Here is a 57,251-nt window from a genome sequence, read left to right on the forward strand (position 1 = left end):
GTCACCTACACGCTGCTGCTCGACGAGAACGGCGGCATCCGCAGCGACCTCACGGTGGCCAGGCTCGCGCCGCAGCGATTTCAGGTCGGCGCGAACGGACCGCTCGATTTCGACTGGTTCACGCGCAATCTGCCCGCCGATGGGTCGGTGACGCTCCGCGACATCACCGGCGGCACCTGTTGTATCGGGCTGTGGGGTCCGGCGGCGCGAGATCTGGCGCAGCCCTTGTGCTCCGACGATCTCTCCCATCAGTCCTTCAAGTACTTCCGTGCACTACAGACCTATCTCGGCGCCATACCCGTCACGATGATGCGCGTCTCCTATGTCGGCGAGCTCGGCTGGGAGATCTACACCACCGCCGAATATGGCAGTGCCCTCTGGGATCTGCTGTGGTCGGCGGGGCAGGCGCACGGCGTGATCGCGGCGGGCCGGATCGCGTTCAACAGCCTGCGCATCGAAAAGGGTTACCGCGGTTGGGGAACCGATATGACCACCGAACATCTGCCCGCCGCCGCGGGAGTCGATTTCGCGGTGCGCATGAACAAGCCCGATTTCGTCGGCAAAGCCGCGCTGGAGAAGGCGGACGCACCGGCGAAGATCCTGCGCAGCATCGTATTCGACAGTCCTTCGATGGTCGTGCTCGGCAAAGAGCCGGTCTATGTGCGCGGCGCATGCGCGGGCTACATCACCAGCGCGGCCTATTCCGCCACGATCGGACGCAGCATCGCCTACGCCTGGCTGCCCGCGGCCCTCGGCCACGGCACCGTGGTCGAGGTCGAATATCTCGGCACCCGCTACACCGCCGTCGTGCACCCGGAGCCGGTGGTCGACCCCGAAATGTCCCGGATCAGGAGGTAGCGAATGAGCACAGCATCGCGCAGCGATTCGATAGACGGTTACGACGTCATCGTCATCGGACTCGGGGGTATGGGCAGCGCCGCCGCCTATCACCTCGCCGCCCGCGGGCAGCGGGTGCTCGGGCTGGAGAAGTTCACGCCCGCGCACAACAAGGGCTCCAGCCACGGCGGTTCCAGGATCATCCGGCAGTCCTACTTCGAGGATCCCGCGTACGTGCCGCTGCTGCTGCGTTCGTACGAACTGTGGGAGCAGCTCGCCGCCGACAGCGAGCGCGAGGTCTTCCGTCTCACCGGCGGTCTGTTCCTCGGCCCGCCCGACTGCCTGACGGTGGCGGGCAGCCTGCGCGCGAGCCGCGAATGGGCGCTGCCGCACGATGTGCTCGACGCCGCCGAGATCCGGCGCAGATACCCGAATTTCACCCCGGATGCCGGCGATATCGCGGTCTATGAGGACAAAGCCGGATTCGCGCGCCCGGAGCTGACGGTGCAGGCGCACATCGACCTCGCGGTGCGCGCGGGAGCGACGCTCTCGTTCGGTGAAGAGGTGCTCGACTGGGCGGAGACCGGTTCCGGCGTCACGGTGACGACCGCGCGGGCCACCTACCGCGCCGACCAGCTCGTCATCTGTCCCGGGGCCTGGGCTCCGGAACTGCTGGCGCAGTTCGGTATTCCGATCACCATCGAACGACAAGTGCTGTACTGGCTCGACCCGATCGGCGGGACGGCCGCCTTCGAAGATCAGCCGATCTATATCAGCGAGAACAGCTCCGGTCAGCAGATCTACGGGTTCCCCGCCATCGACGGACCCGAGGGCGGGGTGAAGACGGCCTTCTTCCGCAAGGGCATCGAGTGCACCCCCGACACCATCGATCGCGTCGTGCACCCGCACGAGATCGCGGAGATGCGCGACCGTGTCGCCGAACTGATTCCCGCACTGGACGGTCCCTGCGTGCACACCGCGACCTGCATGTACTCCAACACCCCCGACCAGCATTTCGTGATCGCCCGCCATCCCGAGACCGCGCGCGTGACCGTCGCCTGTGGTTTTTCCGGCCACGGCTTCAAATTCGTCCCTGTGGTCGGGGAGATCCTCGCCGACCTGGCCATCGACGCGAAAACCGCGCACCCCATCACACTGTTCGACCCGCAAAGGTTGGTGACCAATGACAACAGCATCGCGTAGCGATTCCTTGGGGAGTGGCGGTCGGGCGACGGGTGCGCCGACCACGGATATGCCGGTGCAGACCCCGGCGCTGATCCCGACCCTCGGTGGCAAGTGGTATGTCGAGGATTCGATCTTCGCGGCCGAGCAGGAACGCCTCTTCGAACAGATGTGGTTCTGCGCGGTCCGATCCGCCGACCTCGCCGATCCCGGTCAGTTCAAGAAGGTCCAGGTCGGCAGGGAGAGCGTGCTGATCGTGCGCGGCCGCGACGGCGCGCTGCGCGCCTTCCTGAACATCTGCCGCCACCGCGGCGCGATGCTGTGCACCGAGGACGAGGGGCAGGTGCGCCGCAACCTGCGCTGCCCGTACCACGCCTGGACCTACGGGCTGGACGGCAAGCTCGTCGCCGCACCCAATATGGCCGCGCTCAAGGACGCCGCGGGCGAAGACATCGACCGGGTCGCCTACGGCCTGGTGCCGGTCGCACTGCGGGAATGGCTCGGCTATGCCTGGGTCTGTTTGGCCGACGAACCGCCCTCGTTCGAGACCGAGGTGATCGGCGCGGTCACCGAACGGCTCGGCACCGCGACCGCGATCGACGCCTACGACATCGACACCCTGCAGGTCGGTCGCCGCGTGGTCTACGACGTCGCCGCGAATTGGAAGCTCATCATCGAGAACTTCATGGAGTGCTACCACTGCGCGACCATCCACCCCGAGCTCACCGAGGTGCTGCCCGAGTTCGCCGACGGCCTGGCCGCTCAGGTCTTCGTCGGCCACGGCGCCGAGTTCGGTCCGGAGATCGCCGGGTTCACCGTCGACGGTTCGGCCGGGTTCGACCGCCTGCCCGGGGTCAGCGCGGAGCAGGACCGCAGGTATTACGCGATCACGATTCGACCGACGGTCTTCGTCAACCTGGTCCCTGATCACATCATCTTCCATAGGATGTATCCGCTGGCCGCGGACCGGACAGTCGTCGAATGCGACTGGCTCTACACCGGTGACGTCGTTGCCGCAGGTCGCGATGTGTCGCGCTCGGTCGAGCTGTTCCACCGCGTCAACGAACAGGATTTCGCGGCATGTGAGCGAACCCAGCCCACGATGTCCTCACGTGCCTACCGGGACGGCGGGGTGCTCGTTCCCGCCGAGCACCACATTGCGGAATTCCACGAGTGGCTGCTCGCCCGCATCGGCGATATGAGGTGACATGACATGAACGGTGAACCGGACCTGCTCATCGACGGCGCGTGGACCCGTGCCTCCGATGGCGGCACGAGGCAGATCGTCAACCCGGCCGACGGCTCGGTGGTGGCCGAGGTGGACGAGGCCACACCCGAGGACGCGCGCAGAGCGGTGGCGGCCGCGCGCGCCGCCTTCGATAACGGAGCCTGGGTCGCCACACCGGTCACCGAACGCGCGGCGCTGCTGCTGCGGATCGCGGCTCTGCTCGAACGCGACAAGGAGCGGCTCGCCCGCCTCGAGACCGCCGATACCGGCAAGACGCTGGTGGAAAGCCGGATCGACATCGACGATGTGATCTCGGTGTTCCGCTATTACGCGGAACTGGTCGCGGTCCAGGCCGACCGGTTGATCGATGTCGGTGATCCGTCGGTGATCAGCCGCGTGGTTCGCGAGCCGATCGGCGTGTGTGTGCTGATCGCGCCGTGGAACTATCCGCTGCTGCAGATGTCGTGGAAGATCGCGCCCGCGCTGGCCGCGGGCTGCACGATGGTCGCCAAGCCCAGCGAGGTGACCCCGCTCAGCACGATCGCCTTCGCCCGCCTGGCCGAGGAGGCCGGCGTGCCGCCGGGGGTGCTGAACCTGGTGCAGGGCAGCGGCGCGGTGCTCGGCGCGGCACTGACCGACAACGCGGACGTCGATTTCATCTCGTTCACCGGCGGCCTCGCGACGGGGCGGACGATCTCCGAGGTCGCCGCGCGACACGTCACGAAGGTCGCGGTGGAACTCGGCGGCAAGAACCCGCACATCGTATTCGCCGACGCCGACTGGGAGAGCTCGGTCGACCAGGTGCTGACCGGGGTGTTCCTGCATTCCGGCCAGGTCTGCTCGGCAGGCACGCGGCTCATCGTCGAGGAGTCCATCGCCGAGGACTTTGTCGCCGAACTGGCCCGGCGGGCCGAGCGGATTCGCGTCGGCAACGGCCTCGATCCGGCCAGCGAGACCGGCCCGCTGGTCTCCGAACAGCATCGAGCGAAGGTGGAGGCCTACGTCGAGCTGGGTATTTCCGAGGGCGCGAAACTGGTCACCGGCGGCGTCCGGCCCAGCGACCCGGCGCTGGCCGCGGGCAGTTTCTTTCTGCCGACCATCTTCGACAACTGCGACCGATCGATGCGGATCGTCCAGGAGGAGACGTTCGGCCCGATCCTCACCGTCGAGCGCTTCAGCACCGAGGCCGAGGCCATTCGGCTCGGCAACGACACCGAGTACGGCCTCGCGGGCGGCGTGCGCACCGCCGACCCGGCGCGCGGCGAACGCATGGTGCGCGCGTTGCGGCACGGCACGGTCTGGCTCAACGACTTCGGCTATTACACGGCGGCCGCGGAATGGGGCGGGTTCAAGAAGTCCGGCAACGGACGCGAACTCGGCCCGACCGGATTGGCCGAATATCAGGAAATCAAACACATTTGGCACAACACGGCACCGAAGCCGGCGGAGTGGTTCAAGGGCGTCTGATCCAAGTTTCGATCTCGGCCGGACAGCCCGTACCGGCCAGCACCGCGAAAGGCACGGTAGCAATGGTAGTCAAGGAGCACAGTGTGTCCGATGACAATGGCATGGAGGATTTCGGCTACAAGGAATCCCTCGACCGGAGCATCGGAAAATTCGCCAGCTTCGCAGCAGGCGTCAGCTACATTTCGATTCTCACCGGTACATTCCAGCTGTTCTATTTCGGTTTCGGCACCGCGGGTCCCGCCTATCTATGGTCGTGGCCTTTGGTTTTCGTCGGTCAGCTCGCTGTCGCACTGTGCTTCATGGAGCTGGCCGCGAAGTATCCGGTCGCGGGCTCGGTGTACAACTGGTCCAAGTCGCTCGGCAGCAGGATCGTCGGGTGGTCCTCGGGCTGGCTGATGCTGACCGCGTCGATCGTGACGCTATCCGCGGTGGTGCTCGCCCTCCAGCTGAACTTGCCACGACTGTGGAGCGGCTTCCAGCTGATCGGTGACGGCAGTGGTCAATACGACTTCGCCACCAATGCCGTGGTGCTCGGCACGATCATGATCGTGTTCACCACCGCCGTCAACGCGCTCGGCGTCCGGCTCATGTCCATGATCAATAGCGCGGGCGTGTTCATCGAACTCATCGCGGCCGTGCTGATCGCCATCATCTTGGCGGCCAACTGGACTCGTGGCCCGCAGGTGTTCTTCTCCACGCACGGCTACGGCGCCGGGGAGTCGGGCGGTTACCTCGGTGCGTTCCTGGTTGCCTCGCTCGCCTCCGGCTATGTGATGTACGGCTTCGACACCGCGAGCTCGCTCGGTGAGGAGACGGTGGAGCCGCGCCGCACCGCGCCGAAGGCCATCCTGCGCGCGGTTCTCGCCTCGTTCGTGATCGGCGGCGCGATCCTGGTGTTCGCGGTGATGGCGGCTCCCGATCTCGACGACCCGCAGATCGGCAGCTCGAGCGGCGGCCTGCAGTACATCGTCGAACAGGTGATGTGGGGCCCGCTCGGCACCATCTTCCTGTGTTGCATCGTGGTCGCGGTGACGGTCTGTTCGCTCGCCGTGCACACCGCCGCTATCCGGTTGACCTTCGCGATGGCCCGCGACAACGCGCTGCCCTTCGGTGAGAAGCTCGCCCGCGTGCACCCGAAGACGCAGACCCCGGTGGTGCCCGCCGTGCTGATCGGTGTGCTCGCCGCGCTGATCCTGGTCGTCAATATCGGCCAGCCGAAGATCTTCACGGTGCTGACCTCGATCGCCATCATCATGATCTACCTGGCCTACCTGATGGTGACGGGGCCGATGCTGAAGAAGCGGCTGCAGGGGCAGTGGCCGCCGAAGGATCTGCAGGCGGGCGGCTACTTCTCGATGGGCCGATGGGGCCTGATCGTCAATATCGTCGCCGTCGTGTGGGGCATCGGGATGGCGTTGAACCTGGCCTGGCCGCGCGAGGCGGTGTACGGCACACCCTGGTACAACACCTGGGGCGCGTTCGTCTACATCGGTGCGATCCTCGGCGCCGGGCTGCTCTGGTACTGGGCGAGGGGCCGCAAGAGCATCGGGACCCTCGCCTCCCACGCGGCAGCGGCTACGGAGGCGGATTCCGATGTCTGACAACGTATTCGACTATGTGATCGCGGGCGGCGGCACCGCGGGATGTGTCTTGGCCGCCCGGCTCAGCGAGGATCCGGACGTGTCGGTGTGCCTGCTGGAGGCGGGACCCTCCGACGTCGGCGACCGGAATATCCTCGAGCTCTCGGAGTGGATGTATCTGCTCGATTCCGGGTACGACTGGGACTATCCGGTCGAACCGCAGGAGCGTGGCAACAGCTATCTGCGCCACGCGAGGGCGAAGGTGCTCGGCGGATGTTCCTCGCACAACTCGTGTATCGCGTTCTGGCCGCCGGCCGAGGGCCTGGACGAATGGGCCGCGATGGGCGCGAAGGGCTGGAACGCGGCCGAAGTGCTGCCCTATGTCGCGCGGGTGGAGAACAACGACGCGCCGGGCGAGGAGCACGGCCGCAGCGGTCCGGTCCGGTTGCGCGACGTCCCGCCCGTCGACCCGTGCGGCGCGGCGGTGCTCGAAGCCGCGGCGCTGGTCGGCTTGCCGACGGTCGAATTCAACCGCGGCGCCACGGTGCGCAACGGCGCGGGCTGGTTCCAGATCAATTCCGACGAGGACAACATCAGGATGTCGTCTTCGCACGCCTACCTGCACCCGGTGCTCGACTCACGACCCAATCTCTTTGTGCGCACCGGGTGTTGGGTCAGCGAGATCCTGTTCGACGACGCCCGCAACGCCACCGGTGTGCGGTATCAGCGGCCGGATCTCACCGGGTACGACACGGTGTCGGCCCGGCGCGAGGTGATTGTCACCGCCGGAGCCATCGATACGCCGAAGTTGTTGATGCTGTCCGGGATCGGGCCCGCCGAGCATCTGCGCGAAGTCGGTGTTCCGGTGCTGGTCGATGCTCCCGGCGTCGGTTCGAACCTGGACGACCATGTCGAAGGCCTGGTGTTCTGGGAGGCCGCCCGGCCGATGGTCACCACTTCGACGCAATGGTGGGAGATCGGACTGTTCGCCACCACCGACGAGACGTTGCGGCTGCCGGACGTGATGATGCACTACGGCAGCGTGCCGTTCGACATGAACACCCTGCGCCAGGGCTACCCGACCACCGACAACGGTTTCTGCTTGACGCCCAATGTCACGCAGGGCCGTTCCCGCGGCACGGTCCGCCTGCGCAGCCGCGACTTCCGGGACCGCCCCAAGGTCGACCCGAGGTACTTCACCGATCCCGAAGGACACGACGAGCGCACCATGCTCGCCGGCGTCCGGCTGGCCCGCAAGATCGCCGAACAGGCACCGCTGCGGAACTGGATCGCCAGGGAACTCGCACCAGGCCCGGACGCCACGACCGACGACGAACTGCTCGACTACATCCGCGCCACGCACAACACGGTCTACCATCCGGCGGCTACCGCGCGGATGGGGGCAGCCGACGATCCGATGGCGGTGCTCGATCCGGAACTGCGGGTGAAGGGCGTGTCCCGATTACGGGTCGTCGACGCCTCAGCGATGCCGAAATTGCCCGCGGTGAACCCCAACATTACTGTCATGACCATGGCAGAGAAATGCGCGGACCTCTTACGGAAAACCTGAGTGCGAGGTGCCGAAGGAGGGTGAGCTAGCGGCATTTCTCGCCGATCACGCGCCGTTCCAATCGATGACGCCGCCCGAGCTGGATCAGCTCGCGGCGGCTTCTTCGCTGCACCGGTTCGGCGCGGGCGCGGTGATCATGGATTACTCCGCCCAGGTGCCCGACGACATCTGGATGCTGTGGACCGGCCGCGTCGTCCTGCAGGGCACCGGCGACGGTGCGCCGATCGATGCCGTCGAGCCCGGCGGAATCTTCGGCTATGTTCCGCTGCTCACCGGCGGCAGCGCCGACTTCGTCGCGCGGGCGGCCGAACCGAGCGCGCTCATCCGGCTGCCAGGAGCCCTGGTGCGGGCGCAATTCGCGCAGCCCGACGGCCTGGCTTTCCTCGCTTCCTCGGCGTGGAAGACGGTGTCCGGCAATCGAACTCCGATGGCTCCGGTGCTCGGCAGCCGACCGGTCGGCGAACTCGTTTCCGGTGCGGCGGTTTTCGTCGCCCCGGAGACCAGTGTGCGCGACGCCGTCGTGCGGATGACCGAACAGCGTGTCTCCTATGTGCTGATCCGATTGCCGCAGGGCGAATTCGGCATCTTCACCGATCGCGACCTGCGAACCAGGGTGGTCGCGGCCGGGTTGCCGGTCGAGGTGCCGATCTCCCGGGTCATGAGCGCTCCGGCCCGCCGGGTGACCGCCGACCTGACCGCCGAGACCGTGCTGATGGAGATGCTCGAATGCGGTCTGCGGCATATGCCGGTGCTGTCGCGGCGCGGTGTGGTGCTCGGCGTGCTCGAGGATGCCGACCTGCTCGCGGCCTCGGCCAGGCAGAGTTTCGTGCTGCGCCGCTCGATCGCCGCGGCCACGGACGCGCCGCAGTTGCAGCGCGCTGCCCGCGAGATCACCGGCACTGTCGTCGACCTGTTCCGCAATGGCACCAAGGCATCGGCGACCAGCGGCATCCTGTCGGTCGTCATCGACTCGGTGGTCCGCAAGGCGCTCGAACTCGCGCTCGCCGAGATCGACGACGCGCCCAGCGACGGTTTCGCCTGGCTCACCCTCGGCAGTATCGCCCGGCGTGAGGCGATGCCGTCCTCGGATGTGGACAGCGCGTTGTCCTGGACCGACGAATTATCCTCGGCCAGTGGGCAACTGCGCGCCGTCGCCGCGCGGGTGCACGCCATCCTCGATGCCTGCGGCTTGCCCGCCGACAGCAATGGCGCGATCGCCGGGAAGCCGAAGTTCTCCCGTTCCCGCTCGCAGTGGGCGACGGCGGCCGCGGGCTGGCTCGATGATCCGCTACAGGATCGGGGCCTGATCCTGTCCTCGCTGCTGATCGACGGGCGCGTCGTCTGGGGCGACCAAGCCCTGCACACCGTGCCCGCGGCGTTCGGGAGCATGCGCGCCGAACACCCGAACGCACTGCGCTTGCAGCTGCTCGACGCATTGTCGGGGCGGGTGCGGACGCGCTCGCTGCGTGATGTGCTGTCCCGGCGCGGCGGGACATTCGATTTGAAGAGCCACGCGCTGGCCCCCATCGTCAACCTCGCCCGGTGGGGCGGCCTGGTCGCGGGTATGACCACGGCGTCCACTCCGGTGCGGCTGGCGGCCGCCGCGAGTGCTGGGGCGCTGCGCGAGCGCGATGCCACCGTCCTCACGGAGGTTTTCGTCATGTTGCAGCGCATGCGGATGGTGCATCAGGTCGAACAGCTTTCGGCCGGGCACAGTCCCGGCGACATCATCACCATGTCGGAACTTTCGCCGCTGAATCGCAGCCTGCTCAACGATGCCTTGCGGGAGATCGCGGTGGTGCAGCGACGCGTCGGCAGCTTGGGAGCGGCGACCACTTAGAATGGCGTTCGAGATGGCAACTCGAGACGGCGAGGACAACGGGCGGACGGCTGCGGTGCAGTCCGTCGACCGAGCGCTGCTGGTCATGGAGATTATCGCCAAGCTGGGGCAGGCCGGCGTCACGGAGATCGCCGCCGAACTCGGCGTGCACAAATCTACCGTGTCGCGGCTGGTCGCCGTGCTGGAATCACGCGGATACGTCGAGCAGCTATCGGAGCGCGGCAAGTATCGGCTCGGCTTCTCCATCGTCCGGCTCGCCGGATCCACCAGCGCGCAGGTCGATCTGGTCGGGCAGAGCCAGGGCGCGTGCAACGAGCTGGCGATCGCCTCGGGCGAGACGACCAATCTCGCTGTCCTGGACGGTAATCGGATCATCAATATCGTCGAGGCGATGGGGCCGGGCTCGATCGCGCTGCGCTCCTGGGTGGGGCAGAGCTGCCCGGCGCACGCCACCTCCAGCGGCAAGGTGCTGCTCGCCGGTCTCGAACCGAGCGAGATGCGTAAAAGGGTCGGCGCGAAACTCGAGGCGTTCACCGGGAACACCCTGACCAAGGTCGCCGACCTTGCCGCTCAGCTCGTCGAGGTCAGGAAGGACGGCTGGGCGAGCGTACGCGAGGAACTGGAGATCGGGCTGAATGCGGTCGCCGCGCCCGTTTACGACAGTAACGGTGCGATCGTTGCGGCACTGAGCGTTTCGGGCCCCGCCTACCGGCTCGCTCCGGACCGCTTCGCGCACGCCGCCGAGTTGACCATCGCGAGTGCCGCGGACATCAGCCGACGTCTCGGCCACCTCGCCTGACCGCGGCCGCGGCCTCTCGGGTTTCGCACCCGCGTCGCAACGCGTGCGAATCCTGGAAAGGCGCCGATCGGTATCGGTGTCTTCCTGTTGACAAGGGGTGTGGGCGGCTCAATACTTAGTTGCGTATAGAGCATCAGTTGCGTGTTACGCAACTTGTTGCTTTATCCGCAACCGAATATCGCCGTTCGACGCGTAGCGGGAGATCTCCACGCCTGTCGTGGGGAGCCGAAGGAGCAAATCCTCCCGGGAATCTCTCAGGCCCAGTACCGCTGCGCACAGGCAACTCTGGAAAGCAGTGCGCACGCACTCGCCGACGGGGCAAACGCGCAGTGTCACAGCACCGTGCGTGAAACTCTCAGGCCATTGGACAGAGCGGGAGGAGCCACCCACGCGCATGCGTCGACGAAAGGCTCCTCATGGCCGAACCTGTCTCCGCCGTCCGAACCGAACTAGACGCGTCGCTGCGCGAATTCGATCCGCTCGTCGCGACTTTGATCGACCGCGAAATCGACCGGCAGCAACGCGGCCTGGAAATGATCGCCTCCGAAAACCACGCGCCGCTGGCAGTGATGCAGGCGCAGGGTTCGGTGCTCACCAACAAATACGCCGAGGGTTATCCCGGCCGCCGCTATTACGGCGGGTGCGAGCACGTCGATGCGATCGAAACGCTGGCGATCGACCGGCTGCGCGCCTTGTTCGGCGCCGAATACGTCAACGTCCAGCCGCATTCGGGGGCACAGGCCAACGCCGCGGCGATGCACGCGCTGCTGCGACCCGGCGACGGCATCCTCGGGCTTGCGCTGGACCACGGTGGACACCTCACCCATGGGATGAAGATCAATTTCTCCGGTCGGCTCTATGACGTTGCGGCCTACCATGTTCGGGCCGAGGACCATCTCGTCGATATGGCCGAGGTACGACGGCTCGCCCATGAGCATCGGCCGAAATTGATCGTGGCAGGCTGGTCCGCCTACCCACGGCACCTGGACTTCGCCGAATTCCGGCGCATCGCGGACGAAGTCGGCGCATACCTGATGGTGGACATGGCGCACTTCGCCGGTCTGGTCGCTGCGGGGCTGCATCCTTCGCCCGTGCCGCATGCGCACATCGTCACCTCCACCACCCACAAAACCCTCGGCGGGCCACGCGGCGGATTCATCCTCGCCGTCGAGGAATTGGGTAAGAAGCTGGCTTCGGCGGTCTTTCCCGGACAGCAAGGCGGCCCGCTGGAACATGTGATCGCGGCCAAGGCCGTCGCCTTCAAGATGGCGGGTGAACCGGCGTTCCGTGATCGCCAGGAACGCACGCTCGCGGGCGCGCGGATTCTCGCCGAGCGGCTGCTCGCCGCGGATTGCCTGGCGGCGGGGATCAGCGTGGTCAGCGGCGGTACCGATGTGCACCTGGTGCTCGTCGACCTGCGTGACTCCGAGCTCGACGGCCAGCAGGCGGAGGATCGGCTCGCCGAGATCGGAATCACGGTCAATCGCAACGCGGTGCCATTCGACCCACGGCCGCCGATGGTGAGCTCCGGTCTGCGGATCGGCACACCGGCGCTGGCGGCTCGCGGCTTCGACACCGCGGCATTCGCCGAGGTCGCCGACATCATCGCCGCCGCGCTGCGCTCGGCGCAGCCGGTCGAGGAGTTGCGCGCGCGAGTCGATGCGCTGGTCGGCCGGTTCCCGCTGTATCCCGGTCTGCGTGGGCAGGCATGACGGTCAGCATTTTCGACCTGTTCCGGGTCGGCATCGGGCCGTCGAGCTCGCACACCGTGGGGCCGATGCGCGCGGCCGCCCGCTTCATCGAGCAGCTCAAAACCGATGGCCAACTGCACAATACGGCCGGTGTCCGGGTGGAGCTCTACGGATCGCTCGGCGCGACCGGGCGCGGGCACGGCAGCATCGAGGCGATCGTCGCCGGGTTGTCCGGCGAACGGCCGGAGACCGTCGATCCGGAGGTGGTGGCCGCCGCCACGTCCGAGGCGCGGGACACCGGCACGCTGCGGCTCGGTGGCGTGCATCCGATCGGCTTCGCCGTCGACGAGGACATCGAGTTGCGCTGGCGAATCAGGCCGGTCTTCCACAGCAACGGCATGATGTTCCGCGCCGCCGATGCCGAAGGACAGGTGCTCGTCGAGCGTCGCTTCTACTCCGTCGGCGGCGGATTCGTGCTGGACGAAACCGAGATCGACCGGCCTGCCGAGACGAGGACCACGGTCGGGCACCCGTTCGCCTCGGCCGCGGAGCTGCTCGCCCACACCACCGCTACCGGGCTGTCCATCAGTGAGCTGATGCTGGCCAACGAAATGACCTGGCGCAGTCCGGATCGGATCCGGACCGACCTGCTCGAGATCTGGAAGGTCATGCAGGACTGCGTCCAGCGGGGGACGTCGACGGCGGGTGTGCTGCCGGGCGCACTCGCCGTCCGACGGCGTGCGGCGGCGCTGCACGAACGATTGACCGTCGAAGCCGACGACACCGACCCGCTGCGAGCGATGGAGTGGGTCACGCTGTTCGCCATGGCCGTCAACGAGGAGAACGCCGCGGGCGGACGGGTCGTCACCGCGCCGACGAACGGCGCTGCGGGCATCATTCCGGCTGTGCTGCACTATGTTCAGCAGTTCGTCACCGGCCCGAACGACGACAGCGTCATCGATTTCCTGTTGACCGCGGGTGCGATCGGGCAGCTGATCAAGGAGAACGCCTCGATCTCCGGCGCAGAGGTCGGGTGTCAGGGCGAGGTCGGCGCGGCCTGCGCGATGGCGGCGGCCGGACTCACGGCCGTGCTCGGCGGCACACCCGAGCAGATCGAGAATGCCGCCGAGATCGGCATCGAACACAATCTCGGTCTCACCTGCGATCCGATCGGTGGACTCGTGCAGATTCCGTGCATCGAACGCAACGGTGTCGCGGCGGTCAAGGCGATCACCGCGGCCCGCATGGCGATTCGCGGCGACGGCGTGCACCACGTGTCGCTCGACAAGGTCATCCAGACGATGCGCGCGACGGGCGCGGACATGCTGGACAAATACAAGGAGACCTCGCTCGGCGGCCTCGCGGTCGCGGTCGTCGACTGTTGAGTGGCTGGGCGATGCCTCGCCGGAGCACGGGACGCCCGCTCAGTGGCCGCCGGTTTCGGCAGCCGGGAACAGACGGTGGATCGTCTGGGCCGCCGCGAGCACGCGGGAGTCGTTCGGATCGGTGGGGTCCAGACCGGTGAGCTCGGCGATGCGTCGTAGTCGGTAGGTGAAAGTATTGGGGTGCACATGGATTTCGGCCGCGGCGACCTTGCGTTCGGAGCCGTGGCGCAGATGCGCGTCCAGCGCCTCCAGCAGATGTGGGCTCCGCAGGATCGGCGCAATGCGCTCGGCCAGTCTGGCGCGGGCCGGTCCCGGTCTGGTGAGCTGGAATTCGAGCAGGAGATCGTCGAGCCGATAGACGCCGGTCGGCCTGCCCAGCAGGCGAGCGAGCTCCGCGATCTCGGTGGCCTCGTGCGCGGCCCGCGGGACGGATTTGCGTGCGACCGACGGGCATTCGGCCACCGCGACTCCGGTGCCGAACTGTGCGGCCAATCCGGTGGCGAGCCGGTGGTAGTGCTCATGATCGAGCTCGGCGGACTCGGAGACGTTCGGTAGCAACGCGATCCCGTTCGAGCCGTCGAAGGTAGCGAGCGCGGTGGTACCGGTGAGGCCGTCCAAAGCGCGTTGCAGAACGCGGATCCGGCGTCGGGTCAGCAGATTCGCGACGGTGCTCGAGCGACTGTCCTGCGGCAGCCGATGGTCTTGGTGGATGTGGATCGCCAGCACGGTGTAGCGGTCGGTGAGCGCGGTATCCGCCCGCGCCGCAAGCTCTTCGGCGGGCAGCCCGCGCAGCAGCGCCGAGCACAATTCGCGACGGGCCTCGCGCTCGGCGTTGTAGATCGACTGTTCGACCTCGGAGTAGGTCTCGACCACCGTGATGTTGATGTGCATCAGCAGCTCGAGCAGGCGGCTGCCGACGACCACCAGATCCGCCGTCTCCGCGGGTGTCGCCAGCGCCGCGGCCTCGGCAAGCACGGATTGTGCCGACCCGTGGATAGCCTCGATCAGCACCGCGAGCGGGAACCGGTCCTCCGCATGCCGCTCGGCCACCGGTGCGACGAAGGTCGCGACTTCGGCCCTGCTGAAGGTGCGCTGTTCGTCGATGGCCTGCAGGACCGCGCGGCCGCAGGCATAGATGGCGGGCAGCACCTCGGCGGTGAAATGCCCAGGGGGCAGATCGGCGGCGGGTGGGGTCGCACCCAGCCCAGCGGCGAGCATGCGCTCGGAGATCTGGGGCCACCTGGTCAGCAACCGGACGACCAATGAGGCTTCGCCGGTTGCCGGTGATAGAGCGACGGACATGAGCCGATTGTTTCCAACGACAGTTACCGCGGCAAGCCTTCAGTCCTATCGACGGGAACTTTGTCACACGCGACAAGTTCCTGTGGGGTTTCTTCTCTCGGCAGCGCAGTGACGCTGGGGGTGTGCCGGCCATAGATTTGGGCAGCGGAAACAAATATGGCCTCAGTCACATCGAAGACGGAATGTGGCGCAGGAAACAGTAAGTGGCCAAGGGGATCCGTTGCTCGAACCGCCGTTCGGTGTGGTCTTCGCGCTCGCCGATGGTCGCATGCGGTCCGCCGTCACGTGTGGCGCGGCTCCGCAGCCCGAACGCGCAGATGCTGGATGGGAAGTGAACGGAATGTTTGCAATGAAGCAAAGTGCTCGGCGGGCCGTCTTCGGCGCCGCGGTGATCGTCGCAGTGACCGTCGCCACGGCGCTCGGCGGCGGCGGGGCCACCGCGGACCGACAGGCCGCGCCGACGGAGCAGACCCTCGCGGAGGTGATCAGCGCCGGGCTCACCCCGGCCGCTGACGGCAGGCAGCCGCGGGCGATCGTCGATACCGGCAGCGGTTCGGGATCGGCCACCAGCCGGGCCACCGATGTCATCGGGGAGGGGCCGGAGATGTCGGCGTATCTGGCCGCATTCGGTTACGGACTGCTGCATCCCGATTCGGCGCCGCCTGGCGCGAATCGCTCGAACTGCACACCGTCGGCCGAGCATCCCCGGCCGGTGGTGCTGTTGCACGGCACCTGGCTCAACGCCTATGACACCTTCTCCTATATGTCTCCGCGCCTGGCACGCGCCGGATTCTGTGTGTTCGCCTTCAACTTCGGGCGTTCCACTCTCTTGGAGGGCGGCGGGCTCGGCCCGATCCTGCCCGGCCGCTACGGGGTTGGGCCGATGGAGGATTCGGCGCGGCAACTGAGCGATTTCGTCGATCGCGTATTGGCGGCGACGGGCGCGGCGCAGGTCGACATCATCGGGCATTCACAGGGTGGGACCGTGGCGAATCAGTATGTGAAGTTCGACGGCGGTCAGGGCACAGTGAGCAAACTCCTCACCTATGGCGCCACGCACCATGGCACCTCGCTCATGGGCATCGCCACGCTCGGCAGGCTGATCAATAATCTCGGCGTCAATATTCTCGGCTTCTACGAGCCGATCGTCGGGCCTGCCAATATTCAGCAGGCCGTCGGTTCACCGTTCTATGCCCGCTTGAATGCCCACGGCGACACCGTTCCCGGCGTCGACTACACCGTGGTCGGTTCTCGCTATGACGAGGTCACCAATCCCTACGACTGGACGTTTCTGCGGGCCGGGCCCGACGCGACGGTGGACAACCGCACGCTGCAGGCCGGGTGTGAACAGGATCTGTCCGATCATCTCACCATGATGTACTCGCCCCGCTCGGTGTCGATCGCGCTGCACGCACTCGATCCCGCGGCGCACCCCGATCTGGAGTGCGCGTTCAACCCCTGGATGGTCGGCGGCGGCGGTCTCTGACGAGGCTGTCACTGCACCGACAGGAGAAACCCCAGTGCGCGAATTGTGACCGCTGACAATTCTTTTCCCGCCCGGGCATTCGTAGGCTCGAGTACGGGCAGCCGGCGGCATCGACGGCGCGGCGCTCTCGTTCATCGGCGACCTGCACCGGCTGTCGTCGCACATGTTGTGCCGTGCCGTTCGAAAGGATCAACCCTGATGAGTGTCGCCGCCGACCCGACCGCGTTCGCGACCCGCGCCGAGCACACGCAGTTCCCCACCCCGCCGTTGTTGCCGGAGGTAGATCCGTTCTACCTGCCACCGTCCATGATCGGGCAGCTTCGGCCGGGTGCCGTCGTCCGAGCGCGCGAAGTCGAACTGGCGCTGTTCGGTCGTGTGGCGCAGAAGATTTCGGCGTGGCAGCTGCTGTATCGGACCTGCGACCTGGACGACACACCCGAGGTGGCGGTGACGACGGTACTGCTGCCGTGGGGCGCGGATCCCGCGGAAGCTCGCCCGCTGGTCTCCTTCCAGTGCGCGATCGATGCCGTCGCCTCGAAATGTCTTCCGTCGTATGCGCTCCGACGCGGCGCGCGCGCCGCAGGCGCCATTCCCCAGCTCGAGCTTCCGCTCATCGCGGGCGCATTGGCCAGGGGCTGGGCGGTGTCGGTGCCCGACCACGAGGGGACCGGTGGTCAGTTCGGTGCGGCCCGCGAGCCCGGGTACCGGGCGCTGGACGGGATTCGGGCCGCGCTCGCCTTCGAGCCGCTCGGCCTCGGCGCCACGACTCCGGTTGCGCTGTGGGGTTATTCGGGTGGCGGCCTCGCCACGGCCTGGGCGGCGGAGCTGGCGGGCGAGTACGCGCCGGAGCTCGATATCGTCGGCGCGGTGGCCGGCTCGCCGGTCGGTGATCCCGCCGCGGCGTTCGTCCGCATGAACGGCGGACTCTTCGCCGGGTTCGCCGCGGTCTTCACCGCCGGACTGTGCCGGGCCTACCCGGAGTTGGACCGGCTGCTGCGCTCCCGGCTGGATGCCGACTATCTCCAGCTCATGGCGGCCGCCGAATCGACGACGACCTTCCCGCTGTTGTACCGCTTCGCGCGCCGCAATCTCGACGACCACTGCACCGGCGGTCTGGCCGGGCTGCTGGACGCACCAGAGCTGCAACGCATCCTGGCCGACATCCGGCCCGGCGATCGCGCGCCCGCTATGCCGTTGCTGGTGCTGCAAGGGGTGTACGACGAGGTCATCGCGGTGGCCGATGTCGATGCGCACGTCGACCGGTATGTTGGCGCGGGCGTGCATGTCCGGTATCTGCGCGACCGGCTCAGCACCCACATTCTGCTGCAGTTCATCGGGGCGCCGGTGATCATCGATTGGCTGTCGGATCGGTTCGGCAATCGCGCCCTTGCCCCGAACGCTGTCGAGACGGTGTGGTCGGTGGCGTTCTCGAAGCGGGCCGCGTCCGGGCATTTGCGGCTGGCATCGCTGTCGGCGCGCATGCTGTTCGGCTTGCCCATTCGGCAACGCAGGCAAGCGAATCGGCCCAGCGACGCGCACCGGTTGCCGCTTCGGTTGACGCTGCGCAATCCGTTGTCCTGAGCGGCTTCCCGCTGGGTGCTCCTGTGCTGTCGGGGTGTGCCGCGGCACCGGAGCACCACCATTCGTCTCGGTAGGAGAGGGCGCGATCAATGCCGGGCAGATGTGGGCAGGCCCGCCGCGGTCGCGGCATCGGCGAGGACTGCTTCGAGCATGGCGGGGGTGAGTCGTCCGGTGAAGGTGTTCTGCTGGCTGACGTGGTAGCAGCCGAAGAGCCGCAATGGTTCTCGAGTGTCGTCGGACGGCGCCAGCGTGATCCGGACGCCGTGGCCGAATGTCGGGCGTGGCCGGGGAATGATCCACCCGGCCTCGGCGAGCACGGGCAGCAGTGCCTGCCAGCCGAACGCTCCGAGCACGACGATCGCCCGGACAGTCGGCGCGAGCAGGGCCAATTCGGTGCGCAGCCAGTGGCTGCACCGGTCGCGTTCGTCCGGCGTCGGCTTGTTGTCCGGCGGTGCGCAGTGCACGGGTGCGGTGAGGCGGACACCGGTCAGCCGCAGGCCGTCATCGCGCCGGACGGAAGTGGGCTGGTTGGCCAGGCCGACCGCGTGCAGGGCGGCGAACAGGACGTCGCCGCTGCGGTCGCCGGTGAACATGCGCCCGGTCCGGTTGCCGCCGTGGGCGGCGGGGGCGAGCCCGACGATCAGCAGCCGGGCGTCGGGAGGGCCGAATCCGGGGACGGGACGGCCCCAATAGGTTTCCTCGCGAAAGGCGGCGCGTTTCTCCCTCGCCACTCGTTCGCGCCAGGCGACAAGGCGCGGGCAGGCGCGGCAGTCCGCGACCGTGGTGTCCAACTCAGCGATGGTGTCGCACACAGAAAAACCCAATCACGGTGAGTGACACGTCAGCTGACTCGATCGGCTACTTCGACAGCACCGCTATCCCATTCGTCATAGATCTCGCCTCGACTCATCACGACTCCATTCGTGGTGGCACATGATCGACGGGACGCAGGAACCATGTCCACTATGCATCAGTAACCAGCGGTTTGCATCCAGGACGTGCGTCCAGGTCAGTGCGGCCGTGAGCTGCGGATAACGACCCGGACATGTGATCGTGACCACGAGGGCCGGGTTGATAGCATGGCCTTCCTGGCCGACCGGATGCGGGCATCGCCCCCGGATTCACCTCGAAAGAGTCTTTCCATGCAGTTTGAAATCGTCGAGCGAGACGAAACGTGGGTTGCCGGGCTGCCGGTGCGCAGCCCGAAACGTGCGCTCGGGGAACTGCGTGATCACGATCTGGAGGCGGCATGGGCCGCGGTGCTGCATCAGGAGCTCGGTGGCCCGCTGGCCAGCGCGTACACCGATTACACCGGTGAGCTCGGCACGTACAACACCCAGATCGTCGGCTACGAATGCGCGTCGTTCGACGACGTCACCCGCGGGCACCTGGTCGCGCGGCTCCCGCGCGGCACCTATGCCAGGTTCTCCTCGGTCGGTAACTTCCCGCAGGTGATGACCGACCTGTGGACACAGATCGCCTATGCCGAGGAGCACAACTACATCAAACGCACCTATACCGGGGACTTCGAGTGTTACCCGCACGCCTACAAGATCGACCTCTACCTGGCGGTAGATGCGCGATGACCTATGCGATTGTCGTGCGTGGCGAGGCGATCTACGCGGGCCTGGTGGTGCCGCGGGTGCGGCCGAGCTTCAAGGTGAGCAATAGCGATCTGATCGAGTTCCTCAAGGACCGGCTGCGTGACCGCGCCGGCGAGCAGCGGCGGTCGGATCACCCGATGTACACCGTGTACGTGCCGGATCCGGCGGGGAACTTCAACGCTGTCGTCTGCTTCGAGTATCCGGCGCCCGATGTGGTTCCGGTCGGCGATGTGCTGGTCAAGGTACCGAAGGGCGTCTACGCGCGCTTCGTGCCGAATGGCGACTACCACGATCCGGTCGAGGACGTGTGGGCGCAGGTCGACGATGCGACCGCCTCCGCGGAGATCACTCGCGCGTACCGCGAAGAGGTCGAGATCTGGCACGGGCCGGAGTCTGTGGAGCTGTTCATCTCGATCCTGGTTTAGTTGCTGTGCGGTAGCTACGCGGGTACCAACTGGTCTCCACGTTCCGTTCCTTGCTGGAAAGGGGTGGCCTGACCTGCGGTGATTTCCGGGCCGGAAATTAGTTTTCGGAAGATTAACCGGTCGTCTGGTCAATTCCTTTCGGATGACGGATACTTCCCTAGGCAATCTCACCCGACCGACGGGCTGTCGGGTGTGAGAGCGGGACCGGCTCGATTGACCGCGCGTGGGCGCGGTGGCTACGGAGTAGGGAACACCATGACTGTCGAAGTAATCGCAGTCGGCCCAGGGGGCACACGCGATGCCGAGGTGTTGCGCTTTCGGGATCTGCATTCCGGATATGTCTTCCATGTCACCACTCCGGAGGCGCATCCCGAGCTCTGGCGTCGATACTTGCGTGGTGCGCTGCAGGTTTACCGGCATTACGATGTCGATCACGCGCTGGAGTACGACAAAGTCGAAAACGGTTGTACGACAACATTGTTCTGCACCGCCGTGGACCCTTCCGGCGCGGTTGTCGCCGGCCTGCGAGCGCAAGGGCCCTATCCGGCGGTCGAGGACGTGCACGCGCTCGGCGCCTGGGCCGGGCGACCCGGTGCGGACGCGCTGCGCGCGATGATTGCCGAGCGGATACCGGAGGGTGTCGTCGAGGTCAAAGCGGTGTGGGTGGCGCGGAACGCGACTCTCCGGTCCGCGCTCACCGCCGCGCTCTCCCGCTGTGTCGTGCATGCGACCTGGCTGCTGGGTGCGCGCTTCGGTTTCGTCACCACCGCCTCACACAGCCTGGAACTTTATCGCTCCAGTGGTGGGCGAGTGGCCGATCGGATACCGTCGGTCCCCTATCCGGACGACCGTTATCACACGGTCCCCGTATGGTGGGACACCCAGACATATCCGTCATTTGCCACAAAATTGCAGACTTCATTGATAGCGCTCGAGCGGGCCGCGCTCGAAGCCTGGCATGCGCAGCCGCACGGTGGGCACCGTGCGGGTGAGCCATGGATCGGAGGACGGGCGCAGGTATGAACGGTGACCCCGGCCCGGTCGCGGACTATAGGCCGCTGATTCTCGATGAAAACGCCTCGGACGACGCCCCGATCCTCCTACAACTGCGAAAGTCACCACAGGTCCGCATCGTCGACCTGCGGGATGTGCTGCGTGGCGAGCTCGCCAAGGTGCGGTCACGGCCCGCCCTCGACGATCCCGATCCGGACCGGTGGGTCTACTACCCGTGGCGGCGCACCCTGGTCGGACTGCCCGGCGAGCGCGCCTACCGGGCGATCCGGCTTGACCGCAATCGCAACAAGCTCACCAGGGACGAGCAAGAACGCTTGGCGGGCTTGACAATCGGCGTCGTCGGGCAGAGCGTCGGCCATGCCGTCGCCTACACCCTGGCCATGGAGGGCACCTGTGGCCTGCTGCGCCTCGCCGATTTCGACGACATCGAGCTGTCCAACCTGAACCGGGTGCCGGGCGGCATCTTCGACATCGGGGTGAACAAGTCGATCGTGACCGCGCGCCGGATCGCCGAGCTCGATCCCTATCTGCCGATCGAGGTGCGCACGGCGGGCATCGATGAAGACTCCGTCGACGAATTCCTGACGGGACTGTCGATCGTGATCGAGGAATGCGATTCGCTCGACATCAAGTTCGCCGTCCGTGAGGGCGCGCGCAGGCATCGCATCCCGCTGCTGATGGACACCAGCGATCGTGGCCTGCTCGATGTCGAACGCTACGACCTGGAGCCGGGCCGCCCGCCGTTCCACGGACTGCTCGGCACCACCGAGGGCGCCGACCTGCGCGGGCTGTCCACCAGGGACAAGGCTCCCCACGTCATGCGCATTCTCGATCCGAAGGAGCTGTCGGCGCGGATGGCCGCCAGTCTGGTCGAGATCGACGAATCGGTCACCACATGGCCGCAGCTCGGCAGCGATGTACAGCTAGGCGCGGCCATCGTTGCCGCGGCGGTGCGCAGGCTCGGGCTCGGACAGAAACTTTCGTCCGGGCGCACGCGCATCGATCTGGAGCGTGGTCTCGACGAGCTGGCCGAGCCGGAGCCGGTGGGTGAGCTGGTGTGCGAGCCGGAAGCTGTCGCGGGCAAACCAGCGCCGGCCGGGACCGCGTTGCTGAGTGTGCTCGAATGTGCCCAGCGCGCACCATCCGGCGGCAACACCCAGCCGTGGTCGCTGCGGGTCGATGGGCCCGACCTGCGGATAGATCTCGCCCGAACGCGCTCCTCGGCCCTGGATATCGGCTATCGGGGCAGCGCGGTGGCGATCGGCGCCGCGCTGCACAACGCGCGCGCCGCGGCCGCCGTGCACGGCATGCTCGGCGAACACGAACTCCTCGAAAGCGACACGACGGCGTTGACCGCGGTGCTGCGTCTCGGTACAGCCACCGATCCGTTGCTGGCCCGCGACTATCAGGCCGCGCTGGCCCGCGAGACCAACCGGCGTCTCGGTACGGGTGCGCCGTTGACCAGCGGTGTGCTCGCCGGCCTCGCGACGGCCGCCGCCGCCGAGGGCGCGACGCTGCACAGCATCACCGACCGGGCCGACCTCACGACGGCGGCCGAATTGCTCGGCGAATCGGATCGCATCCGCTACCTGACGCCGCGGCTGCATCAGGAGATGTTCGCCGAGCTGCGGTGGCCGGGCGAGGATCTGCGCACCGGAATCGACGTCTGCGGTATGGAGTTGGCCGCCGACGAGTACGCGAAGCTCGAGATCGGGCGCCGCGCGGACGTGATGGACCGATTGCGCGAATGGTCCGGCGGGGCGGCGCTCGGCGAGCACACCGCGGATCGGGTGCTGTCGAGTTCGGCGGTCGTCGCGGTGACGTTCGCCCACCAGAAGGGAGCCTCGGAGCCTGGACTGACCGATTATGCCCGCGCGGGTGCGGGAATGCAGCGCGTCTGGCTCGAGGCGCAACGGCGTGGACTGGCGGTGCAACCGGTCTCTCCGGTGTTCCTCTACGCACGGCACCCCGACGAGCTGATCGCGATTTCCACGGATTTCGCGGATACACTAGCGTCACTTCAGGGCCGTTTCCTGGACCTGCTGGGAGTGCCTGGGCATGAGATCATGGCATTGGTGCTTCGCCTGAGCTATGCGGCGCCAGCCTCGGTCCGCAGCAGGCGCCTTCCAGTGCCGGGCGCGGGCAACCGCAGCTAGCACGATCGGAGACAAGGTGCCTCGGCGAACGCTCGACTCATTGGTGACCCAGGTCGCCTCCGAGTTGATGGGCGTCGACGCCACGACGATGGTGGCGGCGAGTGAGCGGGTGCTGGCCAGGTTGGTCGAGCACTTCGACGTCGATTTCAGCTATTTGCGACACACCGATCGAGAGCGAAGAGCCACCGTGCTCATCGCGGAATGGCCGCATCGAGGTGACATCCCGGATCCCGATCCGCTGAAGGTCGTGTACTTCGAGAGCGCGGATTCGGTGTTCCGCGAGCTCGAGCACGCCACCGAACCGATCGTGGTGCGGCCGACCGTGGAATCCGCCGACTATCAGGAGACGATCCGCCGTTCCTCGGGGATCCCGGAGGTCGCCATGGCCGCCGTCCCGCTGCTTTCGCGCGGTGAATCGACCGGCGTGCTCGGCTTCATCAAACAGGGCGATCGGGACTGGAGCACCAGGGAACTCAACGTGCTCAAGGCGATTTCCGCGCTGTTCGCTCAGCTGCAGGCGCGAGTGGTCGCCGAGGAGCGGCTGCGCTACATCGCACTGCACGACGACCTCACCGGACTGGCCAACCGCCGTGCGCTGCTCGAGCACATGGAGGAGCGATTACACGCGGGCAGTCCCGGCCCGGTGGCCGCGTTCTTCCTCGACCTCGATCGGCTCAAGGCGCTCAACGATTTCCTCGGCCACACGGCCGGCGACAATTTCATCCGCACACTGTCCTCGCGATTGCGTGAGAACCTCGACTCGAACGACATGATCGCCCGGCTCGGCGGCGACGAGTTCGTGATCGTGCCCGCCAAACCGATGGACGCGGTGGCGGCCGAACTGGAGGCGACCAGAATCCAGCAGCTCATCGGGCGGCGGGTCACCGTCGGCGGCGAGTCGGTCAGCCGCGGCGCGAGTGTCGGTGTCGCGGTGGGCATTCCGGGCGAGACCACGGTCGCCGATGTCCTGCGCCGCGCCGATCACGCGCTGCTGTCGGCCAAGTCGGGTGGCGGCAACGGCGTCGCGGTGTTCACCGACGCTATGCGCGCTCAGTTCGAACTGCAGGACGATGTCGAACTCAACCTGCGCGGCGCGGTGTCCGACGGCTCGCTGCTGCTGCACTATCAGCCCGAGGTCGACCTGCGCACCGGGCGGATCGTCGCGTTGGAGGCTTTGGTTCGCTGGCTGCACCCGACGCGGGGCCTGTTGCCGCCCGGTGCGTTCGTCAGCGTCGCGGAGGCGACCAATCTGGCGGGTGAGCTCGGCCGCTGGGTGATCAGGTCGGCGTGCGCCCAGTTCGCGGAATGGCGGCGGCGTGGCCTGGCCGCGAATGTGGTGATGCGGATCAATGTGTCGCCGGTTCAGCTCGTCAGCCTCGACTTCGTGGAGCGCATCGAGGACATCCTGCGGCTGTTCGGCATCGACGGCAGTTCGGTGTGCCTGGAGATCACCGAGCATGTGGTGGTGCAGGATCTGGCCCGCACACAGGTCACACTGCGTGGACTCAAGCGGATGGGCGTGCAGATCGCCATCGACGACTTCGGCACCGGTTACAGCTCGCTGTCGCACCTCAAGGCGCTGCCGGTCGACGCGGTGAAGATCGACCGCGGCTTCGTGCAACGCCTGGGCGCTAGCACCGACGACCTCGCGATCGTGAAGTCCATCATCGGCCTAGCCGGATCATTCGGCCTCGGCGTCGTCGGAGAGGGTGTGGAGACGCCGGTGGCGGCGCGCACCCTGGTCGGTTTGGGTTGCTATCGGGCGCAAGGCTTTCTGATCGCGCGGCCGATGCCCGCAGACGAGGTCGAGCCGCATCTCGCGATGGGCCGCATCCCCTTGGACCTCGATCTGCCACGCGCGGGGCGCGGCACGGCGAAGTACTGATCCGCCGCGCGAACCCGCTGTCCGGGCGGCTGCCTTGCCCGCACTCGGCCCTGCGCGGCTGTCGACGGACTTCGTCCGGCAGTGTCATTAGGCGGCTGCCTCGCCTTCGCTCGGCCCGGCGCGGCTATCAACGGACTTCGGTCCGGCAGTGTCATTCGGCGGTTCTTTCACGGCTGTTCACGCGCCGTTGGGCGCACCGGTCCCGATCCGCTGCACGATCGGCGGAGTGCGCATCGTGCAGCTGGCGAACTTCTACGGCCCCCGGTCCGGTGGGCTGCGCACCGCACTGCATCACCTCGGTGAGGGCTATGTGGCGGCGGGACACGAGGTGGTGCTGATCGTGCCGGGGCCGCGCCGCGCCGAAGAACTACTGCCGACCGGTGCGGTGCGTATTACCCTGCCCGCCTTGGGTATTCCATGGACCGGCGGCTACCGCGCGGCGGATCCGCGGCGGGTGGCCGACGTGCTGGCGGGCTTGCGTCCTGACGTGCTGGAGGTGTCCGATCGGCTGACGCTGCGCGGATTCGGTCGATGGGCGCGGCGACGCGAAGTGGCCAGCGTGATGATCTCGCACGAACGGCTGGATCGGCTGCTCGGCCAGGTCATGCCGGGTCCCGTCGCCCGCCGCTGTGCCGACGTGGCCAATCGGCGGACCGCCGCGGACTACGACATCGTGGTGTGCACAACGGAGTTCGCGCGCGCGGAGTTTCTGCGCGTCGGTGCGTCGAATGTCGAACTTGTGCCGCTCGGCGTCGATCTGGAGCTGTTCAGTCCGCGTCGGCGCGATCACGCGCTGCGGGCCGATCTCGGTGTGCCGGGGCATCCGCTGCTGGTGCACTGCGGCAGGCTCTCGGTGGAGAAACGGGTCGACCGCAGCATCGAGGCGGTGGGCGCGCTGCGCAAGGCGGGCCTGGAGGTGCGGCTGGTCGTCGCGGGCGAGGGCCCGCGGCGCGAGGCGCTCGAACGCCGCGCCAAGGCGCTGCCGGTACTGCCGGGCGGGTTACCGGCGGTGCATTTCACCGGGTTCATCTCGGATCGGTCGATGGTGGCGAAACTACTGGCCACCGCGGACGTTTCGCTGGCGCCCGGCCCGCACGAGACCTTCGGCCTCGCCGCGCTGGAGGCGCTCGCGGCCGGGACGCCGGTTGTCGCCAGCCGATCGTCCGCGCTGGCCGATATCGTCACCGCGGAGTGCGGCGCGGTGGCCGCCGATCATCCCTCGGATTTTGCCCGAGCGGTCACCGATGTGCTGGCATTACCGACCGCGGGGCGCAGGAAGGCCGCGCGCAGCCGGGCCGAGCAATTCACCTGGCCGCGGGCGGTCGCGGGGATGCTCGCGGTCCTCGGCCGATGATCGCCTGCGCCTGCCGCGCGAATTGCCGATGATCCCGCGGAGCCGATCGGGCGGCGCGCAGTACCCTGCGAGGACCGATTCGGGGCTAAGGGAGATGGGGTTCACCGGTGCGAATGGTTGGTCGCGGACGCGCAGGCCGTAGGACGATGCGTGGCGCCAAGGTGTTGGTGACGGGCGCCGCCAGCGGGATTGGCAGAGCGAGTGCGCTCGCCGCGGCGGCGGACGGCGCCGAGGTGGTGCTGACGGATATCAATGCCGAAGGACTCGACGAGACGGTGTCGGCCATCGGCACGGCAGGCGGCGTCGTGCTCCTCGCACGGGCGCTGGACATCACCGACTACGACGCGGTCACCGCGTTCGCGAAGGACGTGCACGCGGAGTTCGGCACCCTCGACGTCGTGATGAACATTGCGGGCACCTCGACCTGGGGCACCGTCGAGAACCTCGAACACCGGCATTGGCGAAAGATGGTGGACGTCAACCTGATGGGCCCGATCCACGTCATCGAGAACTTCGTGCCGCCGATGGTGCGGGCGGGCAGGGGCGGGGCGCTGGTGAACGTGTCCTCGGCGGCGGGCCTGCTCGCGCTGCCGTGGCATGCCGCCTACAGCGCGGGCAAGTACGGCATCCGCGGCGTCTCCGAGGTGTTGCGATTCGATCTGGAGCGCCATGGCATTTCGGTGCATCTGGTGGTGCCCGGCGCGGTGAACACGCCGCTGGTGCAGTCCTTCGATCTGGTCGGCATCGACAAGGACGACCCGCGGGTGCGCCGGCTGGCCGGTGCGTTCACCAAACATGCGGTGGAGCCGGAACATGTTGCGTCACAGATCCTTCGCGGTATCGAACGCAACAGGTTCCTGGTCTACACCTCGTTCGACATCCGGTTCGGGTATTGGTGGTCGCGGAAATTCGCCTACCCCTACGAATTCGTCATCCGCGGGGTCAGCGCTCGTTTCAGCAGGCTGCTGGCTTCGACGGGCAGTTGAGCTGCACGTCGAGCACCCTGGCGCCGGGTCCCTGCTCGCCGAGCCGATCGTGTTCGTTGACCAGCCTGCAGCTGCCGAGTGACAGGCACCCGCAGCCGATGCAGCCGGTGAGGTTGTCGCGTAGCCGGGTCAGCTGGGTGATGCGGTCGTCGAGGTCGGTCCGCCAGGTGGTGGACAGGGTCTCCCAGTCGCGCCGGGTGGGGGTGCGGCCTTCGGGCAGTCTGTCCAGCGCGGCGCGGATATCGCTGAGCGGGATGCCGACGCGCTGCGAAATACGGATGAATGCGACGCGCCGCAGCGTCTCGCGCGCGTATCTGCGCTGATTTCCGCTGGTACGACGGCTCGAGATGAGACCCTCGCGTTCATAGAAGTGCAACGCGGACACCGCTACTCCGCTACGCTCGGACAGCTGCCCGGGGGTCAGTTCCTTTGCTCGCCAATCGGTTGTCGACATCAACACTCCTCCATTCACCTAAACAATACTTCAGGTTAGGGTGTGCTGGGGTAGAATTGGACACACCCCAATTGCGTGCTCTCGAGCCCTCGGCGAACTACGGTCGGATCATGGGAGCAGAGGCTGTGCAGGGTGGGCACGCAGGCGAGCCGGACGGGAACGGGCGTGGAGGCGTCGGCGACCCTGGCGGGCGCCTCGCGGTCACGTCCGAAGTCGGCACACTGCGCACGGTGCTGCTGCACCGGCCCGGTGACGAGTTGCGCAGGCTGACCCCGCGCAACAACGATCAGCTGCTCTTCGACGGCATCCCGTGGGTGGAGCGGGCGCAGCAGGAACACGACACCTTCTCCGGCGTGCTGCGCGAGCGCGGCGTCGAGGTGCTGCTGCTCGCCGACCTGCTCGCGGACACCCTCGACGTCAGCGGCGCCGCCCGAATCCAGGGCATCTCCGGGGCCGTGGACGCGCGCAGGCTCGGGCACGGGCTCGCCGACGAACTGGCCGCCTACCTGCGCGGCGTGCCCGCGCGTGAACTGGCCGACATTCTGATGGCAGGCATGACCTTCGACGAACTGCCGTTCGGCCCCAACACGCCTTCGCTGGTGCGCCGGATGCACCACGGCGCCGATTTCGTCATCGATCCGCTACCGAATCTGCTGTTCACCAGGGACTCCTCGTTCTGGGTCGGGCCGCGCGTCGCCATCACCGCGCTCGCCCTGCCCGCCCGGATGCGCGAGACCTCGCTCACCGACCTCATCTATGCCTTCCATCCCCGATTCCTCGGGGTGCGCCGCGCCTACGAATCGCACACCGCGCCCATCGAGGGCGGCGACGTGCTGCTGCTCGGACCCGGAGTCGTAGCGGTCGGCGTCGGCGAGCGAACCTCGCCCGCCGGGGCGGAAGCATTGGCGCGCAGTCTGTTCGATGACGGTCTCGCGCACACCGTGCTGGTGGTGCCGATCGCGCAGAATCGCGCGACCATGCACCTGGACACGGTGTGCACGATGGTCGACACCGACGCCATCGTGATGTACCCGGCCGTGCGGGACTCGCTGTGCGCATTCACGATTCACCGCGAAGACGGCTACGGCAGCCGGGACGGCGGTGGAGTGAGCATGCGCGGTCCCGACCCGTTCCTGCCCGCGGCCGCCGAGGCGATGGGCATCGGCAAGATGCGGGTTATCGACACCGGGCTCGACGGCGTCACCGCCGAGCGTGAGCAGTGGGACGACGGCAACAACACCCTGGCGCTCGCGCCGGGCGTGGTCGTCGCCTACGAGCGCAACGAGATGACCAACTCCCGGCTGACCGACGCGGGCATCGAAGTGCTCCGAATCCCCGGTTCCGAACTGGGCTCCGGGCGCGGCGGCCCACGCTGCCTCTCCTGTCCACTGTCCCGAGACGACGTGTGAGCGAGCCATGTTCAGCATCACCATCACCCATGATTCGCCCGTGCCGCCCTACGAGCAGCTGCGGATGGGCGTCATCGCGCAAGTGCGGTCGGGCGAGCTGACCGCGGGAACGAAGATCCCGACGGTTCGTGCACTGGCGGCGGAACTCGGTCTCGCGCCGAACACCGTCGCTCGCGCCTATCGCGAACTCGAGGCCGACGGTGTCGTCGAGACCCGGGGCAGGCAAGGCTCTTTCATCGCCTCCTCCGGTGATCCGACCAAGGACGCGGCGGGCCGGGCCGCCACCGACTATGTCAACGTTGTTCGCCGACTCGGTCTGGACAACGAAACCGCCCTGCACTACGTGACATCCGCGCTGGAAAGTTAGGTCCGCGGTCGGCCGAGCAGCACTACCGCCAGCTGGGCAGCCAGAGATGAGCGTGCCAGTTGCCGGGGGTGATCGCCATGCCGGTGAGGATCGGCCAGAGCCAGACGAAGTTGGCGATGACCAAGCCGAGGTAGATACAGACCGCCAGCAGTCCGAGACTGTGCCGCTCGTTGGGTGCCGCGGGCAGGAAGGTGCCCGCGGCACTGCGGCGGAACGGACTGCTGCGAGCGGGACCGAGGATGTCGCCGAGCACCAGCGCCACACCCATCGCCAGGAACGGGGCGAGGGCGACGGCGTAGAAGTAGTACATCTGCCGATCGAGGGTGAAGAACCAGGGCAGCAGGGCGGCGCCGTAGCCGACGAGAACGGCGGCGTAGCGCCAGTCGCGACGGACAATGGTGCGCCACAGCGCCCAGGCGAGCATCGGGAACGCGATCCACCAGATGGCGGGCGTGCCGATCAGCATCACGGCCTTCACGCACTGGGTTTGGCCGCAGCCGGTGACGCCGTTGTCGGCGTAGTAGTAGAGCATCGGCCGCAACCCCATCGGCCAGGTCCACGGCTTGGACTCCCAGGGGTGATGGTTGCCGGCCGAGTTGGTGAGACCGTCGTGGAAACGGAGGGTCTCTCCGCTGTAGAACCACAGCGAGCGCAGCGCATCGGGCAGCCACGAAAAGACCCCGCCCCGTCCGACCTGATTGCCGACCGCGTACCGGTACACGCCGTCCTCGCTGGCGAACCAGGCCCAGTAGGAGGCGAGATAGAGGCCGAGCGGGATGAGCACCAGCGCGTACAGCGCGGGACCGACATCCCGGAGCCCGGTACCGAACCAGGGGCGGCGCACCCCGTATGTCCGCCGCGCCGTCAGGTCGAAGCAGACGCTGAGCAGGCCGAAGGCAACGACGAAATAGATGCCGGACCACTTGGTCCCGCAGGCGAGCCCGAGCATCACCCCCGCGCCGAATCGCCACCAGCGCACGCCGAGGCGCGGACCCCATGGACTCGCGTCGATGCGGCCCTCGGCATCGACGCGCGCGATCCGCGCTCTGACTTCGTCGCGGTCGACGATGAGACAGCCGAAGGCGGCGGTGACGAAGAACGCCATGAAGATGTCGAGCATGCCGATGCGTGAGGAGACGAAGGTGACCCCGTCCGCGATCAGCAGAATGCCCGCGATCGCGCCGATCAACGTGGATCGTGTCATCCGCCGCGTGATGCGGATGACCAGCAACACCAGCAGAGTGCCCGCGAGCGCGGCGGTGAAGCGCCAGCCCCAGCCGTTGTAGCCGAACATCCACTCGCCGATCGCGATCAGCTGTTTGCCGACCGGGGGGTGCACCACCAGCCCGTAGCCGGGATTGTCCTCGACCCAGCCGCCGGTGAGCATCTGCCAGCCCTGCGGGGCGTAGTGCTTCTCATCGAAGACCGGAGTGTGCGCGTCGGTCGGGTAATCCAGGTTGGTGAACCGTGTCACCGCCGCGATCGCGGTCAGGAACACGGTGACCGCCCAGCCGCGGACGGTGTCGAGTGGCCCGAAATCGGGCGACGGCCGCAGAGGCGCGGGGCTCGACCAGGAGGGCACGGCCCCTGGTGCGGTCGCGCGCTGGTCGGTCACCTGGGTCACGCCCCGATCGTATGCTGTGCGCCCCGAGGGGATGCGCATCGGTGAGCGTGCCGCCGCGCGAATCACAGTGCGTGCGACTGCCGACGGGGGTGTTTCGAGTGGGCAGATGATCCGGATCAGCAGCGGATGGCCGGCCTTCGGTGGGCGTGGTCGGGATCGACAGCGCCCGGTCTATACGCTGCTAACGGGGCAATTGTCTGGACGAGGCCGATGTGTGGCCGAGGTAGGAGTGCGGTGACGGACGAGGCGGCAACCGGCGCGAACGCGGCGGGCAGGCTGGTGCTCGGTGCGACGCCGATGGGTGACATCGGTGATGCGTCGCAGCGACTGCGCGACGCGCTCGGGTCCGCCGATATCGTCGCCGCCGAGGACACCCGGCGGACGCGAGCGCTGGCGAAGGCGCTCGGGGTGGAGATCACCGGGCGGGTGGTCAGGTTCGACGACCATGTCGAGACCGCGAAGATCCCGGCTTTACTCGGCGATATCGAGGACGGGCTGACGGTGCTGCTGGTGACCGACGCGGGTATGCCGTCGGTCAGCGACCCGGGCTATCGCCTGGTCGCGGCGTGCGTCGAGCGCGACCTTCCGGTGACCTGCCTGCCCGGCCCGTCCGCGGTGACGACCGCGCTCGCATTGTCCGGCTTGCCGGTGGAGCGGTTCTGCTTCGACGGTTTCGCGCCGCGAAAGTCCGGCCAGCGCCGAGAGTGGTTGCGCACTTTGATCACCGAGCCCCGAACCTGTGTCTACTTCGAAGCGCCGCACCGGCTGGCCGATTCCCTCGCCGATGCGGTCGAGGTGCTCGGACCGGATCGACGAGTCGCGGTCTGCCGCGAACTGACCAAGACCTACGAAGAGGTGGTGCGCGGCACGCTCGCGGAGGTCGCGGCCTGGGCCGTCGACGGCGCGCGCGGTGAGATCACCGTGGTCGTCGCCGGTGCGCAACCCAAGTCCGCCGATCCCGCGGATCTGGTCGAGGAGGTCGAAGCCCTCACCGCCGAAGGACTGCGCCTCAAGGACGCCTGCGCCCGAGTAGCCACCGCGAACGGCGCCTCCCGCAACGAGCTCTACGACGCGGTCCTCGCGGCCCGCCGCGACCACGCAGAGTAGTCCGGCCGAGTCGAGCGAGAGATCGAGCGCAGTGAAATGGCGGCCCGGGCCAGGCCCGAAACCACCATTTCACTGACGCCGTTGCCGTGGGGGAGGGTGGGGCTACTGGTAGGTGGGGGTGGCGGGAATGGGTTTGCCCTCGGCGACGGCGTCCGCGACGGCCGTTGCCTCGGCTGCGCGGTATTCCTCGCCGTAGACGGCGCCTGCGCGGCGCGGGGCTTCCATCACCGACGCGTCGGCGGTGCCGCCGAGGTCGATCGGGACGAAGCCCGCGTCGGTGATCAACCCGGCGACGATGCTCTTGGCCTCGGCGTCGTCACCGCACAGCCATTGCACGACACGGTCGTCGCCGGTTCTGGTCGCCGTCTGCGCCTGGAATGCGGCGGTGAGAGTGTTGAACGACTTGGTGTAGCGCGCGCCCGTCATCCGCTCGGCGTTGAATTGGGCGGCGGTGCGCCCTTCCGGTGGCTGCGGCGCGCCGAACTGGTTGGTGGTATCGATGACGATCTTGCCTGCCAGCGAACCCAGCTGCGGTAAGGCTTCGGGCAGCACCGGCCACGGCACCGAGATCACCACCACCTCGCCGAATGCGACCGCTTCCGCTGGCGTCCCGACCGTGACCGCCAGCCCGATCGAGGCGGCGAGAGCCCTCAGCGTCTCCTGGTCGCGGCTGAACGCGAGCATGAGCTCATGCCCGGCTCCGGCCAGTTGGCGGGCGATCCCGCCGCCGATGTGTCCCGCACCGATGATGCCGACCTTCATCTTGCTCCAATCATCTTGCGTAGCTGTACTTTTCCCGTTGCAGACTCTGCCATCCGCGGCGGCTCGCCGCGTTCCCATGCGTGACACCCGAGCAGGTTTTCGCTGCAGGCTGACACAATCGATCCCATGACCTCACTGGAAGGCAAGGCCAAGGCATTTCTCGAGCTGCATCGCCCCGGCGATCCCGCCGTCTTTCCGACGGTGTGGGACGCGTGGTCGGCAAACCTCGCGGTGGCCGCGGGTTTCTCGGCACTGACCCTCGGCAGCCATCCGGTCGCGGACTCGATCGGCCGCAGCGACAACGAGGGGATGACCTTCGCTGAGCTGCTGACCCGGGTCCGTCAGATCACCGAGGTCGTCGAGGTGCCGGTGTCGGTCGATATCGAATCCGGCTACGGGCTCGAGCCCGCCCAGCTCATCGAGGGGCTGCTGGAGGCGGGCGCGATCGGCCTCAATATCGAGGACACCGTGCACAGCGAGGACGGTCGGCTGCGCGGCGCCGAGGAGCACGCGGCCTTCGTGCACGGTCTGCGTCAGTACGCCGACGCGGCAGGTGTGCACGTGGTCGTCAACGCCCGCACCGACATGTTCCTGCGCGCGGACGGCGACGAATCCGATCGCCTCGACCGCGCCATCGCACGACTGAAGCTGGCCGCCGAGGCGGGCGCCGACGTGCTGTTCCCCGTCGGCCGCCACTCCGACACGGACCTGCGTCGCCTGACGAGCGAACTGCCGCTCCCGGTCAGCGTGGTTGCGGTGCCTGGCGAGTCCGACAAGGCGGTGTTCGCGGCCCAGGGCGTCGCCCGCATAAGCTTCGGGCCCTTCCTGCAGTTCGCGCTCGCCGCTGAGGCGAACCGGCTACTCGACCGCTGGAAGTAGACCGCCCTGACCAGGTCGGCGACGGTCTCGAGGACGTCGCCGCTCTCGGTCGGGGCGTGCTCTACCCGCCTCGTCACCGTGCGCGACCGTCTGTTCGGCAGCGCTGGACCGGCTGACCTCGAATACGCAAGAGCCTCCGACCTTCGCGAGAAGGTCGGAGGCTCTTGCCCGTAGTTGTCGCTACGCCTCGGTTTTCGGCTCCACATAGCGTGGGTAGACCGCCTCCGGTGCGGGCAGCGGGACACCGGCCTCGATCGGCGTGGCGATGTCGGCGAAGGTGCGGTTCTGCTGTGCGAGCAGGTCGAGGATCTTGCCCGCCGAACCGGGCATCACCGGCTGCACCAGGATGGCGACGATGCGCAGCACCTCGAGCGTCACGTACAGCACCGTGGCCTCGCGAGCGAGGTCTTCCTCGGTGCCGGACTTGGCCAGCGTCCACGGCGCCTGGGCCGAGAAGTACTTATTGGCCTCGCCGAGGGTCAGCCAGATCGCTTCCAGCGCCAAATGCATTTGCTGGGCATCGAATTCGATGCGGCTGCGGTCCAGCAGGCCATTGGCCCTGTCGAGCAGGGCGCGGTCGTCGTCGGTGAACTCACCCGGGGTCGGCACCGCGCTGTCGCAGTCCCGCGCCACCATCTTCAGGCTGCGCTGCACCAGGTTGCCGAATTCATTGGCGAGGTCGCTGTTGATCCGGCCGACGATCGCGTCGTGGCTATAGCTGCCGTCCTGGCCGTAGGAGATTTCGCGCAGCAGGAAGAAGCGCACCGCGTCGAGCCCGAAGGCGTCGACCAGGGCGAGCGGGTCGACGACATTGCCGACCGACTTGGACATCTTCTCGCCCTTGTTGTACAGGAACCCGTGCACGAAAACGCGTTTCGGCAGTGCGACGCCCGCCGACATCAGGAACGCGGGCCAGTACACCGTGTGGAAGCGGGAGATGTCCTTGCCGATGATGTGCACGTCGGCCGGCCAGAACTGCTGGAACGCGGCGGATTCCGTGTCCGGGAAGCCGACGCCGGTGATGTAGTTGGTCAGCGCGTCCACCCACACGTACATCACGTGATCGGGATGTCCCGGGACCGGAACGCCCCAGTCGAAGGTGGTCCGGGAGATCGACAGATCCTTCAGGCCGGCCTTCACATAGCTGACGATCTCGTTGCGCCGGGTCGCGGGCGCGATGAATTCGGGATGCTCCTCGTAGAGCGCGAGCAGCTTGTCCTGGTAGTCCGACAGCCGGAAGAAGTAGTTCGATTCCTCGGTCCACTCGACCGGCGTCTTCGACTCGGTGGAGATTCGCGTGCCGTCCTCCAGCAGCGTGGTCTCTTCGTCGGTGTAGAACGCCTCGTCGCGCACCGAGTACCAGCCGGAGTAGGTGCCGAGATAGATGTCGCCATTGGCGAGCATCCGCTCCCACAGCGCGATGCTGGCGACCTGATGATCCGCGTCGGTGGTGCGGATGAACCGGTCGAAGGAGATGTCGAGCGCCTTGTCCAGCGCTTCGAACACGTCCGAGTTGCGCGCCGCGAGTTCCTCCACCGGGATGCCCTCGGCGATCGCGGTCTGCTGCACCTTCTGACCGTGCTCGTCGGTGCCGGTCATGAAGAACACGTCGTACCCGTCGAGCCGCTTGAACCGGGCCATGGCGTCCGCCGAGATGTACTCGTAGGCGTGCCCGATATGCGGCGCACCGTTCGGGTACGCGATGGCCGTTGTGACATAGAAGGCGGGGCGTTCGGCTGCGCTCATGGTGTGTCTACTGTAATGCGCGTGGTTTCCAACCCTCACGCGAATATCCCCGGACGCGGCGCGGCTGCGCTCTTGTCCGCAGGCGCCGTTTCTCGTGGCACCGTGATCCGGTCTGCCGAGACGTGCAGATGAGCGACAAGCGCCCGGCTCCCGCGCTACCGGAACCCCTTGCCCCCCTGGTGGATGCGCACACCCACCTCGATGCCTGCGGCGCGACCGATGCCGCGTCGACGGCCGTTATCGTGGACCGCGCGGCATCGGTCGGTGTGGGACAGGTGGTGACCGTCGCCGACGATCTCGCCGCCGCACAGTGGGCCGTGCAGGCCGCGAATCGGGATGCGCGGGTGTACGCCGCCGTCGCACTGCATCCGACCCGGGCGAATGCGCTCGACGATGCGGCGAAGGCCGAGTTGGAGCGGCTGGCCGCCGATCGGCGGGTTGTCGCGATCGGCGAGACCGGACTCGATTACTACTGGCCGGGCAAGCTCGACGGGTGCGCCGATATCGAGACGCAGATCGAAGGCTTCCGCTGGCATATCGACCTGGCGAAGCGCCTGGGTAAGCCGCTGATGATCCACAATCGCGAGGCCGACCACGACCTGCTGACGGTATTGCTCGACGAGGGCGCGCCGGAGACGGTGATCTTCCATTGCTTCTCCTCCGATACCAATATGGCGCTGGCCTGCGTGGCCGAGGGCTACATCCTCAGCTTTTCCGGAACCGTGAGCTTCAAGAACGCGCACGAATTGCGGGAAGCCGCCAAGGTGGTGCCCGATGATCAGATTCTGGTGGAGACGGACGCGCCATATCTGACTCCGCACCCGTTCCGTGGTGCGCCGAACGAACCGTATTGCCTGCCGTACACGGTGCGGGCGCTCGCGGAGCTGCGTGCGCAGGATGCGGCGGAGTTCGCGAAGATCACCACCGCTAACGCGCGTCGTATCTACGGCATCTGAGCCACGGTCGCGTTAAGACCCCTGACAGGCTCGCTGTGTCCTAGGTCACTGTCATGGGTGTGTTTTGTGATCTACCTGCGGTCGCGATATCAATTCGTGATCGCCGAAGTCCCCGCTACGCATTCCCCGGTTGTCGACCCCTGACCTCTTCGTTATCGTACTGTGACCATGTCCCCATTCACGAGGATCAACCAGTCTCGCTCGCCGATGCTGTACGCGGCGGTGGCGGCGCTGCTCGTGACGCTGATCGTCGGCGCCGCGATGGCGATCGTGAACCGCAAGACGGTGACGGTGGTCGTCGACGGTCAAATGTCGACGCAGAACACCATGTCGCGCAATGTCGGCGGTGTGCTGAAGGCCGCCGGATTCGATGTGAACGATCGGGACCTCGTTCAGCCCGCACTGGCCGCGACCATCGCCGACGGCGCGACGATCAAGTTGAACCGGGCGCGGGAAATCACGCTGTCGGTGGACGGCACACCGCAAAAGGTGTGGTCCACCGGATTGACGGCGGGCGATGTCCTCGAGCAGCTGCGCCTGCCCGCCGACACTTTCGTTTCCCCGGCGCGCAAGGAAAGACTGCCACTGGAGGGTGCGGCGCTGAATGTGTTCAGCCCGCGCTCGGTGTCGCTGCTCGACGGCTTCGGGCAGCCGGTCGATGTTCGGCTCGCCGCGCCGACGGTCGGTGAATTCCTCACCGCCGCAGGCATTCCGCTGATTCAGCAGGACTCCGTCGAGCCCGCCGCGAACACGGCCTTGACCGATGGCCTGCGCGTCGTGGTGACTCGCAAGCGGATCGAAAACCGCACGGAGACGCTGCCGTTGGATCCGCCGGAGAACGTCATCGAAGACCCGACGATGAACATGAGCCGCACCGTGGTGGAGACGCCGGGTGCGCCAGGGGTGCAGGACGTCACCTTCGCGGTCACCATGGTGAACGGCAAGGAAGAGGGCAGGCAGCCGATCGCCTCGAATATCACGGTGACCGCGCAGCCCAAGACCGTCCGCAAGGGCGCCAAGCCGGGCACCGAGGTGCCGCCGGTGCGCGATGGTGCGATCTGGGACGCGCTTGCTCGTTGTGAATCGACCGGTAACTGGGCGATCAATACCGGCAACGGTTATTTCGGTGGCATTCAGTTCGATCAAAGCACCTGGGAACGGCAGGGCGGCTTGAAGTATGCGCCGCGGGCCGATATGGCGACCAGGGAAGAGCAGATCGCTATTGCTGAAATCACCCGTGGTCGTCAGGGTTGGGGTGCTTGGCCCGCATGCACCAGCCGCCTCGGCATCGGGGGCTGATCAGGCATTTCGCGTATTCGGGCCACACGAGTCGGGTGCTGCGAGGTTGCTGTCTGCTCCTGCGTTGGGTGCCGGGTCGAGTTTTTCGGGGGTGCCCCGGTGAATTGCCTATGTGCTTGCGAAATCAGTTTCCCGGTCACCGGAAAGGGCTCGCCGAGTAAGCGTTGCGTGCTCGGATTTCTACAGGATCTCTGTATCTTTATGGGATTGCTCAGTATTCGCCGCAGAGACTTTGGCGGTGGGGCGCCGAACTGTACACTCGTCCAAGTTTGGGGTGGTTGGGGTTGGCGAGATGAGTTGTTCGATGCGATTGCCGCGGACGTTCGGGCGGACCGTGATTGCCGCGGTGGTCACTGCTGGAGTTGCGCTAGGGGTGACGAGTGCGCCGGTGGGCGCGTCGAAACCGGGCGTGTTGATTTCCGCGGTCGCGCAGGCGGATGGTTGGCACGGAATGTCCGGCGGGTCGGTGATCGAGTACTGGATGCGCGGTTCCGACGGCACGCCGCGGCCGGCCAGCGGAGCACTCTTCGTTCCCTCGGGTGCGCCGCCCGCGGGAGGCTGGCCGGTGATGGCCTTCGACCACGGCACTACAGGGCTCGGTGCGGGCTGCGGGGGCCAGGCCGACCCCGCCGGAAGTCCGTTCCGGCGCGGCCGGACCAAACAAGACGAGATGATCCGGCGGACGGTCGAGAAGGGGTACGCCGTGGTGGCGCCCGACTATCTCGGACTCGGGCGGTTCGACACCGGGCCGCACCCGTACCTGGAAATCGGCACCGAGGCGACCGCCACCATCGACCTGGTTCGCGCGGCGCGCGCGGCGCGGCCCGAACTGTCGCGGACATGGGGTGTGATCGGCGCCTCCCAGGGCGGGCAGGCCGCGCTCGGCGCCGGACACCTGCAGGTGAGCTACGCCCCCGACCTCGACTTCCGCGGCGCCATCGCGATCGACCCCGAGTCCGACGTCGAAAAGTTGCTCCCGCTGACCGGGCCCGGCATCCCGGCGATTCCGAACACCGAAGAATGGATGAGCTTCTATGTGAGCATCCTGGCCGGGCTACGCGCGGCGCGTCCCGATATCGATGTCGACGGATACCTGACCCCACTCGGCCGGTCCGTCCTCGATGACATCGGTACCGAATGCTCCGGCAAAATCATCGAGCGCGTGCGGGGTCTCGGCGTCGGCGACCTGCTGGCCCGTCCGCTGTCGGACGAGCGGATGCGCGCTGCTCTCGACGCTTACATGACCGTGCCGACCAGCGGCTACGACGCGCCGATCCTGTTGCTGCTCAATGCGACCGACACCGTCGTCCCCTCCCCGCTGCACGCCGCGCTCGTCGCCCAGTTCGTAGCCAATCGCGTCGACTTCCGGGCCGTGGTCGGTACCAGAAAACATACTCAGCTCAACCAGCAGATGTTGACCGCGCTCGACGAATTCCTCGCGCGCATCTTCGCGGTGCCGTCTCAGCCCTGATGTCACCGGTCCGTGGCGAGGACCGCTGATCGGGCTGGTGCGCTGTTGTGTCGGTGGTGCGCTGATGTGCGGGAGGCGCGTTGTTGCCGGACCGGTTGCGTCGAGGCAAGAGGTCGGCTCGGCGCCGGAGTTGGTAGGTTCTTCCAGTGTCCGAACCCGATATTTCCGCTCGTGGGAGCGCTGCCCTGCTCGGGCCCGCCGAGGTGCGGGCGCTGGCCGAGCGGCTCGGTGTGCGGCCGACCAAGCAGCTCGGGCAGAACTTCGTGCACGACGCGAACACGGTGCGGCGCATCGTCGCGGCGGCGGGCGTCGGGCGCGGGGACACGGTGCTCGAGGTCGGGCCCGGTCTCGGGTCGCTGACGTTGGCGTTGCTGGATGTGGTGGCTTCGGTGGTGGCGGTCGAGATCGATCCGGTGCTCGCCGAACACCTGCCGGTGACGGTCGCGGATCGGGCCCCGGAGTTGGCCGGACACTTGGAGGTCGTCGCGGCCGACGCGCTGCGGATCACCGCGCAGGACCTGCCCGCGGTGCCGACCGCCCTGGTCGCGAATCTGCCGTACAACGTGGCTGTGCCCGTGCTGCTGCATTTGCTCGCCGAATTGCCGAGCATCACCACGTCATTGGTGATGGTGCAGGCCGAGGTGGCCGATCGGCTTGCCGCCGAACCCGGCAACCGCACCTACGGCGTGCCGAGCGTCAAGGCAGGTTTCTTCGGCGCTGTGCGCCGCGCGGGCGCGGTCGGCACCCAGGTCTTCTGGCCGGTGCCGCGCGTCGATTCGGGTCTGGTGCGGGTCGAGCGCTACCGCGAAGCGCCGTGGCCGATGGACCAAGCACACCGCCGTCGCGTGTTCACCGTGATCGACGCGGCATTCGCCCAGCGCCGCAAGACCCTCCGCGCGGCACTCGCCGGCTGGGCGGGATCACCGGCCGAAGCCGAACGCCGCCTCGTCGCCGCGGGCATCGACCCCACCGCGCGCGGGGAAACCCTGGACACCGCGGCCTTCGTCCGCCTCGCGAATCAGCCGTAGCCCGGACCCCGTCGGCACCGATAACCGCGCGGAGTCGAATGGCGGTCGCGCACAGTACGGATAGCCGCCATTCGACTCACCCCGATGAATCGTGGCGCTACTGTCGGACCTCGAGCCACACCCGTCGGCGTCCGATCAGAGCGGTTGTTGCCGCTACTGCGGGGTGAGTGAGGGTGACCGGTTGTGTGCGCAGGCCGCGTAGCACTGGACTCTGGATGCGTTGTGGCGCACCGGTCGGAGTCAAGTCGGGCAATACGGCGCATGATCTCCTCGATTGCGGCGGTGGCTGCTCTGCGGGCGAGGGCATTGCCGATGCGGGTGTCAGCGGAAGGAGCGCAGGCGCAGGCTGTTGCTGACGACGAAGACGCTGGACAGGGCCATGGCGGCGCCTGCGAGCATGGGGTTGAGGAGCCCGGCAGCGGCGAGGGGGACGGCGGCAACGTTGTATCCGAAGGCCCAGAACAGGTTTCCCTTGATGGTGCGCAGGGTGGCGCGGGAGAGGCGGATGGCCGCGCCGACGGTGCGGAGGTCACCTCGGACGAGGGTGATATCGCCTGTTTCGATGGCGAGGTCGGTGCCGGTGCCCATGGCCAGACCGAGGTCGGCTGCGGCGAGCGCGGCGGCATCGTTGACGCCGTCGCCGACCATTGCCACGACTCTGCCCGAATCCTGTAGTCGCCGTATTGCTTCCAGCTTCTCGTTCGGCAGTACTTCGGCGAGCACCTCGTCGATGCCCACCCGGTCGGCGACGGTACGTGCGACGGCGGCGTTGTCGCCGGTGAGCAGCATGGGAGACATTCCGAGGCGGCGTAGTTCGGTAATGGCCTCGGCGCTGGTCGGTTTGATCGCGTCGGCGACAACGAGCACGCCGCGCGCCGCACCGTCCCACGCGACAGCGATCGCGGTATTGCCCGCGTTCTCGGCCGCGGCTTTGGCCGCGGCCAGCGGTGTGGGCAGTGCGATCGACCACTCTTCCAGCAGGGCGCTGCGGCCGACCAGCACCGCGCGTCCGTCGACGACGCCCTGCACACCCTTGCCGCCATGGTTGCTGAACTGCTGCACGGTCGGTACCGCCAGTCCGCGTTCGGCCGCGGCGGCGACGACCGCGTGCGCCACCGGATGCTCGGACCCGTACTCCACCGCCGCGGCGATGGTCAGCAGCTCGTCCGCGGACACGTCACTGCCGGCGAGCGGGCCGCCCTCGGCCGGGGTCTCGTCTCCGGAGCAGATCATGCCCGCTGCGTCGGCGCCGTTCGTTGTGACGATGTCCGCCAACGTCATTTGCCCGGTTGTCACCGTGCCGGTCTTGTCGAGTACGACCGTGTCGATCCGGCGTGTCGATTCCAGTACCTGCGGGCCCTTGATCAGGATGCCGAGTTGAGCGCCGCGCCCGGTGCCGACCAGGAGTGCGGTGGGCGTGGCCAGGCCGAGCGCGCAGGGGCAGGCGATGATCAGCACCGCCACGGCCGCGCCGCACGCCACTGTGGTCGACGCCCCGGTGGCCAGCCACAATGCCAGCGTGAGCGCCGAAATGACAAAGACGATCGGGACGAAAATGCTCGCGACTCGATCGGCGAGTCGTTGTACCGGCGCCTTGCTGTTCTGGGCCTCTTCGACCAGTGCGACCATCTGCGCCAGTTGGGTATCGGCGCCGATTCGGGTGGCGCGCACGGTCAGTAGCCCGCCCACGTTCACCGTCGCGCCGATGACGACATCGCCTTGGCCGACGTCGACGGGGAGCGATTCCCCGGTCAGCAGGCTCAGATCGAGGGCCGAATTGCCCTCGACCACTACACCGTCCGTGGCGACCTTCTCGCCGGGGCGGACCAGGAACAGCTCACCAACGCGCAATTCGGCAACCGGAACCCGGATTTCGCCGTCGCCGCGCAGCACGGAAACGTCCTTCGCCCCGAGTTCGAGCAGCGCTCGGAGCGCGGCGCCTGCCCGATCCTTGGCCCGGGTTTCCAGATATCGCCCGGCCAGGATGAAGACGATCACCCCGGCGGCGACCTCGAAGTACACGTTGGACGCCGCATCGGCCCGCTCGATGCCCAGGCTGAACGAGTGCTTCATGCCGGGCATTCCGGCGTGGCCGAAGAACAGCGCGTACACCGACCAGCCGAAGGCGGCGAGGGTGCCGACCGAGATCAGGGTGTCCATAGTCGCGGCGCCGTGCCTGGCATTGCTGAGCGCCGCCCGATGGAAATCGGCGCCGCCCCAGAACACCACGGGCCCGGCGAGCGAGAGCGAAAGCCATTGCCAGTTATCGAATTGCAGCGCGGGGATCATAGCCATCGCGACCACCGGCAGCGCGAGCCCTGCGCTGATCAGCAGTCGTTGTCGAAGTCGATCGAGCGCTGAGGGCCTTTCATCGGACCGGTCGGTTTCCGATGCGGGGGGTGCGGGAATATGCGCGGTATAACCCGCGGTGTGTACCTGCTCGACCAGCTGTTCCGGCGAAACGGATTGTGGATAACTAACTTTTGCCTTTTCCGTCGCGAAATTGACGGTGGCCGTGACGCCCTCGATCTTTCCGAGCCGCTTCTCGATCCGCGCGGCACAGGAAGCGCAGGTCATCCCGCCGATCTCCAGCTCGATCGAGCGCAGGTCGGCGGGCGTGGCCATCAGCGACCGCCACCCGGATGCGAGTGGCCACCGGATGTGGATGGCACTGTGGATGATTCGACCTCGACCGTGAACTCCGCGGTGTGGACGGATCCGCCGTGTGAGAAGTCTAGATACAGCCGATACGCGCCCGCGCTCGGGGCCTGCGCATGGAAGGACACCTCGGGACCCGCGGGTGTGCGGCCGACCTCGCCCTGCGGGTGTACATGCAGGTAGGCGAGGTCGCTGGCGCGTAGGGCGACCAGGTGTGCGTATGCGCCGAGATACGGCTCCAGATCGGACACTGGAACGCCGTCGCGCGCGACGGCGAAGCGCAGTTCGCTGCCCGCGGTACCGAGATCGCCTGCCGATGTCACCTGATATCCGTCCACCGTCGCGCTCCGTGCCGGTGGGGGAAGTGGTTGCGGCACGGCCGCTCCCGAGACGGTGATGGTGCGGCTGAGCACTAGATCGCCTGGTCCGGCTGCACCGTCTTCCGGTACGAAGTCGGCGAATACGCGATACGTGCCCGGGGCCGCCCAACTCCACTCGATCGACCAGGTGCCCGTGGCGTCCATGGTCGGATGCGCGTGCCGATACCCGGTCGTGTCGGATCGGACGACGATCAGATGCAGCTTCTTGTCGTGTCGGGTGGTGAATCGGGTCACCGGAGCCCCGTCGGGCCCGGTGATCCGGAACCGTAGTGAACCGGCCTGGTTCGGTTCCGTCGGAGCGGTCACATCGGCCATGGCATAACCGGATTGCGCGTCCGACAGCCCGGTGGCCGCATCCCGGCCGGTGTGCGGCATCGCGCTGTGGTCCGGCGCCTGCTCGGCCGGACCGCCCACCAGGGCCCCGATTCCGAGCGCGACGCCGAACAGCGCGACGAGCCCGCCCCCGACCGCGGCGAACTTCAGCCGGTCCCGCATCAGACGGCGACCGCGTAGCCCGCCTCGTCCACGGCGGCGACGATATCGGCATCGATGAGCTGGGTGGTGCTGTCGACCTTGACCGCGCCGGTGGCGAGATCAACGTCGACACTGGTCACGCCGTCGATCTTGCCGATCTCCTCGCGGACCGAGTTGACGCAGTGCCCGCAGGTCATCCCCGTAACGGTGTAAGTGGTGGTGGCCATGTCCGACTCCTTCGCTCGTGATTGATCATACGGACCCGGGGTATCCCCGACATGAATGAACATACCCCCCAAGGGTATTGCGTGCAAGTGGTGACCGATCGGCCGCGCCGGTGGCGTCGTCAGGTAGTCGTTTGCGTCGTGCTCATAGTTCCCGTGGCCATGGCGTCGTGCTGATGAACGCTGGAATTCGGGCACGGGGCTCGGCTATCGCCGTGCTATCGATGCCTGCCGCGTGCCGGCCTTCGCCGGCGCGGCGCCCGGCCAGCTGTGCATGGCCCATTCGGCGACTTGCTCTAGCTGGGCCGATGCGGCTCCATCACGCGCGGCCTGGGACATGCCCTGCATGACTGTGCCGATGTAGCGGGCGAGCATGGCCGCGTCGGTGTCCGCGGGCAGGACGCCGGCGTCGATATCGGCCTGGATGCGGGCGGTGAAGACCTCGACGTTCCGGTTGCGCATGCCGCGCAGCAGTGCGGCGATCTCGGCGCTGGTGGTGTTCAGTCCGGCGCTCATCACCAGGCAGCCGTGCGGGCAGTCGGGCCGCGCGTACTCCGTCGCCGCCTCGCGCAGGATGCGCCGCATCGTTGCCTCGGCGGTCGGTTCTTCGGCGAGTGCGCGCGCGACGAATCCGCCGTAACGGCTGGCGAAGGCCGCCACCACCTCGTTGAACAGCGTGGCCTTGTCGCCGAAGGCGGCGTACAGGCTCGGCGCTCCGATGCCCATCGCGGCGGTCAGGTCGCCGATCGACGTCGCTTCGTATCCGCGGGCCCAGAACAGTCGCAGCGCCTGCTCCAGCGCCGCGTCGCGATCGAAGGAACGGGGTCGGCCCCGGGCGGGTGCGCTCATGGAAATCATTCTATAGCGATCGCTAGAAAATATGCTACGTTCGTTCTGTAGCGATCACTAGAGAAAGGAACTCGCGTCATGGGTGCACTCACGGGCAAGACGGCACTGGTCACCGGCGGCAGCCGAGGCATCGGCCGCGCCATCGCCGAACGGCTGGGACGGGACGGTGCGCGGGTTGCCGTGCACTACAACGGGAACGAAGAAGCGGCCAAGGAGGCCGTCGCGGCGATCGAAGCGGCGGGCGGCTCCGCGTTCGCGATCCGGGCCGAGCTCGGTGTGCCCGGCGACGCCGCGGCATTGTGGGCGGCGTTCGACGCGCACGCCGACGGCGTGGACATCATTGTCAACAACGCGGGTGTCGGCGATGTCCGCACGCCCATCGGCGACACTGACGAAGCCGCCTTCGACCGCGTTTTCGCGGTCAACGCCAAGGCGCCGTTCTTCGTCACGAAGCACGGCCTCGAGCGACTGCGCGACGGCGGCCGCATCATCAACACCTCCACCGGGCTCACCCACGGCTTCGCGATGCCCCAGCTGATCGCCTACACGATGAGCAAGGGCGCGATCGACGTCTTCACCGCCAACCTGGCCAAGCAGCTCGGCGCCCGCGGCATCACTGTGAACGCCGTTGCGCCGGGCATCATCGACACCGATATGAACGCGGCCTGGTTGCGCAACGACCAGGCCGAGGCGATGGTGGCCGACTACTCCCCGCTGAAGCGAGTCGGGCAGCCCGCCGATATCGCGGATGTGGTGGCGTTCCTCGCCTCGGACGACTCGCGCTGGGTCACCGGTCAATGGATCGATGCCACCGGAGGCGCCCTCTTGTAACCGAATGACTCACATCCGGTGAATGACTCATCGCGAGCCGCGCACCTGTCGTAGGCACCTACTAGGCGGCTGCCTCGCCTTCGCTCGGCCCGGCGCAGGTTGGGACGGACGTTGTCCGGCTGCGCCCACTAAGCTTGACCACCGTGTTGTCAGTTGTGCCCAGCCCGGTCATCGTGCGCGCCCCGTCCAAGGTGAATCTCCATCTCGGCGTCGGCGACCTGCGCGCGGACGGCTATCACGATCTGACCACGGTGTTCCAAGCTCTATCGCTGAGCGACGACCTGGAGATCTCGCCGTCGGCCTCGCTCATGGTGCGGGTCGCCGGCGAGGGTGCGGCAGATGTGCCGACCGACCGCACCAACCTGGTGTGGAAGGCGGCGGTCCGGCTCGCGCACCTGGCCGGCCGGGCCCCGCTGGTGGAAATCGCCATCAGCAAAGGCATTCCGGTGGCAGGCGGGATGGCGGGCGGCAGCGCGGACGCCGCGGCCGCGTTGGTCGGCTTGAACGAGCTATGGGATCTCGGACTCACCCGCGACGAATTATCCGAGGTCGCAGCCGAACTGGGCAGTGATGTCCCCTTCGCGCTGCACGGCGGCACCGCGCTGGGCACCGGCCGCGGCGAGCGGCTGCTTCCGGTGTTGTCCCGCAATACCTTTCACTGGGTGCTCGCACTGGCCAAGGGCGGGCTGTCCACCCCCGCGGTATTCGGTGAACTCGATCGCCTGCGTGAGCACGGCGCCCCGCCTCGGCTCGGCGAGCCGCAACAGCTGATGCAGGCGTTGGCCTCCGGCGACCCGAACCAGCTCGCGCCACTGCTCGGAAATGACATGCAAGCCGCGGCGCTCTCGCTGAAACCCGAGCTGCGCCGCACCCTGCGCGCGGGCGTCACCGCGGGCGCACTGGCCGGCCTGGTCTCCGGCTCCGGCCCCACCTGCGCCTTCCTTTGCGACAGTGAGGAATCCGCCGTGGCGGTCGCCGCCGAACTCGCGGGCGCCGGTGTCTGCCGCAGTGTTCGTACCGCGAGCGGCCCGGTCCCCGGCGCTCGTATCTTGAACGGCGAGGGCCAGGGCAAGCGCTGAAGACTCGCGACTAGCCGATGACGTCGGCGAGGCGGTCGACCTGGTCGGCGTCGCCGCCGTAGCAGTAGAGCATCACTTCGTCGGCGCCGAGGTCGTCGAATTGTTTGATGGCGGCACGGATTTCGTCGGGTGTGGTGAGCATTCCGGCGACCATGTAGTCGGCCCGGCCACTGAATTCGTAGTAGGCGCCCATGGCGGCGCGGGCTTCCTCGACCAGCTCGGGCGCGCCGAGCGCGACATTGACCTGGGCGACGATGCGGGGCTCACCCGCGCGGCCGTGCTCGGTCCACGAGCGGCGGGCCGTATCGAAGAGGCCACCGGCCCAGGACGGCGCCGCGGCGGCGAGGAAGCCGCCGCCCCAGCGGCCGACGCGGTCGATGGCGGCGGGCTGGAAACCGCCGAAGAGCACCTCGGGGCCTTCGGGGTGCAGTGGCGCGGGACCGACCGGGCCGCAGTCGGCGCCGTAGGCCTGGCCGGACCACAGGCGGCGCATGATCTCCATCTGCTCGTCCAGGCGGCGGCCGCGGGTGCGGATGTCGGTGCAGGAGGCGATGTGATCGTCCTCGCGACCGCCGACGCCGAGACCGAGGACGAGGCGGCCGCCGGACATGCGGTCGAGGGTGGCGGCCTGTTTGGCGAGCAGAGTCGGCTCACGCAACGGTGCGATCAGCACCTCGGTCTGCACTTTGATGCGGTTGGTCGCGCCTGCGAGCATGCCGAGTGCGACGAGGGGTTCGGGGTTGTCGTATACGAGCCGGTCGAGCAGGCCGAGCGTGGAGAAGGGGCCCGCGTCGGCGCGGCGGGCCCAGTCGAGCAGGGCGGCGGGATCGGAAATGGGCAGGCCGAGACCGATATGCATGAGAAACTCCAGGTAGGGGTAGTTGAACCGTGCCGCCCCTCGCACCTCTAGTAGAGGTGGGGCTCCCATTCTGCGGCTGTACTTCGAGAGCGCCATTCGGACTAACATTGTTCGTAACGAACGTTGTTCGCTACAGCTACTGTAAACGAACGCCGTTCGTTCCGCAACCTGTGCGCGGCGTCGACTGGAGCGCGGCCATGGCCATGGCCGGATCGTCGCATCGGTGACTGCCGGACGGGTATCGGGCGAGCGCCCTATAGGGAGCAGGGCTTTTCGCCCGCCCACTTGTATGGCCTGAGTAGGCCAAGAGCCCGAACAGTACGCTTGCTCCGGGGCGAGCACTCCGCCCGCGCATTACTCGGAAGGATCTATGTCCAACCTGATCAACCTCGAACAGGTCTCCAAGAGCTTCGGGATCACCCCGCTCCTGGACACCGTGTCGCTCGGCGTGCACGCGGGCGAGCGGATCGGTGTCGTCGGCCTCAACGGCGGCGGCAAGACCACCCTGTTGGAGGTGCTGACCGGACTCGAGCCACCCGACAGTGGCCGGGTGAGCCGAGTCGGCGGTCTGCGTATCGCGGTCGTGACCCAGCGCGGCGTGCTGCCCCCTGGTGCGACGGTCGGTTCCGTGGTGCTGGCCGGTCTTGCCGACGACGCGATGACCGACGATGTCGCCGAACACGAATGGGCCGCCAATCCGCGCATCCGCTCGGTGATGGAGGGCATCGGGATCGCCGGGCTCGGCCTGGAGACCTCGATCGACAACCTGTCCGGTGGCGAGCGCCGCCGAGTCGCCCTGGCCGCCGCGCTGGTCCGCGATCTCGATCTGCTCGTGCTCGACGAGCCGACCAACCATCTCGACGTCGAGGGCGTGCAGTGGTTGGCCGAGCATCTGCTCAACCGCCGCAGCGCGCTGGTGGTCGTGACGCACGATCGCTGGTTCCTCGACACCGTCGCCACCAATACCTGGGAGGTCGTCGGCGGCAAGGTCGAAAGCTATGAGGGCGGCTACGGCGACTGGATCTTCGCCCGCGCCGAGCGCGCACGGCAGGCCGACGCCTCCGAAGCGCGACGCAGCAATCTGGCCCGCAAGGAATTGGCCTGGCTGCGGCGCGGTGCGAAGGCGCGCACCTCCAAACCGCGCTACCGGGTGGAGGCGGCCGAGGCGCTGATCGCCGATGTGCCGCCGCCGCGCGACAGCGTCTCGCTGGCCGCGTTCGCCAGAAAACGTCTCGGACGCGTCGTCGTCGAGCTGGAAGACACCACCCTCACCACCCCGGACGGCCGGGAGTTGGTGCGCGACTTGACCTGGCGTCTCGCGCCGGGGGAGCGGGTCGGCCTCGTCGGCGTGAACGGATCCGGCAAGACGACCCTGCTGCGCACCCTGGCCGGGGACACGGAACCGGCCGCCGGCAAGCGCATTCAAGGCCAGACGGTGCAGATCGGCTGGCTGCGTCAGGAACTCGACGATCTGCCGACCGATATGCGCGTGCTGGAAGCCGTGCAACAGGTCGCGCAGCGAATCATGCTCGGCGACAAGGAGATCTCCGCGGGCCAGTTGGCCGAACGGCTCGGCTTCACCCCGGCTCGCCAGCGCACGCCGGTCGGGGATCTGTCCGGTGGCGAGCGGCGCAGGCTGCAGCTGACCCGCATCCTGATGGCCGAGCCCAACGTGCTGCTGCTCGACGAGCCGACCAACGACCTGGACATCGACACCCTGCAGCAGCTGGAGGACCTGCTCGACAACTGGGCAGGCACCCTGGTCGTCATCAGCCACGATCGCTACCTGATCGAGCGCATCTGCGACTCCACCTGGGCGCTGTTCGGCGACGGCAAACTCACCAACCTGCCCGGCGGCATCGACGAGTACCTGAAGAAGCGCGCAGCGCAGGGTGATGTCGCGATTCGCTCGGGCGCCTCCGACATGAAGTCCGCACCCGTGACCGACGCGGCGGCTCTGCGCGCCGCGCGCAAGGAACTCTCCAAGCTCGAGCGGGCCATCGAGAAGTTCGACGAACGCGAGCAGCGACTACACACCGCGTTGGCCGAGGCCGCGACGGACCCGGGCAAGCTGCTCGAGCTCGGCGCGGAACTCAAGCAGGTGGTCACGGAAAAGGAAGCCGCCGAAGAGCGTTGGATGGAACTGGCCGAAGGCGTCTGAGCGCGGGCTAGCTGGTGCCTGCGGCGCGGCCATCCTGGACGACAACCGGTAGGCAGGTCTGTACGAAGTCGGCGCCGAATCCGGTGAGTGCGATGCTGCGGTAGTGCACTTTGGTACCGAATCCGGACCGTTTGAGTACCTCACGCACGGGGGACTGTGCTTCGAGGAGCTGGTAGCGATTCGGGTTGCCGACCGGTTCCTTGACGAACTCGATCAGGCCGAGCCTGCGCAGGTTGGGCAGGTATTGCTGAATGCGGTTCGGGAAGCGCAGTCCCGCGTGCTCGCCGATCAGGTTGAGGCCGTACATGATTCGTTCGGCGCCGAGGCCGCGTGGGCGGCCGGTGCGAATATCGATCGAGGGCTGCGGCCCGTCGAGGTGCAGGAAGCGCAGGATGCGCGCCTCGTCGGGGGTCAGGTCCGCCAACATCCTGGCGAAGGCCGGATGGCTGTCGCTGTGCTCCCCCTGCGTGCTCGCCGACAACCGAAGCAGCGCGGCGCCTTGCTCACGCAAGGTGGGCAGTGCGGCGGGGTCGGGCGGCTCCGGCGTGGCAGGCAGGCCCAGCGCTCGGCGCACCGCGTCGCGCACTTCGGCTTCTGCCTCGGCGAGGACCTCCCGTGGTGGCGCACCGGCGATGCTGCCGCGCACGACTGTCGCGCCGACGCCGAGTGCGGTGTCGAAACTCCACGTGGCGACCTCGGTGGCGGCGGTCACCGCGACCCGCGCGACGCCGGTCGCCGCGCGCACGGTCTTGCGCACACCGGATTGTCTTCCGCGTGTTGGCGATTCGTCGGCAAACTGGATTTCGGTGACGGGCCGTCGCGCGATCTCCTTCGACGGCGCAGCCGGTTCTAGAGGCTCGACGGCCTGTATATCGTCGCCATCGCCACCGGGTTCCCTCACCACCATGCTGTTGCCACTCCTGTCCCGAAGATCAGGATATGAGCGTATCCGGCAAACAGGCCGAGCACACCGCCATGGAGGAAAAGCAGCCATTCGTCCTGTTTGATCGCCGATCGCAGCATGTCGACCAGATCGGTGGGCGATAGAGCGGACATTTGCTTGGCGATGTACTCGTTGATCTGCTTGCCCTGCCGGACGTTGAACTCCGGATCGGCGAACGCGATCGGGGCGATGTTCATGGCCTCCGCGGTGAGCGTCGACTGCAGCGCGTCGTACTCCCGGCTGCCGAGCACGAATTTGACCGCCGACTTCGCCGGTCCGAGCGCCCGGTCGGCGGCCGGGCGCAGGGTGTCCTCCAGCATCTGCATCGTGCGGTCCGAGCGCGGACCGTTGAGGAGTTCGTCGCCGATGTTGGCGACAGTCATGACCTGGCTGGAGACCAATTCCGCGTAGCCCGCGGTGATTTCGGACTGCCGCTTGATCAGCAGGCCTTGCCGCCACGGGCACCACCACTTCGGGTAGGCGGGCGCGAAGATCATATTGATGCCGACCCAGTTGACCACCCAGCCGATGACGACGCCGCCGATCGGCAGCACCGCGAGGGTGGACCACCCGGTCACGTGCAGGATCGCGACGAGCACGGCGCCCATCGGCGCGCCGAAGTAGAAGCCGAAGTTGATCATGAACCGCAGCTCTTTGGCGCCGAGCACCTGGAACAGCTGATTGAGCAGCTGCGGTCGTGCCTGGAAATAGCGGATGACCATCTGTTTCACATCGAGCAGCTGATCGATATTCGCGCCGAGTTCGTCGGTGAGGTTACGCAGGATTTCGGGCAGTTGCTGACGGACCCGGTCGTGCACCATGTCGCGCACCTGGGTCGGCAGGTTGTACCAGAACTGTGGATGTTCGCGGCGCAAGATTTCCTCGACGATGTCGTGGATTTGCGTTTCCGCGATAGTGGTCAAATGTTCGGCGAGGGCGTCCGGCTCTATCTCTCGATAGAAGTCGGCGACGCTGCCCAGTTTCGCGAGCCCTTTGTCGACGGCAATGCTCGCCATCTTGTCCGCACGTGACGGCACGATGCCCTGCCAGCCGATTCGGCCGTCGTAGCTCAGCAGCGGCAGTACCTGAATTCGCTTGGGCAGGTACGGGTATAACGCACGCAGTCCGGGTAATCGGATGCCGTGAAAGGCGATAGGACGGAACAGCATCAGGACACCGGTCCAGTTGGTGATGTAGCCGATGATGCCGGTGAAGAGCGGAATCGTAATCAGTTCCAGCGCAATGGTTGGGTGGAACACACTCTCTAACACGACACCCTCCTGCCGATATACCGGTGATCGCCGCTTCACCGGGAACTCAAAGTAGCACCCTGTCGGCGACTGGACCCTACTGTGAGGTGCGGAATGGAGCCAACATTCAGTGTGGCGGGCCACACTGGATTGTCTGAGACATCAGTCACAGTGTGTGTCCAGAATGTCGTACTGTCCATCCGGAGCGGAGACAATGACGACCAACCACATCCCACTCGCCACAGGTACGGGTGCTTGGGGTTCGCGTCGGTGCGGGGGCCGGTCGTGAGCGGCGAGTTGTGAGCGGAAGCCACACGGCTGGCGAGTTGGGCATACCTGGAAGGCTGTCGGGCAATAATCTGTGGGCGTATTCGTTCACTAGGCAATACATCGGAGTAGGACGTGGCAGACGACAGGACCGGACAGGACATGGCCCGGGCCGGTTCCCGCGCGGTCGAGCGCAGCTCGGATGTCGAACAGCGGCAGATCAGCAATGAGGCACGGCTGATCCGCGGCGTGTTCCGGGCGGCAGGGCTGGCCGCGGGCACCGTGGTGCGCGGCAGTCAGTGGGCGGTGAACACCTCCTATGAGATGACCAAGGAGATCACCCAGGCCGCGCTGGACGGTGAGTCCTCGGCCGACATCGCCGAGCGAACCGGCAATGCTCTGCGGTCCATCGCGCGCAGCGCGCTCGGCGTCACCGAGGGCTCGGTGCGCGAAATCGTCAGCTACGTACCGACTTCCAACGGCCCGGCCGCGCAGCAGGCGATCGGCCTCGGCGCGCCGCTGCATTCGGCCTCCATCGAGGACTTGCGTCGCCGCGGTGACGCGCTGCTGGCCCGCTCGGCGGATGTCTACTTCTCCGAGGACGTCCATCCGGCCTACGACCGCATTCTCGACGAGCTGGCTCCGGACGAGGCGCGCATTCTGCGCTTCATGGCGTTGAACGGCCCGCAGCCCTCGGTCGATGTGCGGACCAATCGGCCGCTCGGGATCGGCTCGGAGCTGGTGACCGGTGATCTGACCTCGGTGCCGGAGCAGGCGGGCGTCCGCTACCCCGATCGGTCGCGCACCTATCTGATCAACCTCAACCGGCTCGGGCTGACGCTGACCTCGGACGACCCGGTGGTGCTCAGCCGCTACATGGTGCTGGAAGTGCAGCCCGAGGTCGAAGCGGCGCTGAAGAAAGCGGGCCGGGCGCCGAAGATCGTGCGCAAGAGTCTGCGGCTGACCGAGTTCGGCGAGGACTTCTGCCGCACCTGCTTCACGATCGGAAGTTGATCTTCGGCGCCGACGACCTTCCGAATCGGGCGGCGCGGTCATAGCAATCTGATACAAATCCCGCAAATCCCGCAGTACGGCGGCTTCGAATGGGATTGTTTGAGGTATGGATCAGGATGCGGTGTCCGCCATCAGCCGGTTGAAGTTCCGATACCTGCGCGCCCTCGACACCAAGTCGTGGGAAGAATTCGCCGACACCATGGTGCCGGAGGCAACCGCGACCTACAGCGAATACCTGCAGTTCGAGTCCCGCGACGCCTTCCTCGCCTTCATGCGCAACACACTCGGTCCGCATGTCATCACCGAGCACAGATGCGACCATCCGGAGATCGATGTCGATGGTGGCACCGCGACGGGCACTTGGTACCTCGCCGACACCGTGCTTATTCCGGCGCACAATATGCTGCTGCGCGGCGCGGCGTTCTACACCGATAATTATGTGCTCTGCGATGACGGCAACTGGCGCATATCGCACACCGGCTACGAGCGCACCTACGAGGTGGTCCTCTCGCTGAGCGACCTCCCGAGCCTGCGCCTGACCTCGAGCCGCTGGGGTCTCATCGCGCGGGAGGACGGCAGCTTTACCTCGGTCGAACGTGAGCCGGGAGCCGTCGGCACTACCCCGATCGAACGTGAGCCGGAAGCCGTCGGCACTACCCCGATCGAACGCGAGCCGGAAGCCGGGTGACGCGGCGACCGCTCAGTCGGCGGCGGCGACCAGCGGTTCCAGTGTGAGACTCGGCAGTTCCTTCTCGATGTACTGCAGCCGCCACTTGTCGCTGAACAAAGCAAGCAGCGCGCCGTCGCTGCGGGTGAAGACCTCCACCCCGCGCTGACGGCTCAGCTCGGGCCACGACTCGGCGTCGGTGCGCCGCGCCAAGGTGTAGGCCAGGTTCTCCATCCTGGTCTCGACATTGAATTCCGCCATCATCCTCGCGGTGACCACCTCGAACTGCATCGGGCCGACGGCCGCGAGCACGGGGGAGGCGTCGCCGCGGATGTCGTTGCGCAGCACCTGCACCACGCCCTCGGAGTCGAGCTGGTCGATGGCCTTGCGGAACTGCTTGTACTTGCCCGCGCTCTGCGCGCGCAGTACCGCGAAGTGTTCCGGCGCGAACGACGGGATCGGCGGGAACTCCACCTTCCTGTCCACGAACAGCGTGTGTCCCGGCGCCAGCGCGGTCGCGTTGACCAAGCCGACCACGTCGCCGGGGTAGGCGGTGTCGACAGTGGAACGTTCGCGACCGAACACGGTCAGCGCGTACTTGGTCGCGAAGGGCCTGCCGGTCTGCGCGTGCGTGACCACCATGCCGCGCTCGAACTCGCCCGAGACGATCCGCATGAATGCCAGCCGGTCGCGGTGTGCCGCGTCCATGCCTGCCTGCACCTTGAACACCACCGCACTGAACGGGTCGGTGGTGTTGCGCGCCGTGCCCGACAGATCGGGGCGCGGGCCGGGCGCGGGCGCCAGCGCCACCAGTGCCTCCAGCAGCTGCCGGACACCGAAGTTCAGCATCGCCGAGGCATAGATGACCGGCGAGGTCTGACCGGCGAGGAACAGTTCCTGATCGTGGTCCTGTCCGGTGGCCGAGAGCAATTCGCTCTCCTCGGCGGCGGTGGTCCAGGCTTCGCCCTCGCGCGCTTCGGCGGATTCCGGTGTCAGCGATTCCTCCGGCGCGATGGTCGCGCCGCCCGCGGTGCGGGTGAAGTGGATGTATTCGACCGCGGCGCCGTCGGGACCGCGGCGCAGCAGGCCGCGGAAGTCGCCCGCGATGCCGACGGGCAGGAACAGCGGGGTCGGCGTGAGGCCGATCCGTTCGTGGATCTCGTCGAGCAGCTCCAGCGGCGCCTGGCCCGGCCGGTCCCACTTGTTGATGACGGTGATCACCGGGATGCCGCGGTGGCGGCACACCTGGAAGAGCTTCAGCGTCTGCGGTTCCAGGCCCTTCGCGGCGTCGATGAGCATGACCGCGGCGTCGACGGCGGTGAGCACCCGGTAGGTGTCCTCCGAGAAGTCGGAGTGACCGGGGGTGTCGACCAGGTTGATCACGCTGTCGACATCGGAGCCCGCAGCACGGTAATTGAACTGCAGCGCGGTCGAAGAGACCGAGATGCCGCGGGCTTTCTCCATCTCCATCCAGTCCGAGACCGTCGAGCGGCGTCCGGCCTTGCCGTGGATCGCGCCCGCTTCGGAGATCATCTTGGCGTGCAGTGCGAGCGCCTCGGTGAGCGTCGACTTGCCCGCGTCGGGGTGGGAGATCACCGCGAAGGTGCGGCGCCGGGCAACCTCGGCGGGCAGCCCGCGCGGCGTGGGCGCGACGACACCCTCAGTGGAGGCGGTCAACTTCAACACCCTTTCGCAGACGTCCGATCGGCAACCGCTCCAGCGTACGCGACCGGTATGACCATTGCTCGACGCACGGTAACCACCCGATTCACCTCGCGCATGACCACTGCGCTATGGTGTTCGGGTTGTCTCGGCGAGGGTGACCGCAGACCTTTGCGCTCACCGTGATCGACGCGGCTCGGCTTCCGGCCGTCCTCGTTCGGTCTTCGCCCGACGAGTTGACCAACTTAGAGCCAGGGCGGAAACAGTCCCTGGTGAGCACTGTTGACCAAGCCCGGAAGAGCCGTAGGGAGTAGATCCAGTCATGTCCGACGCCAACGTTCTCGAAGCCGCCGTTCGTACGGAGTTCGGCAAGGGCGCCGCCCGCCGCACCCGTCGTTCCGGCAACGTCCCCGCCGTGCTGTACGGCCACGCCGCCGACCCGCAGCACCTTTCCCTCAACGCACGCGACTTCGCCGCCATCCTGCGCGAGCACGGCACCAACGCGCTGCTGAACCTCGTCATCGACGGCAAGAAGCAGCTCGCGCTGACCAAATCCGTTGTCGTGCACCCGATTCGCCGTTACATCGAGCACGCCGACCTGCTGATCATCAAGCGCGGCGAGCGCGTCACCGCCGATGTGCAGATCGTGCTGACCGGCGAGGCGGCCTCCGCCACCCTGATCACCCAGGAGAGCACCACCCTCTCCATCGAGGCCGACGCCACCAAGCTCCCCGAGGCCATCGAGGTGTCGATCGAAGGCATCGAGGCGGGCACCCAGATCACCGCCGGTGGCATCGAGCTGCCGAGCGGGGTCACCCTGGCCGGCGATCCGGAAGCCCTGATCGTCAACATCATCGCCGCCCCGGCCTCCGCGCAGGAGACCGAGGAAGCCGCCGCGGCCGCCGCCGAGGGTGTCGTCGAGAGCGCCGAGTAAGAACTCCAACGGGTCGGTTACTTCATGACCGAATCCACGACCGGGCCCGCGCTCGTAGTCGGACTGGGTAATCCAGGTCCCGAATACGAGCGCACCCGGCACAATGTCGGCTTCATGGTCGCCGACGTGCTCGCGGAGCGCGTCGGCGGCCGTTTTGCCGTGCACAAGAAGTCGGGCGCGGATCTACTGCAGGCCCGCCTCGACGGCCGTCAGGTGCTGATCGCCAAACCGCGATCGTTCATGAACCTGTCCGGTCGCCCGGTCGCCGCACTGGCCCGCTTCTTCTCCGTGCCGCTCACCGAGGTGATCGTCATCCACGACGAACTCGATCTCCCCTTCGGCGCCGTGCGACTCAAGCGCGGCGGCGGCGAGGGCGGCCACAATGGTCTTCGGTCCGTGTCCAGCGCTCTGACCACGAAGGACTACCTGCGGGTTCGGTTCGGCATCGGCCGTCCGCCCGGTCGTCAGGATCCGGCGGACTATGTGCTCAAACCGTTCTCGGCCCCCGAGCGCAAGGAAGTGCCG

At 67.3% G+C, this 57,251-nt stretch carries 48 protein-coding genes and 1 riboswitch (2 of these 49 cut by a window edge); of the genes, 34 read left to right on the forward strand and 14 right to left on the reverse strand.

Going from position 1 to position 57,251, the window contains the following annotated elements:
- The 10 genes from ACFU4Z_RS22845 to ACFU4Z_RS22890 all read left to right on the forward strand — a co-directional run.
- A protein-coding gene (locus ACFU4Z_RS22845) for an FAD-dependent oxidoreductase (protein ID WP_379066203.1) crosses the window boundary here: on the forward strand, positions 1-858 show its 3' portion. It extends 1,596 nt beyond the left edge of the window; the window shows 858 of its 2,454 coding nt (coding positions 1,597-2,454); the start codon falls outside the window, past its left edge; it ends in the stop codon at positions 856-858.
- A 3-nt stretch (positions 859-861) separates the two neighbouring features.
- Positions 862-2,040: an N-methyl-L-tryptophan oxidase gene (gene solA / locus ACFU4Z_RS22850; protein WP_379066205.1), complete on the forward strand. Its 1,179-nt coding sequence runs from the start codon at positions 862-864 to the stop codon at positions 2,038-2,040.
- Positions 2,041-2,089: 49 nt separating this feature from the next.
- Positions 2,090-3,226, forward strand: coding sequence for an aromatic ring-hydroxylating dioxygenase subunit alpha (locus ACFU4Z_RS22855; protein ID WP_379066526.1), 1,137 nt, complete (start codon positions 2,090-2,092; stop codon positions 3,224-3,226).
- Between the two features lie 6 nt (positions 3,227-3,232).
- Positions 3,233-4,714: an aldehyde dehydrogenase family protein gene (locus tag ACFU4Z_RS22860; protein WP_379066207.1), complete on the forward strand. Its 1,482-nt coding sequence runs from the start codon at positions 3,233-3,235 to the stop codon at positions 4,712-4,714.
- Between the two features lie 62 nt (positions 4,715-4,776).
- On the forward strand, positions 4,777-6,315 hold the full coding sequence (locus tag ACFU4Z_RS22865; protein WP_379066209.1) for an APC family permease: 1,539 nt from the start codon (positions 4,777-4,779) through the stop codon (positions 6,313-6,315).
- Entirely contained in the window at positions 6,308-7,864 is a 1,557-nt protein-coding gene (locus ACFU4Z_RS22870) for a GMC family oxidoreductase (RefSeq protein ID WP_379066211.1), read from the forward strand. The genes ACFU4Z_RS22865 and ACFU4Z_RS22870 overlap by 8 nt, the downstream gene beginning before the upstream one ends.
- A 64-nt stretch (positions 7,865-7,928) precedes the next feature.
- Positions 7,929-9,704: a putative nucleotidyltransferase substrate binding domain-containing protein gene (locus ACFU4Z_RS22875; protein WP_379066528.1), complete on the forward strand. Its 1,776-nt coding sequence runs from the start codon at positions 7,929-7,931 to the stop codon at positions 9,702-9,704.
- 13 nt (positions 9,705-9,717) lie between these two features.
- Positions 9,718-10,503, forward strand: a complete 786-nt coding sequence (locus ACFU4Z_RS22880; protein ID WP_379066213.1) for an IclR family transcriptional regulator — start codon at positions 9,718-9,720, stop codon at positions 10,501-10,503.
- Between the two features lie 275 nt (positions 10,504-10,778).
- Positions 10,779-10,884: riboswitch (glycine riboswitch) on the forward strand.
- A gap of 35 nt (positions 10,885-10,919) precedes the next feature.
- A complete protein-coding gene (gene glyA, locus ACFU4Z_RS22885) occupies positions 10,920-12,215 on the forward strand; it encodes a serine hydroxymethyltransferase (protein WP_379066215.1) in 1,296 nt (431 codons plus the stop codon).
- A complete protein-coding gene (locus ACFU4Z_RS22890) occupies positions 12,212-13,579 on the forward strand; it encodes an L-serine ammonia-lyase (protein ID WP_379066217.1) in 1,368 nt (455 codons plus the stop codon). Before glyA ends, ACFU4Z_RS22890 begins: the two co-directional genes overlap by 4 nt.
- A 39-nt stretch (positions 13,580-13,618) precedes the next feature.
- Here the strand turns inward: ACFU4Z_RS22890 and ACFU4Z_RS22895 are convergent, their stop codons facing one another.
- Positions 13,619-14,881, reverse strand: coding sequence for a PucR family transcriptional regulator (locus tag ACFU4Z_RS22895; RefSeq protein ID WP_379066219.1), 1,263 nt, complete (start codon positions 14,879-14,881; stop codon positions 13,619-13,621).
- 349 nt (positions 14,882-15,230) lie between these two features.
- Between ACFU4Z_RS22895 and ACFU4Z_RS22900 the strand changes: the two genes are divergently transcribed.
- Both ACFU4Z_RS22900 and ACFU4Z_RS22905 read left to right on the forward strand, forming a co-directional pair.
- A complete protein-coding gene (locus ACFU4Z_RS22900; RefSeq protein WP_379066221.1) occupies positions 15,231-16,367 on the forward strand; it encodes an esterase/lipase family protein in 1,137 nt (378 codons plus the stop codon).
- 198 nt (positions 16,368-16,565) lie between these two features.
- Positions 16,566-17,948, forward strand: coding sequence for a lipase family protein (locus tag ACFU4Z_RS22905; RefSeq protein ID WP_379066223.1), 1,383 nt, complete (start codon positions 16,566-16,568; stop codon positions 17,946-17,948).
- Between the two features lie 86 nt (positions 17,949-18,034).
- On the opposite strand, the gene ACFU4Z_RS22910 is transcribed toward ACFU4Z_RS22905, so the two are convergent.
- Entirely contained in the window at positions 18,035-18,772 is a 738-nt protein-coding gene (locus tag ACFU4Z_RS22910) for a uracil-DNA glycosylase (RefSeq protein ID WP_379066225.1), read from the reverse strand.
- 318 nt (positions 18,773-19,090) lie between these two features.
- On the opposite strand from ACFU4Z_RS22910, the gene ACFU4Z_RS22915 reads away from it, so the two are divergent.
- From ACFU4Z_RS22915 to ACFU4Z_RS22945, 7 genes are all read left to right on the forward strand, one after another.
- Entirely contained in the window at positions 19,091-19,534 is a 444-nt protein-coding gene (locus ACFU4Z_RS22915) for a GyrI-like domain-containing protein (RefSeq protein WP_379066227.1), read from the forward strand.
- Positions 19,531-19,977: an effector binding domain-containing protein gene (locus ACFU4Z_RS22920; protein WP_328406168.1), complete on the forward strand. Its 447-nt coding sequence runs from the start codon at positions 19,531-19,533 to the stop codon at positions 19,975-19,977. Before ACFU4Z_RS22915 ends, ACFU4Z_RS22920 begins: the two co-directional genes overlap by 4 nt.
- Before the next feature lie 255 nt (positions 19,978-20,232).
- On the forward strand, positions 20,233-21,000 hold the full coding sequence (locus ACFU4Z_RS22925) for a hypothetical protein (protein ID WP_379066230.1): 768 nt from the start codon (positions 20,233-20,235) through the stop codon (positions 20,998-21,000).
- Positions 20,997-23,147: an Rv1355c family protein gene (locus tag ACFU4Z_RS22930; protein ID WP_379066232.1), complete on the forward strand. Its 2,151-nt coding sequence runs from the start codon at positions 20,997-20,999 to the stop codon at positions 23,145-23,147. The genes ACFU4Z_RS22925 and ACFU4Z_RS22930 overlap by 4 nt, the downstream gene beginning before the upstream one ends.
- A gap of 67 nt (positions 23,148-23,214) precedes the next feature.
- Positions 23,215-25,032, forward strand: a complete 1,818-nt coding sequence (locus ACFU4Z_RS22935) for a putative bifunctional diguanylate cyclase/phosphodiesterase (RefSeq protein WP_379066530.1) — start codon at positions 23,215-23,217, stop codon at positions 25,030-25,032.
- A gap of 226 nt (positions 25,033-25,258) precedes the next feature.
- Positions 25,259-26,386 carry a glycosyltransferase gene (locus tag ACFU4Z_RS22940; protein WP_379066234.1) on the forward strand — a complete coding sequence of 376 codons (1,128 nt, stop codon included), beginning with the start codon at positions 25,259-25,261 and terminating at the stop codon, positions 26,384-26,386.
- Between the two features lie 146 nt (positions 26,387-26,532).
- Positions 26,533-27,372: an SDR family oxidoreductase gene (locus tag ACFU4Z_RS22945; RefSeq protein ID WP_379066237.1), complete on the forward strand. Its 840-nt coding sequence runs from the start codon at positions 26,533-26,535 to the stop codon at positions 27,370-27,372.
- On the opposite strand, the gene soxR is transcribed toward ACFU4Z_RS22945, so the two are convergent.
- Positions 27,341-27,826 carry a redox-sensitive transcriptional activator SoxR gene (soxR, locus tag ACFU4Z_RS22950; protein WP_379066240.1) on the reverse strand — a complete coding sequence of 162 codons (486 nt, stop codon included), beginning with the start codon at positions 27,824-27,826 and terminating at the stop codon, positions 27,341-27,343. The genes ACFU4Z_RS22945 and soxR overlap by 32 nt on opposite strands.
- A gap of 110 nt (positions 27,827-27,936) precedes the next feature.
- Between soxR and arcA the strand changes: the two genes are divergently transcribed.
- Both arcA and ACFU4Z_RS22960 read left to right on the forward strand, forming a co-directional pair.
- A complete protein-coding gene (arcA, locus tag ACFU4Z_RS22955) occupies positions 27,937-29,235 on the forward strand; it encodes an arginine deiminase (protein WP_379066243.1) in 1,299 nt (432 codons plus the stop codon).
- Between the two features lie 7 nt (positions 29,236-29,242).
- Entirely contained in the window at positions 29,243-29,602 is a 360-nt protein-coding gene (locus ACFU4Z_RS22960; RefSeq protein ID WP_379066245.1) for a GntR family transcriptional regulator, read from the forward strand.
- Between the two features lie 22 nt (positions 29,603-29,624).
- On the opposite strand, the gene ACFU4Z_RS22965 is transcribed toward ACFU4Z_RS22960, so the two are convergent.
- On the reverse strand, positions 29,625-31,226 hold the full coding sequence (locus tag ACFU4Z_RS22965) for a dolichyl-phosphate-mannose--protein mannosyltransferase (RefSeq protein ID WP_379066247.1): 1,602 nt from the start codon (positions 31,224-31,226) through the stop codon (positions 29,625-29,627).
- Positions 31,227-31,460: 234 nt separating this feature from the next.
- On the opposite strand from ACFU4Z_RS22965, the gene rsmI reads away from it, so the two are divergent.
- Positions 31,461-32,333, forward strand: a complete 873-nt coding sequence (rsmI, locus tag ACFU4Z_RS22970) for a 16S rRNA (cytidine(1402)-2'-O)-methyltransferase (protein ID WP_379066249.1) — start codon at positions 31,461-31,463, stop codon at positions 32,331-32,333.
- Between the two features lie 102 nt (positions 32,334-32,435).
- Here the strand turns inward: rsmI and ACFU4Z_RS22975 are convergent, their stop codons facing one another.
- Positions 32,436-33,095, reverse strand: a complete 660-nt coding sequence (locus ACFU4Z_RS22975) for an NADPH-dependent F420 reductase (RefSeq protein ID WP_379066251.1) — start codon at positions 33,093-33,095, stop codon at positions 32,436-32,438.
- 126 nt (positions 33,096-33,221) lie between these two features.
- Here ACFU4Z_RS22975 and ACFU4Z_RS22980 point away from each other — a divergent pair, with 126 nt between their 5' ends.
- Entirely contained in the window at positions 33,222-33,974 is a 753-nt protein-coding gene (locus tag ACFU4Z_RS22980; RefSeq protein ID WP_379066253.1) for an isocitrate lyase/phosphoenolpyruvate mutase family protein, read from the forward strand.
- A gap of 180 nt (positions 33,975-34,154) precedes the next feature.
- On the opposite strand, the gene metG is transcribed toward ACFU4Z_RS22980, so the two are convergent.
- Complete coding sequence (gene metG, locus ACFU4Z_RS22985; RefSeq protein WP_379066255.1) at positions 34,155-35,759, reverse strand: methionine--tRNA ligase; 1,605 nt, start codon at positions 35,757-35,759, stop codon at positions 34,155-34,157.
- A gap of 89 nt (positions 35,760-35,848) precedes the next feature.
- On the opposite strand from metG, the gene ACFU4Z_RS22990 reads away from it, so the two are divergent.
- The 4 genes from ACFU4Z_RS22990 (at position 35,849) to rsmA (ending at position 40,474) form a co-directional block, all read left to right on the forward strand.
- Positions 35,849-36,676 (forward strand): TatD family hydrolase, encoded by an 828-nt coding sequence (locus ACFU4Z_RS22990; RefSeq protein WP_379066257.1) that lies wholly within the window; start codon positions 35,849-35,851, stop codon positions 36,674-36,676.
- Positions 36,677-36,844: 168 nt separating this feature from the next.
- Complete coding sequence (locus tag ACFU4Z_RS22995) at positions 36,845-37,975, forward strand: transglycosylase family protein (RefSeq protein ID WP_379066259.1); 1,131 nt, start codon at positions 36,845-36,847, stop codon at positions 37,973-37,975.
- Between the two features lie 304 nt (positions 37,976-38,279).
- Entirely contained in the window at positions 38,280-39,446 is a 1,167-nt protein-coding gene (locus ACFU4Z_RS23000; protein ID WP_379066261.1) for a lipase family protein, read from the forward strand.
- A gap of 146 nt (positions 39,447-39,592) precedes the next feature.
- A complete protein-coding gene (gene rsmA, locus ACFU4Z_RS23005) occupies positions 39,593-40,474 on the forward strand; it encodes a 16S rRNA (adenine(1518)-N(6)/adenine(1519)-N(6))-dimethyltransferase RsmA (RefSeq protein ID WP_379066263.1) in 882 nt (293 codons plus the stop codon).
- Positions 40,475-40,795: 321 nt separating this feature from the next.
- Here the strand turns inward: rsmA and ACFU4Z_RS23010 are convergent, their stop codons facing one another.
- The 4 genes from ACFU4Z_RS23010 to ACFU4Z_RS23025 form a co-directional block, all read right to left on the reverse strand.
- Entirely contained in the window at positions 40,796-43,099 is a 2,304-nt protein-coding gene (locus ACFU4Z_RS23010; protein ID WP_379066265.1) for a heavy metal translocating P-type ATPase, read from the reverse strand.
- The gene (locus ACFU4Z_RS23015; protein ID WP_379066267.1) at positions 43,099-44,007 is read right to left on the reverse strand and encodes a hypothetical protein; all 909 of its coding nucleotides are present in this window, start codon (positions 44,005-44,007) and stop codon (positions 43,099-43,101) included. The genes ACFU4Z_RS23010 and ACFU4Z_RS23015 overlap by 1 nt, the downstream gene beginning before the upstream one ends.
- Positions 44,007-44,213 (reverse strand): heavy-metal-associated domain-containing protein, encoded by a 207-nt coding sequence (locus ACFU4Z_RS23020; RefSeq protein ID WP_379066269.1) that lies wholly within the window; start codon positions 44,211-44,213, stop codon positions 44,007-44,009. Before ACFU4Z_RS23020 ends, ACFU4Z_RS23015 begins: the two co-directional genes overlap by 1 nt.
- 204 nt (positions 44,214-44,417) lie before the next feature.
- The gene (locus tag ACFU4Z_RS23025; protein ID WP_379066271.1) at positions 44,418-45,059 is read right to left on the reverse strand and encodes a TetR/AcrR family transcriptional regulator; all 642 of its coding nucleotides are present in this window, start codon (positions 45,057-45,059) and stop codon (positions 44,418-44,420) included.
- A gap of 78 nt (positions 45,060-45,137) precedes the next feature.
- Between ACFU4Z_RS23025 and ACFU4Z_RS23030 the strand changes: the two genes are divergently transcribed.
- Together ACFU4Z_RS23030 and ACFU4Z_RS23035 are read left to right on the forward strand one after the other, a co-directional pair.
- Positions 45,138-45,890: an SDR family oxidoreductase gene (locus ACFU4Z_RS23030; RefSeq protein WP_379066273.1), complete on the forward strand. Its 753-nt coding sequence runs from the start codon at positions 45,138-45,140 to the stop codon at positions 45,888-45,890.
- A gap of 143 nt (positions 45,891-46,033) precedes the next feature.
- Positions 46,034-46,969, forward strand: a complete 936-nt coding sequence (locus tag ACFU4Z_RS23035) for a 4-(cytidine 5'-diphospho)-2-C-methyl-D-erythritol kinase (protein WP_379066275.1) — start codon at positions 46,034-46,036, stop codon at positions 46,967-46,969.
- Between the two features lie 10 nt (positions 46,970-46,979).
- Here the strand turns inward: ACFU4Z_RS23035 and ACFU4Z_RS23040 are convergent, their stop codons facing one another.
- A complete protein-coding gene (locus ACFU4Z_RS23040; RefSeq protein ID WP_379066277.1) occupies positions 46,980-47,897 on the reverse strand; it encodes an LLM class flavin-dependent oxidoreductase in 918 nt (305 codons plus the stop codon).
- Positions 47,898-48,198: 301 nt separating this feature from the next.
- Here ACFU4Z_RS23040 and ACFU4Z_RS23045 point away from each other — a divergent pair, with 301 nt between their 5' ends.
- The gene (locus ACFU4Z_RS23045) at positions 48,199-49,989 is read left to right on the forward strand and encodes an ABC-F family ATP-binding cassette domain-containing protein (RefSeq protein ID WP_379066279.1); all 1,791 of its coding nucleotides are present in this window, start codon (positions 48,199-48,201) and stop codon (positions 49,987-49,989) included.
- Positions 49,990-49,996: 7 nt separating this feature from the next.
- Here ACFU4Z_RS23045 and ACFU4Z_RS23050 read toward each other — a convergent pair whose 3' ends face one another.
- Entirely contained in the window at positions 49,997-50,896 is a 900-nt protein-coding gene (locus ACFU4Z_RS23050) for an Abi-alpha family protein (protein ID WP_379066280.1), read from the reverse strand.
- A complete protein-coding gene (locus ACFU4Z_RS23055) occupies positions 50,887-52,203 on the reverse strand; it encodes a hypothetical protein (protein ID WP_379066282.1) in 1,317 nt (438 codons plus the stop codon). The genes ACFU4Z_RS23050 and ACFU4Z_RS23055 overlap by 10 nt, the downstream gene beginning before the upstream one ends.
- Positions 52,204-52,584: 381 nt before the next feature.
- On the opposite strand from ACFU4Z_RS23055, the gene ACFU4Z_RS23060 reads away from it, so the two are divergent.
- Both ACFU4Z_RS23060 and ACFU4Z_RS23065 read left to right on the forward strand, forming a co-directional pair.
- Positions 52,585-53,463: an Abi-alpha family protein gene (locus ACFU4Z_RS23060; RefSeq protein WP_379066284.1), complete on the forward strand. Its 879-nt coding sequence runs from the start codon at positions 52,585-52,587 to the stop codon at positions 53,461-53,463.
- 106 nt (positions 53,464-53,569) lie between these two features.
- The gene (locus tag ACFU4Z_RS23065; protein WP_379066286.1) at positions 53,570-54,151 is read left to right on the forward strand and encodes a nuclear transport factor 2 family protein; all 582 of its coding nucleotides are present in this window, start codon (positions 53,570-53,572) and stop codon (positions 54,149-54,151) included.
- 12 nt (positions 54,152-54,163) lie between these two features.
- On the opposite strand, the gene ACFU4Z_RS23070 is transcribed toward ACFU4Z_RS23065, so the two are convergent.
- Positions 54,164-55,807, reverse strand: a complete 1,644-nt coding sequence (locus tag ACFU4Z_RS23070; protein ID WP_379066289.1) for a peptide chain release factor 3 — start codon at positions 55,805-55,807, stop codon at positions 54,164-54,166.
- A 307-nt stretch (positions 55,808-56,114) separates the two neighbouring features.
- On the opposite strand from ACFU4Z_RS23070, the gene ACFU4Z_RS23075 reads away from it, so the two are divergent.
- Positions 56,115-56,726 (forward strand): 50S ribosomal protein L25/general stress protein Ctc, encoded by a 612-nt coding sequence (locus tag ACFU4Z_RS23075; protein WP_379066291.1) that lies wholly within the window; start codon positions 56,115-56,117, stop codon positions 56,724-56,726.
- Between the two features lie 24 nt (positions 56,727-56,750).
- Positions 56,751-57,251 carry the 5' portion of an aminoacyl-tRNA hydrolase gene (gene pth, locus ACFU4Z_RS23080; protein WP_366526988.1) on the forward strand. 81 nt of this gene lie beyond the right edge of the window, so 501 of the gene's 582 nt are visible here — the first part of the coding sequence; the start codon lies at positions 56,751-56,753; its stop codon lies beyond the right edge, outside the window.

The sequence above is a fragment of the Nocardia sp. NPDC057440 genome (assembly GCF_042802915.1).
GTDB lineage: Bacteria > Actinomycetota > Actinomycetes > Mycobacteriales > Mycobacteriaceae > Nocardia.

Excerpts from the sequence above, each read along its gene's own strand:
- ACFU4Z_RS22870 (WP_379066211.1), top strand. The coding sequence starts at position 6,308 with ATGTCTGACAACGTATTCGACTATGTGATCGCGGGCGGCGGCACCGCG.
- ACFU4Z_RS22905 (WP_379066223.1), top strand. The coding sequence starts at position 16,566 with ATGAGTGTCGCCGCCGACCCGACCGCGTTCGCGACCCGCGCCGAGCAC.
- ACFU4Z_RS22860 (WP_379066207.1), top strand. The coding sequence starts at position 3,233 with ATGAACGGTGAACCGGACCTGCTCATCGACGGCGCGTGGACCCGTGCC.
- ACFU4Z_RS22855 (WP_379066526.1), top strand. The coding sequence starts at position 2,090 with ATGCCGGTGCAGACCCCGGCGCTGATCCCGACCCTCGGTGGCAAGTGG.
- ACFU4Z_RS23065 (WP_379066286.1), top strand. The coding sequence starts at position 53,570 with ATGGATCAGGATGCGGTGTCCGCCATCAGCCGGTTGAAGTTCCGATAC.
- ACFU4Z_RS23040 (WP_379066277.1), bottom strand. The coding sequence starts at position 47,897 with ATGGGAGCCCCACCTCTACTAGAGGTGCGAGGGGCGGCACGGTTCAAC.
- soxR (WP_379066240.1), bottom strand. The coding sequence starts at position 27,826 with ATGTCGACAACCGATTGGCGAGCAAAGGAACTGACCCCCGGGCAGCTG.
- ACFU4Z_RS23020 (WP_379066269.1), bottom strand. The coding sequence starts at position 44,213 with ATGGCCACCACCACTTACACCGTTACGGGGATGACCTGCGGGCACTGC.
- ACFU4Z_RS23000 (WP_379066261.1), top strand. The coding sequence starts at position 38,280 with ATGCGATTGCCGCGGACGTTCGGGCGGACCGTGATTGCCGCGGTGGTC.
- ACFU4Z_RS22900 (WP_379066221.1), top strand. The coding sequence starts at position 15,231 with ATGAAGCAAAGTGCTCGGCGGGCCGTCTTCGGCGCCGCGGTGATCGTC.
- ACFU4Z_RS23050 (WP_379066280.1), bottom strand. The coding sequence starts at position 50,896 with ATGGTGGTGAGGGAACCCGGTGGCGATGGCGACGATATACAGGCCGTC.
- ACFU4Z_RS22875 (WP_379066528.1), top strand. The coding sequence starts at position 7,929 with ATGACGCCGCCCGAGCTGGATCAGCTCGCGGCGGCTTCTTCGCTGCAC.
- ACFU4Z_RS22925 (WP_379066230.1), top strand. The coding sequence starts at position 20,233 with ATGACTGTCGAAGTAATCGCAGTCGGCCCAGGGGGCACACGCGATGCC.
- ACFU4Z_RS23010 (WP_379066265.1), bottom strand. The coding sequence starts at position 43,099 with ATGGCCACGCCCGCCGACCTGCGCTCGATCGAGCTGGAGATCGGCGGG.
- ACFU4Z_RS22935 (WP_379066530.1), top strand. The coding sequence starts at position 23,215 with ATGGGCGTCGACGCCACGACGATGGTGGCGGCGAGTGAGCGGGTGCTG.
- ACFU4Z_RS23030 (WP_379066273.1), top strand. The coding sequence starts at position 45,138 with ATGGGTGCACTCACGGGCAAGACGGCACTGGTCACCGGCGGCAGCCGA.
- ACFU4Z_RS22890 (WP_379066217.1), top strand. The coding sequence starts at position 12,212 with ATGACGGTCAGCATTTTCGACCTGTTCCGGGTCGGCATCGGGCCGTCG.
- ACFU4Z_RS22930 (WP_379066232.1), top strand. The coding sequence starts at position 20,997 with ATGAACGGTGACCCCGGCCCGGTCGCGGACTATAGGCCGCTGATTCTC.
- ACFU4Z_RS23045 (WP_379066279.1), top strand. The coding sequence starts at position 48,199 with ATGTCCAACCTGATCAACCTCGAACAGGTCTCCAAGAGCTTCGGGATC.
- ACFU4Z_RS22975 (WP_379066251.1), bottom strand. The coding sequence starts at position 33,095 with ATGAAGGTCGGCATCATCGGTGCGGGACACATCGGCGGCGGGATCGCC.
- ACFU4Z_RS22865 (WP_379066209.1), top strand. The coding sequence starts at position 4,777 with ATGGTAGTCAAGGAGCACAGTGTGTCCGATGACAATGGCATGGAGGAT.
- ACFU4Z_RS23015 (WP_379066267.1), bottom strand. The coding sequence starts at position 44,007 with ATGCGGGACCGGCTGAAGTTCGCCGCGGTCGGGGGCGGGCTCGTCGCG.
- solA (WP_379066205.1), top strand. The coding sequence starts at position 862 with ATGAGCACAGCATCGCGCAGCGATTCGATAGACGGTTACGACGTCATC.
- arcA (WP_379066243.1), top strand. The coding sequence starts at position 27,937 with ATGGGAGCAGAGGCTGTGCAGGGTGGGCACGCAGGCGAGCCGGACGGG.
- ACFU4Z_RS22980 (WP_379066253.1), top strand. The coding sequence starts at position 33,222 with ATGACCTCACTGGAAGGCAAGGCCAAGGCATTTCTCGAGCTGCATCGC.
- ACFU4Z_RS22945 (WP_379066237.1), top strand. The coding sequence starts at position 26,533 with ATGCGTGGCGCCAAGGTGTTGGTGACGGGCGCCGCCAGCGGGATTGGC.
- ACFU4Z_RS22920 (WP_328406168.1), top strand. The coding sequence starts at position 19,531 with ATGACCTATGCGATTGTCGTGCGTGGCGAGGCGATCTACGCGGGCCTG.
- ACFU4Z_RS22995 (WP_379066259.1), top strand. The coding sequence starts at position 36,845 with ATGTCCCCATTCACGAGGATCAACCAGTCTCGCTCGCCGATGCTGTAC.
- ACFU4Z_RS22960 (WP_379066245.1), top strand. The coding sequence starts at position 29,243 with ATGTTCAGCATCACCATCACCCATGATTCGCCCGTGCCGCCCTACGAG.
- ACFU4Z_RS22895 (WP_379066219.1), bottom strand. The coding sequence starts at position 14,881 with ATGTCCGTCGCTCTATCACCGGCAACCGGCGAAGCCTCATTGGTCGTC.
- ACFU4Z_RS23025 (WP_379066271.1), bottom strand. The coding sequence starts at position 45,059 with ATGAGCGCACCCGCCCGGGGCCGACCCCGTTCCTTCGATCGCGACGCG.
- ACFU4Z_RS22990 (WP_379066257.1), top strand. The coding sequence starts at position 35,849 with ATGAGCGACAAGCGCCCGGCTCCCGCGCTACCGGAACCCCTTGCCCCC.
- glyA (WP_379066215.1), top strand. The coding sequence starts at position 10,920 with ATGGCCGAACCTGTCTCCGCCGTCCGAACCGAACTAGACGCGTCGCTG.
- ACFU4Z_RS23075 (WP_379066291.1), top strand. The coding sequence starts at position 56,115 with ATGTCCGACGCCAACGTTCTCGAAGCCGCCGTTCGTACGGAGTTCGGC.
- ACFU4Z_RS22880 (WP_379066213.1), top strand. The coding sequence starts at position 9,718 with ATGGCAACTCGAGACGGCGAGGACAACGGGCGGACGGCTGCGGTGCAG.
- ACFU4Z_RS22915 (WP_379066227.1), top strand. The coding sequence starts at position 19,091 with ATGCAGTTTGAAATCGTCGAGCGAGACGAAACGTGGGTTGCCGGGCTG.